This is a genomic window from Kitasatospora sp. NPDC059088, assembly GCF_042738155.1.
Taxonomy (GTDB): Bacteria; Actinomycetota; Actinomycetes; order Streptomycetales; family Streptomycetaceae; genus Kitasatospora.
The window spans coordinates 1-55018 of the sequence record NZ_JBHYGR010000012.1 but is presented as its reverse complement, the minus strand read 5'-3'; the positions used below and the strand labels follow the sequence as shown (position 1 = coordinate 55018).

53 protein-coding genes, 1 tRNA gene and 2 pseudogenes (1 of these 56 cut by a window edge) are annotated in these 55018 nt (G+C 73.2%); 13 read left to right on the top strand and 43 right to left on the bottom strand.

Translation table 11 applies throughout. The features are described 5' to 3' along the window. From add to ACFWXO_RS08255, 5 genes are all read right to left on the bottom strand, one after another. Nucleotides 1-515, bottom strand: the 5' portion of a protein-coding gene (gene add / locus ACFWXO_RS08275) for an adenosine deaminase (RefSeq protein ID WP_380522825.1). It extends 439 nt beyond the left edge of the window; 515 of the gene's 954 nt are visible here — the first part of the coding sequence; it begins with the start codon at nt 513-515; its stop codon lies off the left edge, out of view. A gap of 66 nt (nt 516-581) precedes the next feature. Beyond that, nucleotides 582-2222: a phosphoglucomutase (alpha-D-glucose-1,6-bisphosphate-dependent) gene (gene pgm, locus ACFWXO_RS08270; RefSeq protein WP_380522824.1), complete on the bottom strand. Its 1641-nt coding sequence runs from the start codon at nt 2220-2222 to the stop codon at nt 582-584. Nucleotides 2223-2441: 219 nt separating this feature from the next. Then, nucleotides 2442-2747 (bottom strand): YciI family protein, encoded by a 306-nt coding sequence (locus ACFWXO_RS08265; protein WP_380404508.1) that lies wholly within the window; start codon nt 2745-2747, stop codon nt 2442-2444. 105 nt (nt 2748-2852) lie between these two features. Further along, a complete protein-coding gene (locus tag ACFWXO_RS08260; RefSeq protein ID WP_380522823.1) occupies nt 2853-3632 on the bottom strand; it encodes a GNAT family N-acetyltransferase in 780 nt (259 codons plus the stop codon). Nucleotides 3633-3732: 100 nt separating this feature from the next. After that, nucleotides 3733-3812 (bottom strand) — tRNA-Tyr (locus ACFWXO_RS08255). A gap of 517 nt (nt 3813-4329) precedes the next feature. Here ACFWXO_RS08255 and ACFWXO_RS08250 point away from each other — a divergent pair. Further along, nucleotides 4330-4674 carry a hypothetical protein gene (locus ACFWXO_RS08250; protein WP_380522822.1) on the top strand — a complete coding sequence of 115 codons (345 nt, stop codon included), beginning with the start codon at nt 4330-4332 and terminating at the stop codon, nt 4672-4674. Next, nucleotides 4671-5060, top strand: coding sequence for a hypothetical protein (locus tag ACFWXO_RS08245; protein WP_380522820.1), 390 nt, complete (start codon nt 4671-4673; stop codon nt 5058-5060). Before ACFWXO_RS08250 ends, ACFWXO_RS08245 begins: the two co-directional genes overlap by 4 nt. A gap of 16 nt (nt 5061-5076) precedes the next feature. On the opposite strand, the gene ACFWXO_RS08240 is transcribed toward ACFWXO_RS08245, so the two are convergent. The 7 genes from ACFWXO_RS08240 to ACFWXO_RS08210 all read right to left on the bottom strand — a co-directional run bounded on the left by ACFWXO_RS08240 (nt 5077) and on the right by ACFWXO_RS08210 (nt 9834). After that, nucleotides 5077-6033, bottom strand: coding sequence for a helix-turn-helix transcriptional regulator (locus ACFWXO_RS08240; RefSeq protein WP_380522819.1), 957 nt, complete (start codon nt 6031-6033; stop codon nt 5077-5079). A 108-nt stretch (nt 6034-6141) separates the two neighbouring features. Further along, complete coding sequence (locus ACFWXO_RS08235) at nt 6142-6693, bottom strand: pyridoxamine 5'-phosphate oxidase family protein (protein WP_380522818.1); 552 nt, start codon at nt 6691-6693, stop codon at nt 6142-6144. A 137-nt stretch (nt 6694-6830) separates the two neighbouring features. Next, nucleotides 6831-7121 carry a hypothetical protein gene (locus ACFWXO_RS08230; RefSeq protein ID WP_380522817.1) on the bottom strand — a complete coding sequence of 97 codons (291 nt, stop codon included), beginning with the start codon at nt 7119-7121 and terminating at the stop codon, nt 6831-6833. Between the two features lie 50 nt (nt 7122-7171). Beyond that, a complete protein-coding gene (locus ACFWXO_RS08225; RefSeq protein WP_380522816.1) occupies nt 7172-8053 on the bottom strand; it encodes an ABC transporter permease in 882 nt (293 codons plus the stop codon). Beyond that, nucleotides 8013-8936 carry an ATP-binding cassette domain-containing protein gene (locus ACFWXO_RS08220; RefSeq protein WP_380522815.1) on the bottom strand — a complete coding sequence of 308 codons (924 nt, stop codon included), beginning with the start codon at nt 8934-8936 and terminating at the stop codon, nt 8013-8015. The genes ACFWXO_RS08225 and ACFWXO_RS08220 overlap by 41 nt, the downstream gene beginning before the upstream one ends. Next, nucleotides 8933-9415: a MarR family winged helix-turn-helix transcriptional regulator gene (locus ACFWXO_RS08215; protein WP_375893813.1), complete on the bottom strand. Its 483-nt coding sequence runs from the start codon at nt 9413-9415 to the stop codon at nt 8933-8935. The genes ACFWXO_RS08220 and ACFWXO_RS08215 overlap by 4 nt, the downstream gene beginning before the upstream one ends. Before the next feature lie 215 nt (nt 9416-9630). Then, nucleotides 9631-9834 (bottom strand): cold-shock protein, encoded by a 204-nt coding sequence (locus tag ACFWXO_RS08210; protein ID WP_375893810.1) that lies wholly within the window; start codon nt 9832-9834, stop codon nt 9631-9633. A gap of 383 nt (nt 9835-10217) precedes the next feature. On the opposite strand from ACFWXO_RS08210, the gene ACFWXO_RS08205 reads away from it, so the two are divergent. Beyond that, nucleotides 10218-10448 carry a hypothetical protein gene (locus ACFWXO_RS08205; RefSeq protein ID WP_375893807.1) on the top strand — a complete coding sequence of 77 codons (231 nt, stop codon included), beginning with the start codon at nt 10218-10220 and terminating at the stop codon, nt 10446-10448. Between the two features lie 205 nt (nt 10449-10653). Beyond that, a complete protein-coding gene (locus ACFWXO_RS08200; protein WP_375893805.1) occupies nt 10654-10986 on the top strand; it encodes an ArsR/SmtB family transcription factor in 333 nt (110 codons plus the stop codon). 40 nt (nt 10987-11026) lie between these two features. On the opposite strand, the gene ACFWXO_RS08195 is transcribed toward ACFWXO_RS08200, so the two are convergent. After that, nucleotides 11027-11164 carry a hypothetical protein gene (locus ACFWXO_RS08195; RefSeq protein ID WP_380522814.1) on the bottom strand — a complete coding sequence of 46 codons (138 nt, stop codon included), beginning with the start codon at nt 11162-11164 and terminating at the stop codon, nt 11027-11029. Nucleotides 11165-11530: 366 nt separating this feature from the next. Here ACFWXO_RS08195 and ACFWXO_RS08190 point away from each other — a divergent pair, with 366 nt between their 5' ends. Continuing rightward, on the top strand, nt 11531-13558 hold the full coding sequence (locus ACFWXO_RS08190; RefSeq protein ID WP_380522813.1) for a HelD family protein: 2028 nt from the start codon (nt 11531-11533) through the stop codon (nt 13556-13558). A 43-nt stretch (nt 13559-13601) separates the two neighbouring features. Here the strand turns inward: ACFWXO_RS08190 and ACFWXO_RS08185 are convergent, their stop codons facing one another. From ACFWXO_RS08185 to ACFWXO_RS08150, 8 genes are all read right to left on the bottom strand, one after another. Continuing rightward, nucleotides 13602-14951, bottom strand: a complete 1350-nt coding sequence (locus ACFWXO_RS08185; RefSeq protein WP_380522812.1) for an MFS transporter — start codon at nt 14949-14951, stop codon at nt 13602-13604. Next, complete coding sequence (locus ACFWXO_RS08180) at nt 14948-15559, bottom strand: winged helix-turn-helix domain-containing protein (protein WP_380522811.1); 612 nt, start codon at nt 15557-15559, stop codon at nt 14948-14950. The genes ACFWXO_RS08185 and ACFWXO_RS08180 overlap by 4 nt, the downstream gene beginning before the upstream one ends. 104 nt (nt 15560-15663) lie before the next feature. Beyond that, entirely contained in the window at nt 15664-16860 is a 1197-nt protein-coding gene (locus tag ACFWXO_RS08175) for a hypothetical protein (protein WP_380522810.1), read from the bottom strand. Between the two features lie 233 nt (nt 16861-17093). Then, the gene (locus ACFWXO_RS08170) at nt 17094-17861 is read right to left on the bottom strand and encodes a 3-oxoacyl-ACP reductase (RefSeq protein ID WP_380522809.1); all 768 of its coding nucleotides are present in this window, start codon (nt 17859-17861) and stop codon (nt 17094-17096) included. A 5-nt stretch (nt 17862-17866) separates the two neighbouring features. Further along, on the bottom strand, nt 17867-19240 hold the full coding sequence (locus tag ACFWXO_RS08165) for an aldehyde dehydrogenase family protein (protein ID WP_375893787.1): 1374 nt from the start codon (nt 19238-19240) through the stop codon (nt 17867-17869). Continuing rightward, nucleotides 19237-19986: a gamma-glutamyl-gamma-aminobutyrate hydrolase family protein gene (locus tag ACFWXO_RS08160; RefSeq protein WP_380522808.1), complete on the bottom strand. Its 750-nt coding sequence runs from the start codon at nt 19984-19986 to the stop codon at nt 19237-19239. Before ACFWXO_RS08160 ends, ACFWXO_RS08165 begins: the two co-directional genes overlap by 4 nt. After that, complete coding sequence (locus ACFWXO_RS08155) at nt 19983-21341, bottom strand: glutamine synthetase family protein (protein ID WP_375893782.1); 1359 nt, start codon at nt 21339-21341, stop codon at nt 19983-19985. Before ACFWXO_RS08155 ends, ACFWXO_RS08160 begins: the two co-directional genes overlap by 4 nt. Beyond that, a complete protein-coding gene (locus ACFWXO_RS08150) occupies nt 21338-22858 on the bottom strand; it encodes an amino acid permease (RefSeq protein WP_380522862.1) in 1521 nt (506 codons plus the stop codon). The genes ACFWXO_RS08155 and ACFWXO_RS08150 overlap by 4 nt, the downstream gene beginning before the upstream one ends. A 399-nt stretch (nt 22859-23257) precedes the next feature. Between ACFWXO_RS08150 and ACFWXO_RS08145 the strand changes: the two genes are divergently transcribed. Continuing rightward, on the top strand, nt 23258-24007 hold the full coding sequence (locus tag ACFWXO_RS08145) for a FadR/GntR family transcriptional regulator (RefSeq protein WP_375893777.1): 750 nt from the start codon (nt 23258-23260) through the stop codon (nt 24005-24007). A gap of 70 nt (nt 24008-24077) precedes the next feature. Here ACFWXO_RS08145 and ACFWXO_RS08140 read toward each other — a convergent pair whose 3' ends face one another. The 4 genes from ACFWXO_RS08140 to ACFWXO_RS08125 form a co-directional block, all read right to left on the bottom strand. Beyond that, nucleotides 24078-25058 carry a hypothetical protein gene (locus ACFWXO_RS08140; protein WP_380522807.1) on the bottom strand — a complete coding sequence of 327 codons (981 nt, stop codon included), beginning with the start codon at nt 25056-25058 and terminating at the stop codon, nt 24078-24080. A 65-nt stretch (nt 25059-25123) separates the two neighbouring features. After that, nucleotides 25124-26428 (bottom strand): nucleotidyl transferase AbiEii/AbiGii toxin family protein, encoded by a 1305-nt coding sequence (locus ACFWXO_RS08135; protein ID WP_380522806.1) that lies wholly within the window; start codon nt 26426-26428, stop codon nt 25124-25126. After that, nucleotides 26425-27159, bottom strand: a complete 735-nt coding sequence (locus ACFWXO_RS08130) for a hypothetical protein (protein ID WP_380522805.1) — start codon at nt 27157-27159, stop codon at nt 26425-26427. Before ACFWXO_RS08130 ends, ACFWXO_RS08135 begins: the two co-directional genes overlap by 4 nt. Nucleotides 27160-27268: 109 nt before the next feature. Next, nucleotides 27269-27922 (bottom strand): restriction endonuclease, encoded by a 654-nt coding sequence (locus ACFWXO_RS08125; protein WP_375893770.1) that lies wholly within the window; start codon nt 27920-27922, stop codon nt 27269-27271. Between the two features lie 275 nt (nt 27923-28197). Between ACFWXO_RS08125 and ACFWXO_RS08120 the strand changes: the two genes are divergently transcribed. Continuing rightward, nucleotides 28198-28866, top strand: a complete 669-nt coding sequence (locus ACFWXO_RS08120; RefSeq protein WP_380522804.1) for a hypothetical protein — start codon at nt 28198-28200, stop codon at nt 28864-28866. Nucleotides 28867-28995: 129 nt separating this feature from the next. On the opposite strand, the gene ACFWXO_RS08115 is transcribed toward ACFWXO_RS08120, so the two are convergent. From ACFWXO_RS08115 to ACFWXO_RS08095, 5 genes are all read right to left on the bottom strand, one after another. After that, a complete protein-coding gene (locus ACFWXO_RS08115) occupies nt 28996-30696 on the bottom strand; it encodes an ABC transporter family substrate-binding protein (protein ID WP_375893765.1) in 1701 nt (566 codons plus the stop codon). 67 nt (nt 30697-30763) lie between these two features. Then, nucleotides 30764-32935 carry a dipeptide ABC transporter ATP-binding protein gene (locus ACFWXO_RS08110; RefSeq protein WP_380522803.1) on the bottom strand — a complete coding sequence of 724 codons (2172 nt, stop codon included), beginning with the start codon at nt 32933-32935 and terminating at the stop codon, nt 30764-30766. Next, nucleotides 32932-33900 carry an ABC transporter permease gene (locus ACFWXO_RS08105; RefSeq protein ID WP_380522802.1) on the bottom strand — a complete coding sequence of 323 codons (969 nt, stop codon included), beginning with the start codon at nt 33898-33900 and terminating at the stop codon, nt 32932-32934. The genes ACFWXO_RS08110 and ACFWXO_RS08105 overlap by 4 nt, the downstream gene beginning before the upstream one ends. A 1-nt stretch (nt 33901) precedes the next feature. After that, the gene (locus ACFWXO_RS08100; protein WP_375893758.1) at nt 33902-34885 is read right to left on the bottom strand and encodes an ABC transporter permease; all 984 of its coding nucleotides are present in this window, start codon (nt 34883-34885) and stop codon (nt 33902-33904) included. Nucleotides 34886-35174: 289 nt separating this feature from the next. After that, nucleotides 35175-36068: a LysR family transcriptional regulator gene (locus ACFWXO_RS08095; RefSeq protein ID WP_380522801.1), complete on the bottom strand. Its 894-nt coding sequence runs from the start codon at nt 36066-36068 to the stop codon at nt 35175-35177. 42 nt (nt 36069-36110) lie between these two features. Here ACFWXO_RS08095 and ACFWXO_RS08090 point away from each other — a divergent pair. Then, a pseudogene (locus tag ACFWXO_RS08090) lies at nt 36111-36629 on the top strand (alcohol dehydrogenase catalytic domain-containing protein); the annotation flags it as partial. Nucleotides 36630-37090: 461 nt separating this feature from the next. On the opposite strand, the gene ACFWXO_RS08085 reads toward ACFWXO_RS08090, so the two are convergent. The 6 genes and pseudogenes from ACFWXO_RS08085 to ACFWXO_RS08060 form a co-directional block, all read right to left on the bottom strand. Continuing rightward, nucleotides 37091-40093 carry a hypothetical protein gene (locus ACFWXO_RS08085; protein WP_380522800.1) on the bottom strand — a complete coding sequence of 1001 codons (3003 nt, stop codon included), beginning with the start codon at nt 40091-40093 and terminating at the stop codon, nt 37091-37093. Next, on the bottom strand, nt 40090-41205 hold the full coding sequence (locus tag ACFWXO_RS08080; RefSeq protein WP_380522799.1) for an AAA family ATPase: 1116 nt from the start codon (nt 41203-41205) through the stop codon (nt 40090-40092). Before ACFWXO_RS08080 ends, ACFWXO_RS08085 begins: the two co-directional genes overlap by 4 nt. Before the next feature lie 62 nt (nt 41206-41267). Continuing rightward, on the bottom strand, nt 41268-42794 hold the full coding sequence (locus ACFWXO_RS08075; protein ID WP_380522798.1) for a VWA domain-containing protein: 1527 nt from the start codon (nt 42792-42794) through the stop codon (nt 41268-41270). Between the two features lie 8 nt (nt 42795-42802). After that, a complete protein-coding gene (locus tag ACFWXO_RS08070; protein WP_380522861.1) occupies nt 42803-44221 on the bottom strand; it encodes a hypothetical protein in 1419 nt (472 codons plus the stop codon). After that, the gene (locus tag ACFWXO_RS08065) at nt 44191-44694 is read right to left on the bottom strand and encodes a hypothetical protein (RefSeq protein ID WP_380522859.1); all 504 of its coding nucleotides are present in this window, start codon (nt 44692-44694) and stop codon (nt 44191-44193) included. Before ACFWXO_RS08065 ends, ACFWXO_RS08070 begins: the two co-directional genes overlap by 31 nt. Before the next feature lie 247 nt (nt 44695-44941). After that, nucleotides 44942-45217 (bottom strand): annotated as a pseudogene (locus ACFWXO_RS08060) (PIG-L deacetylase family protein); the annotation flags it as partial. Nucleotides 45218-45480: 263 nt separating this feature from the next. On the opposite strand from ACFWXO_RS08060, the gene ACFWXO_RS08055 reads away from it, so the two are divergent. Beyond that, nucleotides 45481-45654 carry a hypothetical protein gene (locus ACFWXO_RS08055; protein WP_380522797.1) on the top strand — a complete coding sequence of 58 codons (174 nt, stop codon included), beginning with the start codon at nt 45481-45483 and terminating at the stop codon, nt 45652-45654. Between the two features lie 230 nt (nt 45655-45884). Here ACFWXO_RS08055 and ACFWXO_RS08050 read toward each other — a convergent pair whose 3' ends face one another. After that, nucleotides 45885-46319, bottom strand: coding sequence for a hypothetical protein (locus tag ACFWXO_RS08050; protein WP_380522796.1), 435 nt, complete (start codon nt 46317-46319; stop codon nt 45885-45887). A 185-nt stretch (nt 46320-46504) separates the two neighbouring features. Here ACFWXO_RS08050 and ACFWXO_RS08045 point away from each other — a divergent pair, with 185 nt between their 5' ends. Both ACFWXO_RS08045 and ACFWXO_RS08040 read left to right on the top strand, forming a co-directional pair. After that, entirely contained in the window at nt 46505-46960 is a 456-nt protein-coding gene (locus tag ACFWXO_RS08045; protein WP_380522795.1) for a DUF6924 domain-containing protein, read from the top strand. Nucleotides 46961-47225: 265 nt separating this feature from the next. After that, nucleotides 47226-48413: a protein-L-isoaspartate O-methyltransferase gene (locus tag ACFWXO_RS08040; RefSeq protein ID WP_380522794.1), complete on the top strand. Its 1188-nt coding sequence runs from the start codon at nt 47226-47228 to the stop codon at nt 48411-48413. A gap of 32 nt (nt 48414-48445) precedes the next feature. On the opposite strand, the gene ACFWXO_RS08035 is transcribed toward ACFWXO_RS08040, so the two are convergent. Together ACFWXO_RS08035 and ACFWXO_RS08030 are read right to left on the bottom strand one after the other, a co-directional pair. Further along, nucleotides 48446-49540 carry a hypothetical protein gene (locus ACFWXO_RS08035; RefSeq protein ID WP_380522793.1) on the bottom strand — a complete coding sequence of 365 codons (1095 nt, stop codon included), beginning with the start codon at nt 49538-49540 and terminating at the stop codon, nt 48446-48448. A gap of 302 nt (nt 49541-49842) precedes the next feature. Continuing rightward, nucleotides 49843-50388 (bottom strand): hypothetical protein, encoded by a 546-nt coding sequence (locus ACFWXO_RS08030; RefSeq protein WP_380522792.1) that lies wholly within the window; start codon nt 50386-50388, stop codon nt 49843-49845. A gap of 257 nt (nt 50389-50645) precedes the next feature. Between ACFWXO_RS08030 and ACFWXO_RS08025 the strand changes: the two genes are divergently transcribed. Then, nucleotides 50646-51251: a hypothetical protein gene (locus ACFWXO_RS08025; RefSeq protein ID WP_380522791.1), complete on the top strand. Its 606-nt coding sequence runs from the start codon at nt 50646-50648 to the stop codon at nt 51249-51251. A gap of 63 nt (nt 51252-51314) precedes the next feature. Here ACFWXO_RS08025 and ACFWXO_RS08020 read toward each other — a convergent pair whose 3' ends face one another. From ACFWXO_RS08020 to ACFWXO_RS08005, 4 genes are all read right to left on the bottom strand, one after another. Then, nucleotides 51315-51893, bottom strand: a complete 579-nt coding sequence (locus ACFWXO_RS08020) for a hypothetical protein (RefSeq protein WP_380522790.1) — start codon at nt 51891-51893, stop codon at nt 51315-51317. Between the two features lie 85 nt (nt 51894-51978). Beyond that, the gene (locus ACFWXO_RS08015; protein WP_380522789.1) at nt 51979-52863 is read right to left on the bottom strand and encodes a hypothetical protein; all 885 of its coding nucleotides are present in this window, start codon (nt 52861-52863) and stop codon (nt 51979-51981) included. A 482-nt stretch (nt 52864-53345) separates the two neighbouring features. Beyond that, on the bottom strand, nt 53346-53927 hold the full coding sequence (locus ACFWXO_RS08010) for a hypothetical protein (protein ID WP_380522788.1): 582 nt from the start codon (nt 53925-53927) through the stop codon (nt 53346-53348). A gap of 138 nt (nt 53928-54065) precedes the next feature. Next, a complete protein-coding gene (locus tag ACFWXO_RS08005; protein WP_380522787.1) occupies nt 54066-54632 on the bottom strand; it encodes a DivIVA domain-containing protein in 567 nt (188 codons plus the stop codon). A 213-nt stretch (nt 54633-54845) separates the two neighbouring features. Between ACFWXO_RS08005 and ACFWXO_RS08000 the strand changes: the two genes are divergently transcribed. After that, the coding region (locus ACFWXO_RS08000) for a redoxin family protein (protein WP_380522858.1) at nt 54846-55018 on the top strand (173 nt) is incomplete at its 3' end.

Genomic DNA, 55018 nt, shown 5'->3' with positions numbered 1-55018 from the left:
GCGAGCGGACCGCGCCGCTCGTCGCCGCCGATGCCCAGGCCGACCACGCCGCGGTCCCGGTAGCGGACCGCGACCCGTGCGCACTCCTCGGCCAGGTCCACGGGGCACCCGCGGTAGAGGTCCGGGGTCAGCCGCACGGTCACGCCGAAGCGCTCCTCGGCCTCGACGGCGCCTTCGCAGTAGCCCGCGAAGATCTCGTCCCAGCCGATCCCGTCCGCCTCCACGCGCTCCGCGGGGGAGAAGATGCCCTCCAGGTAGACCGCGCCCTGGCCGGCCGCCTGCCGTGCGTAGTCGACGACCACCTGGCGGAAGTCGTCGGCGGTGCGCAGGCAGTTGGTCGTCATCACCCACACCTCGATGAAGTGACGGAAATCGGTGAACCGGTAGAGCTCGGCCAGGCCTTCGACCGTGTCGACGGGAAGTGGCTCGTGGTTGCGCCGGGCGATCTCCAGCAGCGTCCGCGGCTGGATCGACCCCTCCAGGTGCACATGCAGTTCGATCTTCTTCGTCGTCATGTGCGGGAGCATTCCACAGATCGGACGGGCGGCCGCCGCCGGGGCCGACGCCCGAAGCCGGGCGGCTCAGCCGCCGAGGACCTCGCCGACCAGGGCGCGGGCCTCCTCCTGCACCCGGCCCAGGTGCTCGGTGCCCAGGAACGACTCGGCGTAGATCTTGTACACGTCCTCTGTGCCCGACGGGCGGGCCGCGAACCAGGCGTTGTCCGTGCACACCTTGAGACCGCCGATGGCCGCCCCGTTGCCCGGCGCGTGGGAGAGCACCGCGGTGATCTTCTCCCCCGCCAGCTCGCCCGCCGTGACCTGCTCCGGCGCCAGACGCGCCAGACGCGCCTTCTGCTCGCGATCCGCCGGGGCGTCGACACGGGCGTAGGCCGGAGCGCCGTGCCGCTCCGTCAGTTCGCGGTAGTACGCGCTGGGAGTGGCGCCGGTGACCGCGGTGATCTCGGCGGCGAGCAGGGCCAGCAGGATGCCGTCCTTGTCGGTGGTCCACACCCCGCCGTCACGGCGCAGGAACGAGGCGCCCGCGCTCTCCTCGCCGCCGAAGGCGATCGAACCCTCCAGCAGGCCGTCGACGAACCACTTGAAGCCGACCGGGACCTCCGTCAGCGCACGTCCCAGATCGGCGGCGACCCGGTCCAGCATCGAGGAGGACACCAGGGTCTTGCCGACCGCCGCGTCCCGGGGCCAGTCGGCCCGGTGGCGGTACAGGTAGTCGACCGCCACCGCCAGGTAGTGGTTGGGGTTCATCAGCCCCCCGTCGGGCGTGACGATCCCGTGCCGGTCGGCGTCGGCGTCGTTGCCGGTGGCGATCGCGTACTCGTCCTTGCGGCCGATCAGGGACGCCATCGCCGCCGGCGAGGAGCAGTCCATGCGGATCTTCCCGTCCCAGTCCAGCGTCATGAAGCGCCAGGTCGGATCCGTCACCGGGTTGACCACGGTCAGGTCCAGACGGTGCACCTCCGCGATGCGCCCCCAGTAGGCCACCGACGCCCCGCCCAGCGGGTCCGCGCCGATCCGCAGCCCCGACGCCCGCACCGCGTCCAGGTCCAGCACCGACGGCAGGTCCTCCACGTAGGAGCCCAGGAAGTCGTACCGCTCCGTGGTGGCCGCGGCCAGCGCCCGCGCGTACGGGACCCTCTTCACCCCCCGCAGACCCTCGCGGATCAGCTCGTTCGCGCGGTCCTGGATCCACCCGGTGGCCTCCGACCCCGCCGGCCCCCCACTGGGCGGGTTGTACTTGAAGCCGCCGTCACGCGGCGGATTGTGCGACGGCGTCACCACGATACCGTCCGCCAACGCCCGCGGACTGCGCCGGTTGTGCGCCAGGATCGCGTGCGAGACCGCCGGCGTGGGCGTGTACCCGTCGGCGTCGTCGATGAGCACCCGCACACCGTTGGCCGCCAACACCTCCAACGCCGTCGCCTTGGCCGGCTCGGACAGCGCGTGGGTGTCCGCGCCGAGGAACAGCGGGCCCGCGACGCCCTGTTCGGCCCGGTACTCGCAGATCGCCTGCGTGGTCGCGGCGATGTGGTCCTCGTTGAACGCCACGTCCAACGAGGAGCCGCGGTGCCCCGACGTCCCGAACGCGACCCGCTGCGCCACCTCCTGCGGATCGGGGCGCAGCGCGTAGTACGCCGTCACCAACCGCGCCACATCCACCAGGTCCCCGGGCTGCGCCGGCTGCCCGGCCCGTGCGTGTCCCATCCGTCCACTCCCGCCGATTCCACGAACACTCGCGTTACGTCCTCGCCCCGCGCTCACCGATCGTAGCCACAAGACGACCGTGCCCCGAACCGTACGGGCGGGTCCGGGGCACGGGAGCGGGATTCCGCGCAGGGCGCGGGTGGGCTACGGAGGAGCGCGAAGGAGTCCGGAGGAACGCGGAGGGAGTCCGGAAGCGGTTCAGAAGGGTTCGGGAGGGGTTCAGGAGGCGGGCAGTTGCTGGCGGTACGCCTCCAGCGCCGGGGCGGTGACGGTGGCCAGGAACTCCGTCACCCGGTACTCGGTCAGGCCCAGCCGGACGAACGGGTCGGTGGCCACCAGCGCCTCGATCGCGGCCCGGTCCTCGCCCACCGCGAGGATCACCCCGCCGTCGCGCGGCACCTTGCGGCCCGAGGCCAGGAAGGTGCCGGCCGCGTAGTGGCCGTTCAGCCACGCCACGTGCGCGGGCAGGGCCTCGTCGATCCGCTCCAGCTCGGCGGTGGTGTACGTCAGCTCCAGTACGAACATGCCGTCAGGCTAGCGGCGCGGGCCGACCGGCGGGGCGGCGGGGCGGCGGGGCGAAGAACCGGGGCACCGGGACACCGGGACACTGGACCACCGGAGCACCGCGGTTCAGCGGGAGGCCCACCAGGTCGAGGGCGCGGCGACGGTGTAGCCCAGCGACTCGTACAGCGGGCGGCCCAGCTTGGAGGCGGTGAGGGTGGCCGGCACCTGGGCGAGGTCGGCGAGCGAGGCGGTCATGACGGCCCGGCCCACACCGCGCGAGCGGAAGGCGGGCGCGGTGCCGACCCAGTAGTGGCTGGCGAGGCCCTCGTCCACGACCCTGACGCAGGCGCCCGCGGCGACCCCCTGGTGCGAGGCGAGGAAGACGTCCACGCCCGGCCGGCCGATCAGCGCCGCCGGGAACAGCTCACCGGGGCGGTAGGGCTCGAAGGCGGCCAGCTCGAAACCCTCGATCACGACCCGCTCGGCCGCCCGGAGGTCCTCGCCACCGCTCACCCGCACCACGTCCAGCCCCGATCCGCCCGCAGCGGCAGGGGCAGCGGCGGGCAGGCGCAGCATGACGGGCATCTGCCAGTTGCGCAGGCCCAGATGGCTCAGGTCGGTGGCGCTGAACGGGTCCTCGGCGTTGACCGGTCCGGGGGCCCTGCGCACCAGTTCGGCCAGCTCGGCCAGTTCGCCCTGGTCGAGGTCGTTCTCCTGAACGAGGATCCGCAGGCCGGCGCGCTCGTCGCCGTCGACGGCGAGGAAGCCGCGGCGCCGGATCACCTCGTGGCCGCGGGAGTCGCCCGTCGCGGCCCAGAAGGCGGCCGAGTTGCGGGCCTGACGCAGCGGCGCCTCGGCAAGGGTGAGGGATACGGGCTGGTCGGTCGCGGCGGTTCCGGTTGTCATGCTGCCTACCGTAGTACCGAATTGACCGGCCACACAGGGCCAATCAGGCATCGACCCACTGGGCCACCTCGGGATTCGGGGATGGTGCGCGGGAATGGGGTGGGCGAGGGCGGATTCGAACCGCCACAGCCGAAGCGGGGGCTTTACAGGCCCTTGGGCTCTCCAGTGCCCAGCTCGCCCGGGGTCACGTCCGCGCCCGGCCCGCAACGCCAGGAGGGCGCGGGCAGCGGGGGACGCTCGTAAGAAGGGAACGCCCGTGGGGAGGGGACGCTCAGCGCGCCGGGCGATAGCCGAACGCGCGCGGGCGGGGGCGATATCGAGCGCCACTGCTGGCCATGGCCCGTTCCCCTTTCCCTGCGCTGCGTCGGTGTGTTCCGCGATCAGCGTGCCGCATGCGCTCCTGGGGGCGCAACAGGTTTTCCGGGCCCGGCCCCGGGAGGGTGCCGACCCCAATCCTGCCAGCTCAGGCCAGGGATCGGTAGGACTCAGCACACCCTTCTTGTGCCTTGCCGCCGCCCCCGCGCACCCCGCACACTCGTGCAACACCCCACTCCCCCGACGGCCTTCGCGCCGCCGCCCGCACTCTCCCGGGCGGCCGGCGCGCACGCCGCCGTGCCCGGACACGGCCGGACACGGCCGCGGCGGCCCGAGAGGAACGGGGTGCGAACGAGAGCAACGACGAAGGGGGACACGCCACATGAACGTCCACGCGGACCTGGTCCTGAAAGCCCGGATCACCCTGCTGAGCCACAACGAGCGGATCCTGGAGGGCGAGGAGGGCCTGCGGGTCTACCGGCCCCTGTTCGCCGTCAACCCCCACGTGTACGCCTACAAGCTCGCCTACGTCCTGCGCACGCTCGCCGAGACCAGCCCTCGCGCGGCAGCCCGGCCCGGCGCCCGGGAGGCGCTGCTGGAGGAAGCCCACGCCGCGAGCGCGCACATCCCCGCCGACGCCCCCGCCCACCAGCGCCGCATGTGGGAGCACACCGTGCCGCAGCTCCAGGAGTTCGAGCGCCGGCTCGGGCAGGCAGGCGCCCGATGAACGGCGCCGACGAGAACCCGACACCGCGCCCGAACCCGGTACCGCACCCGGACCTGGTACTGCGGGCCCGGATCCGGCTGCTGATCCGCGACCACTGGGCCCTCGACGGCGAGGAAGGCCTGTGGGTCCACCGCACCCTCTTCGCCGTCAACCCCCGCGCCCACGCCTACCACCTCACCAGAGTCCTGCTCGGCCTCAGCGACCACCCCCGCCTGGCCGACCAGCCCCACGCACGACGCGCACTCCTCCACGAAGCGGTCGACGCCGCCGCACACATCCCCACCGACGCACCCTGGCACCAGACCAGGTACGAGCAGTTCGCGCGCGGCGCACTCACGCGCCTCGACCAGGAAGGACGGACGCCACGACCGGACAGCAGCACCTGACCGGGCCCGCCCCGGCTCAGGTGTAGCGGGCGGCCGCGCGGCGGGTGGCCTCGGCCAGGCGGGCGCGCAGTTCGGGAGGGCCGAGGGCCTCAACCTCCGGGCCCAGGCGCAGGAGTTCGAGGTAGCCGATCTCCTGGTCCTCCACCGGCAGGGTCACGGTGACCCAGCCCTCGGCGTCCGGCGGGCCGGCGGTGGCGAGGGCGTCGGCGGCGGCGGTGGCCTCCAGCAGGGCGGCCAGGTTGGCCACGGCCCACGGGCTGAGCCGCACCAGCGCCCGTTCGCGCAGCATGGTCCGGGTGAACGCGCGGGCGGCCTCGTCCCAGTAGGCGGCGAGGTCGAAGTCCGGGTCGCGGTCGAAGCGTTCCTCGCCTGCCTCGGCGGTTTCGAAGCGGTCGACCCGGTAGGAGCCGATGCGCCCCGAGGGGCTGCGGGCCGCGACGTACCACTGCCCGGCCTTGAGGACCAGGCCGTACGGTTCCAGCCGCCGCTGCCGGGTGCCGCCGCGCGCGGCGTAGCGGGCGTGCAGCACCCGGTCCTCCCAGACCGCGCGGGAGACCTCGGCCAGCAGCGGCGGTGTCCCGGCCTCGCGGAACCAGGCCGGGGCGTCCAGGTGGAAGCGCTGGGCGGCGGCCGCGGGGGCGTCGCCCAGGGCGGCGGCGACCTTGAGCCGGGCCGCCAGGGCCTGCCCGGCCAGGCCCATGTCGCGCAGCGGGCCGGGCAGGCCGGCCAGGTGCAGGACGGCGGCTTCGGTTCGCTCCAGACCGGTCAGGCGGGTGCGGTAGCCGTCGACCAGCCGGTAGCCGCCGCCCCGCCCCCGCTCGGCGTACACCGGCACCCCGGCCTCGGCCAGGGCGGCGACGTCGCGCTGCACGGTGCGTTCGGAGACCTCCAGCTCGGCCGCGAGGTCGGCGGCGGTCATGCTGCGCCGGTGCTGCAGGAGCAGCAGCAGCGCGATCGCCCGGCTCGCCCGCACCCCGGCCCTCCTCGTCCGTCCGCCCCTGCTGTCCGCCACCCCATTGTCACCGCCCGCGCCGCACCCGACGCATCCCGACGTACGGGCCGGCGCCGGGCACGGTCATGGTCAGGCCCGCTCGGCCCGCTCGGCCCGCTCCACCGTCGCGAGGAGCTCGGCCGGATCGGAGGCGAAGGCGGCCATCCAGTGCGGACGCAGCCGGTAGTAGACGACGTCGTGCTCCCAGTCGAAGACGTCACGGCCGTAGAAGTCCTGGAAGTAGGCCAGGAGTTCGGGCCAGTCGGCGGCCGGCTCGCCATCCCGGGGGTTGAGGGTCTCCACGGTGCCGTGGGTGAACACGCCCAGGTCCTCCCCCCGCAGATGGGCCGCGCTGACGGCGGGCCGGGCCGCCAGGTGACGGGCCTTGGCGGCGGTGCGCGCGGTGCCGAAGTACCACCTGCCGTACAGGAAGTGACCGTCCACCCCGCTGATCCGCGGCTCGCCCTTGGCGGTGACGGTGGACAGCGCGAGCGTGCACATCCCGGTGAGCACCCGGGTCAACTGGACGGCGGTGAGGGTGCGCTCGCTGCTGATGATCGAGCGCAGATGGGCGGTGGAGCGGGCGAGCGAGGCGTCCAGGAGGGCCTGGAGGCGGGCGAGGTCGTCGGGCGTCTCGAGCATGGGATCCCTTGTCCGTGGTACGTGGCCCCGGCCGACGCCGTCACCGCGCCGACCGGTCCCCCCACTCTCGCGGCGAAACCCGACACCTCCTGTCGCCTTTCCCCCTGCCGTCTCCGGACAGTACGCCGCCGTCGCCGCTACTGCCCCGCGTTGCGCTCCCGCGTCTTTCGCTGCATCTCGTCCAGGATGGCCATGGTCTCGGGGTGAATCGGGGCCTTGCTCTCACCCTCATCGACGTCCCGCGGATTCTGCCGCGCCTGCGGAAGAAGCTCGTCGTAGCGGGGGTGACCGGGCTCGAACTTGTACCACCCGTCGTAGAAGTACCCCTCCGGGGCCCGTCCGCCGTACCGCTGCCAGATGGTGACGCCGTCGGCGTCGAGCATTGGATTCCCGGTGACGTGGTAGCTCTCAGAATGCTCGCTCAACATGCTCCTCGGAGAAGAGAAGGGGAGGAACTCGTGCGCCGGGGGCGGGCGCCTCAGCGGGCCAGGCGGGCCAGGAGGGCGGAGGCGGCGGCGATGCCGGCTGCGGTGGCGGCGGCCAGGACGGCGAAGTCCAGGGGGAGGTGGGAGGGGGTGCCGATGAGGAGGCCGCGTAGGGCGTCGACCTGGTAGCTGAGCGGGTTGGCCTTGCTGACGGCCTGCAGCCAGCCGGGCATCAGGTCGACCGGGTAGAGGGCGTTGGAGCCGAAGAACAGCGGCATGGTGATGGCCTGGCCGATGCCCATCAGGCGGTCGCGGGTGAGGACGATCCCGGCGATGGCCATCGAGAGGCAGGAGAAGAACGCCGAGCCGAGCAGCACCGCGACGACCACACCGAGCAGGCGCAGCGGGTTCCAGGTCATGGCGACGCCGAGGGCGGCGGCGATCAGGACCACGACGACGGCTTGCAGGACGGCTTTGACGCCGGCGGCGAAGGCCTTGCCGGTGACCAGGGCGGCGCGCGGGGTGGGGGTGACCAGGAGTTTGGTGAGGACGCCGGAGTCCCGCTCCCAGATGATCATGATGCCGTAGAAGATCGCGATGAACATCGCGGACTGGGCGATGATGCCCGGGGCCAGGTAGTCGAGGTAGGGGATGCCGCCGGTGGGGATGGCCTTGAGGCGGGTGAAGGTCTCGCCGAAGATCAGCAGCCAGAGGGCCGGCTGGACGGCGCGGGTGTAGAGCTCGGTACGGTCGTGGCGCAGCTTCTGGAGTTCCACCGCGCACATCGCGCCGACCCGGGCGGGCACCAGGCGCCAGCCGGTGCGGGCGCGCGGGGGCACCAGCAGCAGGCTCAGGTCCGGGACACCAACGGGGGTGGTGCCGGGGGTGGGGGGCTCAGCCGACGCGGCTGGCGGTGCGGCGGGTGCGGCGGACATCGCCGAAGTCTCCTTCCGTGGCGTCGGCCAGGTCACGGCCGGCGAAGTGGCGGAACACGTCGTCGAGGGTGGGTTCGTCGCCGCCGGGGAGGGCGTCGCGGATGCCCTCCTTGAGCTCGGCGGGGGTGCCCAGGGCCCGGATGCGGCCGCGGTCCATCAGGGCGATGCGGTCGCAGTGGCGCTCGGCCTCGTCCATGTAGTGGGTGGTGACCAGGACGGTCATGCCGGTGGCCCGGCGCACGGCGTCCACGCGCTCCCACACGCCGGTGCGGGCGATGGGGTCCAGGCCGATGGTGGGCTCGTCCAGGACGAGCAGGCGCGGGGCGCTGACCAGGGCCTGGGCGAGTTCGAGGCGGCGCACCATGCCACCGGAGTAGGTGCCGGCCATCCGGTCGGCGGCGTCGGTGAGGTCGACGGCGGCCAGCGCCTGGGCGACGCGGCGGGCCCGCTCCGTCCTTGGGACGTCGAAGACCCGGGCGAACAGGGCGACGTTCTCCCGCCCGGTCAGCCCGGCGTCGGCGGACAACTGCTGCGGCACGTAGCCGAGCAGGCGCCGTACCTCCATGGGCCGGCGGGCCGCGTCGTGGCCGAAGACGCGCACCATGCCGGGGCCGGCGGGCAGCAGGGTGGTGATCGCGCGGATGGTGGTGGTCTTGCCGGCACCGTTGGGGCCGAGGAGGCCGAAGACCTCACCGGTCCGTACGGTCAGGTCGATGCCGTCCACCGCGCGGGTGGTCCTGCCACGGCCGTGGGTGAAGCTGTACTCCAGGCCCCGGCACACCACGGCCTCCGCCGCTCCTGGTGTTCCCGGCGCTCCCGGTATTCCTGGCGTTTCCGGTGTCCCTGGCGTTTCCGGTGTTCCTGCTGGTTCCGGTTCGGTCATCGCGGGTCCTCCTCGGGCAGGTCGCGCAGCCCCTGGGTGAGGGAGCGCAGCGCGGGCAGGGCGGCGGCCAGCGCGGCCCGTTCGGGGCCGGGCAGGCCCGCGACCAGCTCGCCGGTCAGTGCCCGGCGCCGCTCGCGCCAGGCCTCGATGCGCTGGTGGGCGGCCTCGGTGGCGTACAGCAGGGCGGCCCGGCGGTCGGCGGGGTCCACCTCGCGGCGCAGCATGTCCTGGGCGACGAGCTGGTTGACGAGGGTGGAGACCGAGTTGCCGGCCAGACACAGTTCCTCGGCGGCGGCGGAGACCCGCAGGCCCGGGGTGTCCATCACCAGGTGCAGCAGTTCGACCTGGGCCCCGCGCAGGCGGGGCTGGTCCAGGCCCTGGCGCAGGCGGCGGCGCAGCATCCGCTGGATGCCGGTGAGGAGGGTGGAGAACTCGTCGGCGAGGGCGCCGTCGGGCGGGTGGGTGGGTCCTGTCTCCATATTCCGATTTTAGCTCTCAGTGAGAGGTATCTGTCGAGAGGGCGGACGGGGGCGGACGGAGGCGGACACAGGGGCGCGGTGAGGTGCGGGCGGCGGGCGGCGGGCGACAGGCGACAGGCGACAGGCGACAGGCGACAGGCGCAGCAAAAGGCCCCGCACCGGCGCTTGCTCGCCGGTACGGGGCCTGTGTGCGGGGCCTACGTGGGCCCGCCTGGTCAGATCGCGCGGACCTGCTCGGCCTGCGGGCCCTTCTGGCCCTGCGTGACCTCGAACTCGACCGGCTGGTTCTCCTCCAGGTTGCGGTAGCCGCTGCCCTGAATCGCGGAGAAGTGGACGAAAACGTCCGGGCCGCCGTCGTCCTGCGCGATGAACCCGTAGCCCTTCTCCCCGTTGAACCACTTCACAGTACCCGTGGCCATGCCGATCTCCCTTCGGGACGAAGGGGTGCGCGCTGCTGCGCACCCCTCACGGTGGTCGCGTCCAGGAACAGTGCGTTCAGCAGTACCGCGGACAGCGAATTTCAATGATCATGCTACCGACCGGTCGCCGTCCACATCCGGCTTTCGCCCAGATCCGGCCACTTCCAACCCGCCCACCCCGGCCAGGCGTTCGCACATCGGCACCGCGGCTCCGGGCGCCGGGCCGGCCCGCCCCTGCCGGCACCCGTCCGTTCCTTGCTCAGGATTCGCTCAGATACCGGACCATCCCGGACGTTCCGTGCAAGGATCTTCACAGTCCCCGGAAGGGACCCGCCGCCACCCGCCGGGCCCGACCCGGGACCGGAACAAGGGGGAACGAGAACATGGGCACCGTCGTCCTGCTCCTCGCCGCACTGGTCGCCACCATCATCGGCACCACCGTCGTCCTGATCCGCCGGGAGAGGGCCCGCGGCACACACTCCGAAGACGCGGGGCTGCTGGTCGAGTTGGAACGCACCCGCCAGGCCACCCACCTGCGCAGCACCTACTCCAGCCGCGCCGTCCACCACGGCACCGGCATGGCCTCGGACGACCTCCACAAGTACTACTCCTAGCCCGGCCGGCCCCGGGCGCACCCGGGCGGAACGTGCACATCCGGTGCTCAACCTGTGGTGCAGAGGTGTTGCAGCGGGCATGGCGGGGCCCGTCCCGTAGTAGCGTCTGCCATGAAGTCGCGCACCGTGCGCGGCGGTTGACGGGGGTTCGACTCGGAACGGGGGCCAGGCGTGGGAAGGGGTGGTGGGTGTGGGACGGGCACGCGTGACGGCGCGAGTGATCGTGCACCCCGGTGTGGAGGACGTCAACGTCCAGCAGGTGTTGGAGGCCCTCGCCGACCCGGCGAGGCGCAAAGTGGTGCACACCCTCGCCCACTCGGGCGCTGACCTGAGCTGCGGCTCCTTCGACCTACCCGTCGGACGGTCCACCTCCAGCCACCACTTCTCCGTCCTGCGCGCGGCCGGAGTGGTGCGGCAGTACTACGTCGGCACCACGAAGATGAACACCCTCCGCACCGAGGAACTCGAACAACGCTTCCCCGGCCTCCTGACCGCAGTCATCGCGGCCGCCGACACCGAAGCCCACGACATTCCCTGAAATCCCCTGGCCTCCGGCCCCAGCGTCTCCGGGCCGGGGGTCAGGGGCCGGGCGCGTCGCCGCCGTTGACAAGAAGGGCGTCCGCCTCGCGGACCCAGGAAACCCAGCATTCCGTGTCGATGCCGGGCAGGGCGGTGAGCTCCAGTACGCCCACCGACTTCCACCCCAACTCGGTCATGGGATTGGGGGACTGCCCACTGATGAAACGCCATGGCCCGTGCGGATCCCCGTACGGGCCCCCGTGTCCGGCGGTGGGGATGCAGAGGGCGTCCGCCTCGGCGATCGGTTTGCCCAGGAGGTCGACCAGGGTCGCGAGAATGCTCCCGAATTCCCCTTTTCCGGATACCTAATTGGCGATTGACAAAGTGATGGAATTCAGTCACAGGGACATGTCTGCACCGTACAAGTCAAGACTTACCTTCGAGGAAATCCGACCGTATGGTATGGCTCGAATCGAAGGAGCTCCCTGTTGCCGAAGTTGTCGAAGATGTCGAAGACGACGAATGACCCTTCCACGCTCGCAGTTGACGCGGAGCGGGATTATGTGTCCTCCCTGTACGAGTTCCTCGCCGGGCGCCTTTCCGAGGCGCGGGCGCAGCGGGCGCGTGTGCTGAATGCCCCGGCGGACGGCGCCGGTGAGGCGTACGAGCGGGAAATCGCCGCCGAGCGGCTGGCCAAGGAGATCGGCCGGCTGGAGGGTGCCGAACGGGGGCTGGTCTTCGGGCGGATCGACTGGGCGGACGGCACGGCCCTGCGCATCGGGCGGATCGGGCTGCACACGGAGGAGGACGAGCTGCCCCTGCTCGTGGACTGGCGCGCGAACGCGGCGCGGCCCTTCTACGAGGCGACGCCGGTCCACCCGATGGGCCTGCGGCGGCGCCGGCACCTGCGTCTGGAGGAGCGCACGGTCGTCTCGGTGAACGACGAACTGCTGGACGGGAGCGCCCCGACCGACGAGGACGTCGTCGGCGACGGCCCGTTGACGGAGGCCCTGTCGGCACGGCGTACGGGCCGGATGCACGCGGCCGTCGCGACGCTGCAGGCCGAGCAGGACGAGATCGTCCGTTCCGCCCACCGCGGGGTGACCGTGGTGCAGGGCGGGCCCGGCACCGGCAAGACGGTGGTCGCCCTGCACCGGGCGGCCTACGTCCTGTACGCGTTCCCGCGGGCCGCGGAGGAGGGTGTCCTGGTGCTGGGCCCGAACGCCCGGTTCCTCGACTACATCTCCCAGGTCCTTCCCTCCCTCGGCGAGAACGACGTCGTCCTGGCGACCTGCCGGGAGCTGGCCGGGGTACCCACGGACGCGGTGGACCGGTTCGACACCGCGCGCCTCAAGGGCGGCACCGACCTCGCCGACGCCCTGGCCGGCCTGCTGCGCGCCCGCCAGGCCCCCGCCGGTGACTTCACGGTGCGGGTCGGACGGGAGGTGGTCCACCTGTCCGCCGAGGAGGTCGCCACGGCACGCGACGCCGCCGTCGCGGCCGTACCGGGGCACAACCCCGCGCGCCGGGTGTTCACGGAGCTCCTGGTCGACGCCGTCACCGACGCGATGCAACGGGACATGGGCGACCTCCTGGAGCAGATCGACGCCGATGCCGCCGCGATGACGGGCCTGGACCTCGACAAGTTCACGGGGGCGGGCCGCAACCGCGCCGAAGGTGCGGCCGACCCCGGTCCGGCCCACGAACTGGACCTGGACGCCGTCCGGGCCGATCTCCTCGACGATGCCGGTGTGGACCGGGCGGTCGAGCTGCTGTGGCCGCGGCTGGTGCCCGGTGACCTCGTGAACGCGCTCCTGACGGACGCCGACGCGCTCGCCGCACACCTGCCCCACCTCACCGCGCCGGAGCGGTCCCTGCTGCTCCGCGACCCGGACGGCCCGTGGACCGACGCCGATGGGCCGTTGCTGGACGAGGCCGCGAGCCTGGTCGACGGCCCGCCCGAGCGGACGTACGGGCACGTCGTCGTCGACGAGGCGCAGGAACTGACCGCCATGCAGTGGCGGATGATCGTCCGCCGCTGCCCGGCGCGGGCGATGACGCTGGTGGGCGACTTCGCCCAGGCGGGCCCGGTCGCGACGGCGCGCGACTGGAAGGAGGCGCTGAGCCCCCACGTCGGACCGCGGTTCAAGCTGCACGACCTGACCGTGAGTTACCGCACCACCCAGGAGATCCTGGAGAGCGTCCGGGACCTGCTGGCCCGGATCGCCCCGGACCAGCGGCCCACCCGCTCACTGCGCAGCGGTGAGCTCCCCCGCACCGTGACCGCGCCGGCGGACGAGCTGGCCACCGCCGTCGTCCAGGAGCTCCGCGCCCAGGGCGCCGCGCACCCGGGCGAGCTCCTGGGAGTGGTCTGCGCGGACGCCAGGGTGGGCGAGCTGACGGCCCGGGGCGTCGCCGACCACGCGCGGATCGTGCCGGCGTCCGAGGCGCGCGGCCTGGAGTTCGACGGGGTCGTCGTGCTGCACCCCGAGGAGATCGTCACGGCCCGCCCCGGCGGGAAGCGGGACCTGTACGTGGCCCTGACCCGGGCCACCAAGCGCCTCTGCACGGTCACCGTCGGGCCCGCCTGACGGCTCGGCGCCCCCGTCGCCGCCGCGGGCTCGGCGGCCGCCCTCAGGGCGAGTCTGACATGCCCTCACCCTGGCCGGCCGGGGTGGGCAGGTCGCGGAGTCGGCGGATCGGGGAGGGCAGGAGCCAGAGGACGGAGGTGAGGGCGCCGATGGCGGCCACCCACAGGGTGGGGCGCAGGCCGATGGTGGCGGCGAGGGCGCCGCCGACGAGCGAACCGAGGGGCCGGGTGCCGAAGTTGACGCAGCGGTAGGCGCCGAAGACGCGGGAGCGCAGGTTGTCCGGGATGATCGCGGCGAAGATGGAGGCCCCGGCGACGTCCAGCCACATCACTCCGAGTCCGGCGCCGAACTCGGCCGCGAAGAGAAGCGCGAGGACGACGGGGGTGGTCCCGTGCGCGGCGGGGATCAGCAGCAGGGAGGCGGGGTAGAGGGCGGTGCCGAGGATGAAGGTCGGCCCGACGCCCATGCGCCTGGTGACGGCGGTGGCGCAGAGCGCCCCCAGGAGTCCGCCGACGGCCCCGGCGCCCAGCACCGCGCCGAGCAGGCCGGGGTCGAGGCTCAGCACGGTGGTGGCGTACAGCACGAGCAGGGCGGTCAGCATGAAGGTGAAGAAGTTGGCGGTGGCGGTGGCGGCGAGCGAGGCGCGCATCATCGGCGACCCGAGCATGAACCGTGCGCCTTCGGCGAGTTGGCCGCGGGCCTTGCGTTCCGCCGGGGGTTCGGCGGGGGCGATGCGGGACAGCGCGAAGGCCGAGGCCGCGTAGGAGAGCGCGTCGGCCAGCAGGGCGAGCGGCGCGGAGAGGACCTGCACCAGCACTCCGCCGATGCTCGGCCCGGCCACCTGGGCCATGGCGCGGCTGCCGCTGACCAGCGAGTGCCCCTCGACGTACCGGTCGGGCGGGACGAGGGCGTTGAACAGCGGTGCGTCGCAGACGTCGAAGAGGACCGAGAGGGTCCCGGCCGTCAGGGCCACCGCGTACAGCTGGGCGAGGGTGAGCGCGTCGAAGGCGTAGGCCAGCGGGATGGTGGCGACGAGGGCGAACCGGCCGAGGTCGGCGGCGATCATGACCCGGCGCCGGTGGCTGCGGCGGTCGGCCCAGACGCCCGCGTGGAGCGCGAAGAGCAGGTTGGGCAGCCAGGTCGCGGCGGCGAGGTAGCCCATCTGGAGGGCGTCGGCGTGCACGGCGAGGACCGCGACGAGCGGTATCGCGAGGGAGGAGATCTGGTCGCCGAGGCCGGATATCGTCTGACCGGTCCAGTAGCGGCGGAAGGCCCGTTCCCGGAGCAGGACCGGCAACCAGCGCATCCGCGTCCCGGCGGGAGTCCGGTCGGGCGCCGACCGGTCGGGGGCGGGCGTGTCAGGGGCGGGCCGGTCGGGGGCGGGCGCGGTCACGGGGTCGGCTCCTGCTCGCTCCGGCCGTCGGCGCGGGTGGGGAAGGCCAGCTGCAGCACGGTGACCGGCCGGGAGCCCTCGGGGCGCTTGCCCGCGTCGTCGAGCCGTTCCAGGTAGGGCCGCATCAGGTCCTGGATCCGCCCGCCCAACTCCTCCAGCTCGGCTGCCGTCAGGTGCAGGAGGGTGTCGCCGAACTGCGCGGCCTGCCGCCACTCGGCCGGCTCCTGGGCCTGCCCCTGGACCCAGCGCGTGGTGAGCTCGAAGTACCGCTCGGCGATGGCCAGTTGGAGCGCCTCCGTGGCGGCGGCCGCCGCCGGGTCCGCGATGGCGCCGGAGTCCCAGCTGGTGAACATGGCGGTGGCCTGCCACGGCTTCTCCCGCCCCCGCCCGCCCCCGGCCTCCTCCACCAGGCCGTACTTCGCCAGCTGCCGCAGGTGGAAGGAGCAGCTGGCGACGCTCTCGCCGGTGGCTTCGGCGGCCTGGGTGGCCGTCATCGGGCCGTCCCGGCGCAGCAGGCCGACCAGCACCAGCCGGGTCGGGTGGGCGTAGGCGCGCAGGGCGCGGGGGTCGGTGAGGCGGATGGAACGCGGTGAGTTCTCCTCGGGCATGCATGTAAAGCTATCTTTAGAAAGAACTCTTTACAAGGGTCGGGGCCGGAGGCTGCACGCCCCCGGCCCCAGGCCCTGACCCTCGTCCCTGTCCCCCGCGGCGGCTACGGCCGCCAGATCACCGCCACCCGCGTCGAACCGGTCGACGCCGAGGAGCCGATCCGGACCCCGACCGCCAGGCCGGCGTTGTTGACGGCCACGGGGTAGGAGTAGCCCTCCGGTGCCACGTCCAGTTCCGTCAGGGCCCCGTCGGCGCCCCAGCGGAGGGCGTGGCGCTCCTGCGCCTGCGGCACCTTCGTCCCGGTGTACCCGACGGAGACGCCGGCGTCGTTGACGGCGACGGCCGTCGTGTACTCGTAGTCGGCGCCGATCGTCGTGGCGGTGCCGGCCGGGCTCCAGCTCGTGGCGGTGTAGTCGATGCCGTCCGCCCCGCCCTGCTTGCCGACGACCGTGCCGCCGGCGTTGAGGGCCGTCGCCGTGGAGTGCCGGCCCAGGTCCGTGACGGTGCCGTCGGTGTTCCAGGTCATGGAGCGCCACTGGTCGTTCGCGGCGCCGGTCGGCGTGCCCTTCCCGAGCACGGTGCCGGCGTCGTTGATCTGGACGACCCAGACGCCGCGGTAGGCCGAGGCCGGGTCGAGCGCGGTGGGGGTGCCGTCCGGGCTCCACTTCACGGGGTGGGCGACGCCGGAGGCCGAGTAGGACAGGCCGGCCACCGCGCCCGAGGCGTTGACCGAGACGGCGGTGCTGTTGACGTCCCCGCTCAGCGGGGCGAGCGGGACGGCCCGGCCGTCCGGGCCCCACTTCACCGCGTGGGAGGCCGTCCCGGCCGCGGAGTGCCCGACCGCCGTACCGGTGCGGCTCATCGCGTAGATGTAGCCCCAGCCGCCGGTGTCCGCGGGCAGCAGCGGCAGTGCGGAGACCGTGCCGTCGGGGGCCCAGCGCACCGTGTGGTTCCCCGAGTAGCCGACGGCGGCACCGTCGGCGGCGACGGCCACGGCGCGGCCGCTCGGGTCCCCGGGCAGCAGGGGGAGTGTCGTGGCGCTCAGGTCCGCGTTCCAGCGGACCGGACGGTCCTGGTTCTGCGGATCGGTGACGTAGCCGACGATCACCCCGTCGTCGTTGACCGCTGCGGGATCGCTCCCGACGGCGCCGGGCGGCAGGGGCAGGTCGACGGCCACGCCGGCCGCCGGATCGGTGTCGGCCGTCGCGCTGCCGGCCGTACCCAGCGCGAGGGCGCCGACGGCGGCCAGGGCGACGGTGGTGGCGACTGCGGACCGCAGGGCTCGGGTGCCGATGCTCATGACGTGCGTTCCTCGTCTCGTGGACTTCCCGCGGAATGGCACTGTGCTGATGCTGTGTCATGTTTCGCATGGAGAGTTCCCGTGCGCCACACCGTTCGGCGCACGGGAACTTCACCCAGTCTTCACGATTCGCGGCACGGGCGCAGCGGAATCCGGAGTCGGGTGCCCGGAGCCCGGATCCCGGGGTCCGGGGTCCGGGGTCCGGGGTCGCGGGTCCCGAGGGCGGCGCGCGGCTACTGCGGGGTCACGTACGCGCCGGAGATGCCGCCGTCGACGAGGAAGGTGTTGGCGGTCATGAACGAGGAGTCGTCGGAGGCGAGGAAGGCCACCGCGGCGGCGATCTCCTCGGGCTCGGCGAAGCGGCCCAGCGGGATGTGCACCAGGCGGCGGGCGGCGCGCTCCGGGTCCTTGGCGAAGAGCTCCTGGAGCAGCGGGGTGTTCACCGGGCCCGGGCACAGGGCGTTGACCCGGATGCCCTCGCGGGCGAACTGCACGCCCAGCTCGCGCGACATGGCCAGCACGCCGCCCTTGGAGGCGCTGTAGGAGATCTGCGAGGTGGCCGCGCCCATCACGGCGACGAACGACGCCGTGTTGATGATCGAGCCCTTGCCCTGGCGCTGCATGTGCGGGATCGCGTACTTGCAGCACAGGTAGACGCTGGTGAGGTTGACCTCCTGGACGCGCTTCCAGGCCTCCAGGCCGGTGGTGAGGATGGAGTCGTCGTCCGGCGGGGAGATGCCCGCGTTGTTGAAGGTGATGTCGAGGCGGCCGTACTCGTCGACGGTCCGCTGGAAGAGGTCGCGGACCGCGGCCTCGTCGGTGACGTCGGCCTGGATGAACAGGCCGTCGACCTCGTTCGCGGCCTTGGCGCCGGTCTCGGCGTCGAGGTCGACGCAGACCACCTTCGCGCCCTCGGCGGCGAAGCGGCGGGCGGTCGCCAGGCCGATGCCGCTGCCGGCGCCGGTGATCACGGCCACGCGGCCGTCGAGTCGCTGGGTCATGGTGATCATTCCTCCGTGGAGATGAAGACGTTCTTGGTCTGGGTGAAGGCGTCGAGGGCGTCCGGGCCGAGCTCGCGGCCGAGGCCGGACTGCTTGAAGCCGCCGAACGGCGTGGTGTAGCGCACCGAGGAGTGCGAGTTGACGGAGAGGTTGCCGGCCTCGACGCCGCGCGAGACGCGCAGCGCGCGGCCGAGGTCCCTGGTCCAGATGGAGCCGGACAGGCCGTACTCGGTGGCGTTGGCGATCCGCAGTGCGTCCTCCTCGTCGCGGAACGGGACGACGGCGACGACCGGGCCGAAGATCTCCTCGGTGAAGGCGCGGTCGTCGTGCCGCACGGGCGCGAGGACGGTCGGCGGGTACCAGAAGCCGGGCCCGTCGGGGGCGTTGCCCCGGATGGCGACGGCCGAGGCGTCCGGGACGTACGAGGCGACCCGCTCGCGGTGGGCGGCCGAGATCAGCGGACCCATCTCGGTCTTCTCGTCGGCCGGGTCGCCGACCCGCACGCCGCGCACGGCCGGCTCCAGGAGCGCCATGAAGTCGTCGAAGGCGGAGGCCTCGACCAGGATCCGGGAGCGGGCGCAGCAGTCCTGGCCGGCGTTGTCGAAGACGGCGTAGGGCGCGGTCGCGGCGGCCTTGGCGAGGTCGGCGTCGGCGAAGACGATGTTGGCGCTCTTGCCGCCGAGTTCGAGGGTAACGGGCTTCACCTGGGCGGCGCAGCCCGCCATGATCCCCTTGCCGACACCGGTCGAGCCGGTGAAGACGACCTTGCGCACGTCGGGGTGGGTGACGAAGCGCCCGCCGACGACCGGTCCGCGGCCGGGCAGGACCTGGAGCACGCCCTCGGGGATGCCGGCCGCCAGGGCGAGTTCGGCCAGGCGCAGCGCGGTGAGCGGGGTGAGCTCGGCCGGTTTGACGATGACGGTGTTGCCGGCGGCGAGCGCCGGGGCGAGGGCCCAGGCGGCGATCGGCATCGGGAAGTTCCAGGGCACGATGACCCCGACGACGCCGATCGGTTCCTGGAAGGTGACGTCGATGCCGCCGGCGACGGGGATCTGCCGGCCGAACAGCCGCTCGGGGGCGGCGGCGTAGTACTCGATGACGTCCCGCGCGTTGCCCGCCTCCCAGCGGGCGTTGCCGATGGTGTGGCCGGCGTTGGCGACCTCCAGGGCGGCGAGGTGCTCGCGGTCGGCGTCGACGGCGGCGGCGAAGGCGCGCAGCAGCCGGGCGCGGTCGGCGGGGGCCACCCGGCGCCAGGTGTCGAAGGCGGCGCGGGCGCGGGCGACGGCGGCGTCGGTCTCGGCGAGGCCGGCCAGTTCGACGGTGGTGATCACCTCCTCGGTGGCGGGGTTGACGACCTCGAAGAGGTCCGGTTCGGTCATCGGGGGCTCTCCCTCTGGCTGGTGCCTCGGCCGGTGGTCCGGCCGGCTGTCCGGGCGGCGTTGATGAAGGTGTGGAACAGGCGCAGGTCGTCGGGGTCGGTCTCCGGGTGCCACTGGACGCCCAGGGCGAAGCGGTGACCGGGCAGTTCGAGCGCCTCGACCGTTCCATCGGCACTGTGCGCGGTGACCTGGAGTCCGCTGCCGATCCGGTCGACGGCCTGGTGGTGGTAGCAGGAGACCTCGGTGGCGGGCCCCAGCACGGCGGCGAGCCGACTGCCGTCGACGACGTCGACCCGGTGGCGGACGAAGCGGGCGGGGACGCGCTGGTGGCTGTCGTCGGGCAGGTGCTGGACGAGGGTGCCGCCGAGTTCGACGTTGAGCAGCTGCATGCCGCGGCAGACCCCGAGCACCGGCAGGTCCCGGGCGAGGGCGGCCCGCAGCAGCCGGCTCTCCCAGTCGTCGCGGGCGTGGTGGGGCGCGCCGGTGCGCGGATCGGGGGCCGCCGCGTAGCGGGCCGGGTCGACGTCCGGTCCGCCGGCGAGGACGAGTCCGTCGAGGGCGTCGAGCAGGTGGCCGGCCCCGCCGGGCTGGGGCGGCAGCAGCACCGGGATGCCGCCCGCGCGGACGACGCTGTCGACGTACGTCTGGGGCACGAGCGAGGCGCGCTGGTTCCAGACCGACCAGGCGGCGGCGTCCTGGTAGCTGCTGATGCCGATGAGGGGCGGTCGGCGATCCTCGTGGGTCACAGCCGCTCGAATCCGCGGCGCCGCTCCCAGTCGGTCACCGCCCTTTGGTAGGAGGCGAGTTCGGTGCGCCCCGCGTGGGTGTAGTGCCGGACGACGTCCTTGCCGAAGGCCTCGGTGGCGACGGCGCTGCGCTCGAAGGCGTCGACCGCGTCGCGCAGGGTGGCGGGCACCCGGGGTGCGTCGGAGGCGTAGGCGTTGCCGGTGAACTCCGGCTGTAGTTCGAGCTGTTGCTCGACGCCGTGCAGTCCGGCGGCGATCAGGGCGGCGACCGCGAGGTAGGGGTTGACGTCCCCGCCGGGGACGCGGTTCTCGAAGCGCAGCGACTGCCCGTGCCCGACGACGCGCAGGGCGCAGGTGCGGTTGTCGCGGCCCCAGGCGATGGCGGTGGGCGCGAAGCTGCCGGGGACGTAGCGCTTGTAGGAGTTGACGGTGGGGGCGAACAGCAGGGCGAAGTCGGCGAGACAGGCGAGCTGGCCGGCGAGGAAGTGCTCCATGGTGCGGGAGAAGCCGTACGGGCGGTCGCCGGCGAACACCGGGGCGCCCTGCTCGTCGCGCAGGCTCAGGTGGATGTGGCAGGAGTTGCCCTCGCGTTCGTCGTACTTCGCCATGAACGTGAGGCTGCAGCCCTCCTGGGCGGCGATCTCCTTGGCGCCGGTCTTGTAGACGGCGTGGTTGTCGCAGGTGGTGAGGGCGTCGGCGTACTTGAAGGCGATCTCGTGCTGGCCGAGGTTGCACTCGCCCTTGGCGGACTCGACGGTGAGGCCGGCGCCGGCCATGCCGTTGCGCAGGCGGCGCAGGAGCGGCTCGATGCGCCCGGTGCCGAGGATGGAGTAGTCGACGTTGTACTGGTTGGCCGGGGTGAGCCGGGTGTAGTCCTTGTCCCAGGCCTGTTCGTAGCTGTCCCGGAAGACGATGAACTCCAGCTCGGTGGCGGCCTGGGCCTGCCAGCCGTAGCCGGCCAGGCGGTCGAGCTGGCGCTGGAGGACCTGGCGCGGGGAGACGGCGACCGGGGTGCCGTCGTGCTGGACGACGTCGCACTGGACCATGACGGTGGCCGGGTGCCAGGGGACGGACCGCAGGGTGGCGAGGTCGGGGCGCAGCGTCAGGTCGCCGTAGCCGTTCTCCCAGGAGGAGACCTCGTAGCCGTCGACGGTGTTCATGTCGACGTCGACGGCCAGCAGGTAGCCGCAGCCCTCCGCGGCGCCGGTCACGACGTCGTCGAGGAAGTACTGGGCGGCGACGCGCTTGCCCTGGAGGCGGCCCTGCATGTCGGTCATGGCGAGCACGACGGTGTCGACGGACCCGTCGGCGACGAGGGTGCGCAGCTCGTCGAGGGTGAGCCGGGGGGTGGTCATCGGGTCTCCTGTTCGGTGTCCCGGGTGCCGGGGGCGGACGGGGTGCCGTGGACGTGCGGTGTGTCGAGGACGTGCGGTGTGTCGAGGCCCGACAGCGGGGACATCGCGGACGGCGCAGCGCCGACGTGCGGCCCGGTGAACCAGTTCCGGGCGGAGGCGAGCCACCAGACGCCCGCGAAGCCGACCACGACGGCCACGGCGACCGGGGTGTAGTTGAAGCTGTCGACGGTGATCGGGCTGGCGGTGGGCAGCATGAACAGGACGGTGATCACCGCCGTCCAGACGACGGCGACGACGCCGATCGGCCGGCTCCAGCGGCCCAGGTGCCAGGGGCCGCGCGGGAAGTCCTCGCCCTGGCGCAGCCGCAGGTACACCGGGATGACGTAGGAGATGTAGAGGCCGATCACGGAGATCGAGGTCACGGCCGTGTAGGCGGTGTTGTTCCAGAGCGCGGGCAGTCCGAGCAGCAGGGCGCCGCCGGTGGCCAGCCAGACCGCGTTGGTCGGGGTCTGGGTGCGCGGGGAGATGCGGTGCCAGAGCCGGGAGCCGGGCAGCGCGCCGTCGCGGGAGAAGGCGTAGATCATGCGGGAGTTGGCGGTGACGGAGGCCATGCCGCAGAAGAACTGGGCGCCGATGACGGTGAGCAGCAGGAACTGGGCGCCGCCGGAGCCGATCGCGTCGATGAAGATCTGCGCGGGCGGGACCTGGGTGTCGCTGTTGAGCGCGCCGTCGTAGTCGCGGATCGCGAAGGTGATGCCGAGCAGCAGGATCCAGCCCGCCACCAGGGAGACGGTGATCGCGTTGACGATGCCGCGCGGGCCGGAGCGGGCGGCGTCCTGGGTCTCCTCGGTCATGTGCGCGGAGGCGTCGTAGCCGGTGAGGGTGTACTGGGCCATCAGCAGGCCGAGCATCGCGACGTAGAACTGGCTGTGGAAGCCGGTCCGGTTGACGAACTCGGTGAGCACGAAGGAGGCGGAGGCGTGCCGCTCGGGGAGCAGCGCGAGCGCGCCGACGATGATCGCGACGCCGACCAGGTGCCACCACACGGAGACGCTGTTGAGGACGGCGACCAGGCGCACCCCGAAGGTGTTGAGCAGGCCGTGCGCCAGCAGGATGACCGCGAAGATCTCCATGGTGTGCGCGGGGGTGGCCGCGACGCCGAAGCGCAGTTCGAGGAACGCGTTGGTGAAGAAGGCGGCGCCGTAGTCGACGCTGGCGGTCACCGCGACCTGGCCGAGGAAGTTGAACCAGCCGGTGAACCAGCTCCAGGCCGGGCCGCTGCCACGGCTGCGGGTCAGCTTCGCGGACCAGTAGTAGAGCCCGCCGGCCGTCGGGTAGCTGGAGCAGATCTCGGCCATCGCGAGGCCGACGCAGAGCGTCAGCAGGCCGACCACCGGCCAGCCCCAGATGATCAGGGCCGGGCCGCCGGTCTTCATGCCCGTCCCGTAGAGGGTCAGGCAGCCGGACAGCACCGAGACGATGGAGAAGGAGACGGCGAAGTTGGAGAAGCCCGACATCGAGCGGGCCAGCTCCTGGGTGTAGCCCAGCTCGCGGAGGCGTTGTTCGTCGGCGGAGACCGGGGATCCCTCGGCGGGAACGGGGGATTCCTCGGCGGGAGCGAGGGATCCGTCAGCGGAAACGGGGGAGGAATCCACCGGAAACACGGCGGGGCCAGGGTGGTCGGGTGAGCGTGCGTCGGTCATGGGCACCCCTGGGGGTTGAGGGTGTGCCGGGGTGCGCGCGGCCACGGCGGCGTGGCGCACCCGCCCCGGCGGGTTCGACGGTCGGACGGCTCTTCAATGGTCTAAAGTCAGACCATTGGGTGGGTGAGCAGCATCGTTCCGGCTGGACGGTGGCCACGTCAAGGGCGGGACGGGAACGAGTGCGGGAGATCCGATCGCAGGTACGATTCCGGCGTGGACGTGGACGTAACACGTGAGCAGGCACGGCTCGACTGGGAGGCCGGGGCGATCTTCCGCCCGATCCGGACCGGCAACGCCTTCGAGGAGACCGTCGAACGGCTGCTCCAGGCGATCAAGCTCGGCGTCTTCCGCCCCGGCGACCGACTGCCCGCCGAACGCGACCTCGCCGCCCGCCTCGGCGTCAGCCGCGAGACCCTGCGCGAGGCACTCCGCACGCTCCAGCAGGCCGACTGCGTCGAACCCCGCCGCGGCCGCTACGGCGGCACCTTCGTCACCTACCGAATGCCCGAACCGGACGTCGCCGACCTGCGCCGCGCCGCCCGCGACCTCGGCGGCGCCCTGGAGGACGCCCTGACCTACCGGCAGGTCCTGGAGGTCGGCGCCGCCGAGGCCGCCGCCCGCCGCCCCCTCTCCCCCGAACAGCGCGCCCACCTGGAGGACCGGCTCACCGAGCTGGACGCGGCCCCCGCCGAGCAGTACCGCCAGCTGGACTCCCGCTTCCACCTCGCCATCGGCGAGCTCACCGGCTCCCCCGCCCTCGCCGCGGCCATCGCCGAGGCCAGGATGCGCCTCAACGACCTGCTCAACGCGATCCCCATGCTGGACCGCAACATCGAGCACGCCGCCGAACAGCACCGGGCCATGGTCCACGCCATCCTCACCGGCGACGGCGCCGCCGCCCGCCGCGCCACCGAGGAACACCTCGCCGCAACGGCCTCCCTCCTCCGCGCTTTCCTGGCCTGACACCGCCCCCGGGCCGATCGGCCGTCCGGACCGGTCGGCCGACGTGGATCAGGCTCCGGGCGTTGCCCGCCTACCCGTCCGCCCCGGGCCCGGGCCCGGGCTCAGGGGTGCCCGGGAGACCGGGCAGGACACGCCCCAGCCCCTGCCTCTCCCCCGCCGGTCGGAGCGGCTGCGGCTCACCTCCCCGGCCCGCCGTCGACTCCGGGCCGCTGGTCGGCAGGGGCCCGAGGTCTCCGTGGACGACGGTCTCCGTGATCAGGGGGCGGTCCCAGAGGGCCAGGATCTCGTTCGCCAGGGCGATGGTCCGGCGCGGATCGCGGTCCCCGTTCACCGTGATGGCAGCCGCCGACAGGCTGTGCGGGACGGCCCCCGCGTCGAGGAGCACGCGCCAGTCCTCCGGGGTGAGTGCCACGAACTCCAGCCCGCTCAACCGGCCGACCTCCCTGGGGTCGGCGAGGGTCCCCGGGGAAGCGCTGAGGGTGCGCAGACGGGGCAGGGCGAGGACGGGGGCGCGCGCCACCCCCAGACGGGCCTCCGCGGCGGCGATCTCCTCCTCGGTCGCACCGATCGCCCCGGGTATCCGCTCGCGCAGCGTCCGCTCCAGCGCCTCCGGATCCACGGACGGAGCCGACCGCACCCCGGGCACCGGCTCGGGCCGGCGCCGCCACGGCTCCGGCACGGCACCCTCCGCCCGCACCAGAACCCTCGGATGGGCGTTGCCCGGACCTGAACCGGCCGCAGGCCCCAGATCGAACAGGCGCAGCACCGCCCTCCCCTCCGGTGCGATCTCCACCGTGAAGGCGACGCCACCCGAACCCGTGTCAGGGACCACGGCCCGCACTCGCCGGATCGCGTCATGCTGCGCCTGGTAGTCCGACAGCAGACTGGCACGCCCGGGCTCCGGACTCCGCCACTTCAACGGCACGGTGGACGAACCGCGACCGATCACCCCCGCCACGTACCCGCCCGGTGCGGCGAGCTTCTCCGCGTGGGCGGACCGGAGGAGCCGCAGCAGCGGCTCCCAGGTGGCGAAGTCGTTCAACGCGGACAACGGGGACCTCCTGATCCGGTGATCATGACGACCGCGATGATGACCGCCGGCACCGACAGACGGCCTCAGCCGGCGGCGCTCGCCCGGCCGTCGCGCGCGAGCTCGACCGCGTAGCGCGAGGCGGCCTCCGCGAGGAGGTGGGTCATCCGGCGCGGCGGGACTCCGACGTGGTCGACGACGGCGCGGTCGGCAGCGGTGAGGTCGCCGCCGAGGAGTTCGCAGGTGATCACCAGGGTGTTGTCCGGGAGCATGGGGAGGCGGGCCATCCGTTGCTGGACCTCCTCCATGCCCTCGCTCGCCAGGACGTCCCGCAGTTCCTCGATCAGCGGGGCCAGCCACCGGGCGCGCAGGGCGTACTCGCCGCGGTCGGCGAAGGTCGGGTGGAGCGCGGCGAGCAGGTCGGCCGGGTACTCCTCGACGGGCTCGGCGAACTGCGGGTGGTCCTTGGCGAATTCCTCCCAGTCGACCTCCAGTCCGCTGATCTGCTCCGGGAGGACCGGCCGGCGCGACCAGGACTCGTCGGACTGGGTGAAGACCTGCCGCAGCAGCGCGTAAGGAACCTCGGCGGTGCGGGAGAGCAGGACCGCGTCGTAGAGGTCCTTGCCCTGGGGGTGGTTGTCGGACACCAGCCACAGGAGCTTCCACGCGAGGGAGAGCTCCGGCGTCGCGCCGAGCAGCGGTCCGGTGACGCCCGGGAGCCGGTAGGACTGCGGTACGACGGGCAGGTGCTCGGTGAAGACGAAGTCGAGTTGGACGCTCCCGCCCGGGACGCCCGGCGCCGACCACGGCAGCACGAGCCTGCGCCCGGGGATCCTGCTGTACGTCCAGATCTCGTCGCTGAGCGCCTGGTCCGCGTGCAGCCGCACCTCGCCCGAGAGGCGTTCGGCGGCGGTGGCGAGTTCGCCGAGCATGCGCTCCGTGCGCTCGTCCTCCAGTTGCCAGTCCACCGGGCGGACCACGAAGTCCAGGTCACCGGGCTCACGGGCCTGTTCGCCGTACCAGGCCCGCAGCAGGACGCTTCCGCGCAGCACCAGGTGTTCGGCCCACGGCGAGCCGGCGACGGCGGACAGCACGGTGTCGAGCGCCTCGCGCCGCGCGGTGAGCCAGCGTTCGGCGAGCCCGGGGTCGGCGAACGCTGGCTCGCTGGGCCGGAGGGCGCGGGCGTACCCGGCGAGGGCGGGGTCGAAGACCGGCTGCTGGGTCACCGTCTCGTCGTCGATCGGGCGAAGGCTCCTGGGCAGCTCCCGATCCACCCGGACGTCCTCCGACGGCGGCTGCTTGGGCAGCAGGACCCCCCGCCAGGGGCCGTACCGCAGGTCCTCCCATGCCACGGGCGCATCGGGTCGGGGCTGGGACTGGTCCTCGGTCATGTCGACTCTCCTGCTCCGTACGGCCGGGCGCTGTGCCCGGGCTCGGTGATCCATCCCGCGTCCAGGGTCTCGTCACTGTCGACGACGACGAACTCGCGCTCCACCGAGGCCACTTCGCGACCGTCGGCGGCGAGGTCCCGCAGCAGCGCGTCCAACCGGCGGCCCGCGGTGTCCAGGCCGACCAGGCGGCACCGCTGGGTCACGAACCACTCGCGCCGGCCGTCCTCGCGCGTCCGGCGCGGGTTGCGCGACAGGTGCGCGCCGTGCCGGACGGCCAGTGCGGTGAGCTCGGCGAAGCGGGCGGGGTCGGCCGCCGGGATCCCAGTCGGCAGCAACAGCTTGACGTGGTGCTCGAAGTAGCGCCCGGCCCCGTGCGAGGCGGCGTCCTCGTCCGAGGCCGGGACACCCTCCGCCCACGGCGTGGCCTCGATCTTCGCCCGCAGAACGGTGAATCCGGCCCGCTCGGCCCGGCCCCGGACCCGGGCGGTCAGGACGGCGACCTCCTCCAGCGTGCCGTCGGCGCGCAGGGTGAGCATCGGCTGCGAGGGCGACGTACCGCGCTCCAGCAGGATGTGGGTGAACTTCAGTCCGTGACCGTCGGCCCACGCGGCCAGTGCATCGGCCGCGCCGGGCCCGACGGTCAGGTGCACCTCGAAGCCTCCCCGGACGGTGGGGGGAACGGGCCGCGCGGGCCGGTCGTCAAGGTGCTGGTCAGGGTGGATGGCGAGCATGGGGATCATCCTGCCAAGCGCCTCTGACAACGGCCCGCGCTGGTCACGGGCGGTGAGTGGTGAGTCCGGGGACGGCCTCCGTGGCCGTCGTCGGCGTCGGCCGGGCGGGTCACGCCCAGGGTGGGACGCCCGTGCCCTCCGCCCAGCGGGCGAGGGAGCGGCGGTCGACGGCGCGGATGCCGACCTGTGCGCAGAATGCGGCGGCGGCCTTGGTGAACGAGCTGGTCGTCACCACGGCGGCCAGGTCGCAGCGGTGCACGTCGCGGTAGGTGCCGTTGACGCGCTGGACGTCCTGGGAGCCGACGAACGTCCGCGGTCCGTAGCGCTTGGCCTGGATCAGGATCCGCTGTCCGGTGGGGGTGGTGGCCAGCACGTCCGCCGCGAGGTCCCCGGCTCCGCCGACCACCGAGACCTTGGTGCAGCCGTCCCGCCGGCACAGGTCGGCCAGCGCGTGCTCGAACGCCTTCGGGCTCATCGCCAGGAACGGCCCGATGTGCCGCAGTTGGGCCGCCCGCGTGTCCAGCTCGCGCTGCCGCGCCCGGACGCGCGTGCGCAGCACGGCGACGCCCGCCCCCGCGCCCGCGAGGAGGAGCAGGGCCACCAGCAGCAGGTGCTGGGCCAGCCAGTGCACCGCCACCGAGAGCAGCACGAGGACGATCACGGCCGCCACGCCCAGCAGCACCGCGTTGTCCCGCGCCTGCCGCAGCCGACGGGCCCGGCGCGCAGCGGTCGACCGGCGTCGCCGGACAGGTCCACGGGCCACGGCATCCCCCTTCGCGCCACAGTGTTCGTGCGAGCGTAGGGTCCACCGGCACCCGGCCGCCTGCGATCTCGGTGAATTCCACCGAGCGCGATGCCGAGTTGACCGGATCCGGGCGGCCGGCGACCGGAGAGCTGCGCATTCCGGGCCAGGTGGCAGAGCGGCAACGGCAGCGACAGCGGGTAGTCACGGATCGGCAACTGCCGGCTTCCGAACGCGCCCGGAGGGCTATGCTCCGCGTTGCTGACGGTGCATCACAACGCCCGAGGGGGCCGCAAATGACGTCAGATCAGGACTCACCAACCGGCCCCGGGGGGCCGACCCGCTTCGTCACCTTCTTCACCACACTGCCGGGCATCATCACCGCGGCCGCGGCTCTGGTGACGGCGATCGGCGGAGCCTTCTACGGTGGCACCCAAGCCGCCACGCCGAGCCCGACGGTGACGGTGACGCAGACCGAGTGGAGGTCGCCCGCTCCCGCTCCCCCGACGGCCCCGGTGCCTCCGGTGCCCTCGGTCTCCGACACCGCCACCGTGTCACCCGTGTCACCCGGGCCGACCGGCGCCGCCGGGACACTGCGCGGGTCGTACAGCTTCCAACTCCCCGCGCTCTACTACGCACCGCTGGGGCCCCAGAAGCCCACGCAGCCCGACATCGTCGGCGCCACCAACTCCAGCGGGGACATCTCGTGGAAGGCGGACCAGGGAGGGCAGCAGATCGAAGCCGGCACGTCGGAGAGGATGCTCGCCCTGCCGAACGGGAGCACGCCGACCTACCAGGCCTGCTCCACGGGGACCCAGTTCATCACCGGTGCGCCCAGCACGCCCGGGTCCGTCTTCTGCATCCTCGAACGGCCGGGACTGATCGCGGGCGTCCAGGTGACGTCCGTCAACGAGAACTCGCCGACCTACGTCACCCTCCAGGTGAGCGTGTGGCAGGGGCCCTGATCCGGCGCGTCGTGTCCGCGTCGGAGCCCCGGCGCCGGGGCCGGCGCGTCCACCACTTCGGGACCGCCGACCAGTAGCCGTGGCGGTAGCGGTAGCGGTAGCGGTGGACGCGCAGGCGGGTGGGGGTTGCTACTTCTGCCAGCCGATGGTCTCGGGCAGCGGGCTGTAGAAGATGGTGGCGCCGACGTTGGCGAGGCCCTTCTTGATGCCGTAGGTGGAGGGGCCGCTGTAGAGCGGCAGGAAGGCGTACTGCTGGAGGGCCTTCTGCTCGACCTTGTTGACGGCCTCGATCTGCTGCCCGAGGTCGGCGATCTGGCCGGTGGCGCGGATCTCCTGGTCCAGCTCGGGGGTGCCGGCGCCGGTGATGTTGGAGTCGCGGTCCGAGCAGTAGAAGTCGCACAGGTTACGGGCGCCGAAGGGGTCGGTCGAGCGGTTGCCGGAGATGAACAGGTCGAAGCGGCGCTCGCTGAGCACCTTGGAGAAGTCGTTCGAGGAGACCTTGTTGATGTCCAGCTTCACGCCGACGCCCTTGAGCATCGCGGTGAGCGCGGAGGCGGTGGCCTTCTCGATCGGGTCGTCGCCGAGCAGGGTGTAGCCGAGTGCGAGCTGCTTGCCGTCCTTGGTGCGGATGCCGTCCGGACCGGGCGTCCAGCCGGCCGCGTCCAGGGTCTTCCGGGCCTCGTCCGGGGCGTACTTCAACACGGCGGCGACGTTGTCCTGGTAGCCCTGCTGGAAGCTGTAGAGCACGGCGGATCCGGGCAGCGGCTCGGTGTAGTCCAGGCCCTGGAACTGGATCTTCGCTATCTGCGGGCGGTCGATGCTCTCCTGCACCGCCTTGCGGACCTGGAGGTCACCGAGGAGCGGGGACTTGGTGTTGAGGTACAGCGAGTACTCGAAGGGGCTGCCGCCGCTGCGGATCTCGGCGTCCTTGACGGCCTTCACCTGCTTGAGGTTCTCCGCGTCCACGGCGGAGGTGTAGTCGAGTTCGCCGTTCTTGAAGGCGTTGATCGAGGCGCCGCTCTCCAGGTTGACGTAGACCCGCTTGTCCAGCTTGCCCTTCCTGCCCCACCAGTTGGGGTTGCGCACGAAGGTGATGTTGCCGGAGTGGGCGTCCCAGGTGCCGACGGTGTACGGTCCGGTGCCCCACTCGGGGTGGGCCGTCTTGACGTACGCCTTGTTGAAGTTGTCGACGGTGGCGGCCTCGGGGTGCAGGAAGGTGGTGAACAGCGCCGACCAGGAGGGGTTGACGCCCTTGAAGGCGATGACCGCCTGCTTGTCGTCCGCGCCCCGGGTGACGGAGGTGATGCGGTCGTAGCCGTCGGTGGAGTTGGCCGCGTAGTCCTTGTTCGAGCCGTTGTTGGCCTTCCAGGTGGCCTCGATGGCCCGCCAGTCGATGGGGGTCCCGTCGTTGAACACGGCCTTGGGGTTGAGGGTGATGACGACCTTCTGGTCGCCGCCCTCGACGGAGACCTTCACGTCGCTGTAGTAGTCCGGGTTGTACTGGACCTCGCCGGTGGGCGAGTAGGTGATGGCGTCGGCGTTGTACCAGGACCAGATCCGCACGGAGTTCAGGGTCCCGTTGACGTTGAAGGGGTTGCCCTGCTCGTCGAAGGTGCCCGCGGTGGTGTAGGTGCCGCCGTCCTTGACGTTGTCGTACGGCTGCGGGTTGTAGTCGGTGACCGAGGACGCGACCTTGGCGGCGTTCTTGGCGTTCTGCCCGGCGCCTCCGGCGGAGGAGGAACCACCGGAGGAGGACGAGGAGGAGCACGCGGTGGCCGCGACCGTGACGGCCGCGACGAGCGCGAGGGGCAGAGCGAGCTTCCGACGCATGGGATGTCCTTGTGGGAATCGGTGGGATCGGTGAACAGGGGAAGGGGCGGGTGCTGCCGGTGCGGGGTCAGACCGCGTGGCAGGCGTACTGGTGGTCGGAGCCGTCCGGGGCGGCGGCGGTCGCCGGCCGCTCGGTGCGGCAGCGGGTCCGTACGGCCTCGTCCGCCTCCCGGTACAGCGGGCAGCGGTCGACGAACACGCAGCCCTCCGGGAGGCGGGTGGCACTGGGCTGCTCGCCCGCGAGGACGATGCGCTCGCGGTGGCGCTCGCGTGCCGGGTCGGGCACCGGGATCGCCGACAGCAGGGCCTTGGTGTACGGGTGCCGGGGCCGGGCGAAGATCTCCTCGGTGGCGCCGGACTCGACGATGTGCCCGAGGTACATCACCGCGATGCGGTCGGAGACGTAGCGCACCACGGCCAGGTCGTGGGCCACCAGCAGGTAGGCCAGGCCCAGTTCGCGCTTGAGCCGGGTGAGCAGGTTGATGATCTCGGCCTGCACGGAGACGTCCAGCGCGGACAGCGGCTCGTCCAGGGCCAGCAGCTTCGGCTCCCGGGCCAGGGCACGGGCGATGCCGACGCGCCGGCGCTGGCCGCCGGACAGGGCGGCGGGGAAGCGGTCGCCCATGGCGCGGTCCAGGCCCACCACGTCCAGCAGCCGGGTGGCCCGGGAGCGGATGGCCGCCCGGTCGGCGCCGGCGGCCTGGAGCGGTTCGGCCAGCAGGTCGAAGACGGTCAGGCGGGGGTCGAGGGCGTCCGTCGGGTCCTGGAGGACGATCTGGACGTCGCGCCGCAGCTCGCGCACCTGGACCGCAGCGTGGAGGGTGGCGACGTCGGTGCCGGCCACCTCGATGCGGCCGCCCTCGGGGGCGCGCAGCCGCAGCACCTCGCGCAGGGTGGTGGTCTTGCCGCTGCCGGACTCCCCCACCAGGGCCAGGGTCTCGCCCGCGCGCACCTCGAAGCTGACCTGGTTGACGGCGTGCAGGGTGCCCACCCGGCGCTTGAGGAGGGCGCCCTTGGTGACGGGGAACGTCTTGACCAGGTCCTCCACCCGCAGGACCACCTCGCCGACGGTCCGCTCCCCGGCGCCGCCGGCCGGCGGTACGAGGGCGGCCTCCCCGGCCGGGTCGAGGGTTCCGTCGGCGATCTCCTGCGCGCGGTGGCAGGCGACACGGCTGTGCTGCTGCCCGCTCACGGTGGTCGGGCCAGGGGTGGTCAGGCCGGGGGCGGTCAGGACCGGTTCGGTGGTCCGGCACACGTCCTGGGCGACCGCGCAGCGGGGCGCGAAGGGGCAGCCGCCGGGCAGGCCGACCAGGGACGGCGGCTCCCCGCCGACCGGGATCAGGGGCCGTTCGACGCCGCTGTCCACGGTGGGGACGCTGGCCAGCAGGCGGGCGGTGTACGGCATCGTGGGGCGGCGGAAGAGCTCGTCGACGCTCGCGTGCTCGACGATCCGCCCCGCGTACATGACGGCGACCTCGTCGGCGTGGCCCGCCACCACGCCCAGGTCGTGGGTGATCAGGACGAGGCCGGCGCCGGTCTCGCGCTGGGCCAGGCGCAGCACGTCCAGGATCTGGGCCTGGACGGTGACGTCGAGCGCCGTGGTGGGTTCGTCGGCGACGAGGACCGAGGGCTTGTTGGCGATGGCCAGGGCGATGACGACGCGTTGGCGCATGCCGCCGGAGAACTCGTGGGGGAAGGACTTGGCGCGTTCGCGCGGGTCGGGGATGCCGACCAGGTCGAGCAGTTCCACCGCCTGCTCCCACGCGTCCTGCTTCGTGAGGTCCCGGTGCACGCGCAGGGCCTGGGAGAGCAGCCGGCCGACGCTGTAGATGGGCGTGAGCGCGGACATCGGGTCCTGGAAGACCATGCCGATGTCCTTGCCGCGCACCCGGGAGAGGGCCTTGTCGTCCATCGCCGCGAGGTCGCGGCCACCCAGCAGGATCCGGCCGCCGAGGCGCGCGGTGGGCGGAAGCAGGCCCATGACGGCGAGGGCGGTGGCGGACTTGCCCGAGCCGGACTCGCCGACGATGCCCAGGGTGCGCCCGGGCAGCAGGTCGAAGTCGATGCCGCGCACGGCCTCCACCGGGCCGGCCTCGGAGGGGAAGGAGACGCGCAGGTCGCGTACGGAGAGGACGGGGGCGGGCACGGGTGCGGGCGCGGGGGCGGGTGTCGGATCGGCCGTCGGGGCGGCCGCGGGAGCCGCTGCGGGCCCGGTACGGCGGGCGGGTGCGAAGGTCATCGTCGGGCTCCTGCCGCGCCGGTGGTGGACGTGGGGTCGAGGGCGTCGCGCAGGCCGTCGCCGACGAAGGTCATCGAGACGGTGAGCAGGACGGTCAGCCCGGCGGGGAAGGCGAAGAGCCAGGGAGCGCTGGTGATGGTGCCCGCGCCGTCGGCGAGCATCGTGCCCAGCGACACGTCCGGGGTCTGCACGCCGAAGCCGAGGAACGACAGGGCGGTCTCGCTGAGCACGGTGGAGACCACGCCCAGGGTGAGGTTGACGATGAGCAGGGAGCCCAGGTTCGGGATGATGTGGCGCAGCACGATGCGCAGGGGGCGCACGCCCATGTACTCGGCGGCGCGCACGTAGTCGCGCTCGCGCAGGGACGTCGACACCGACCAGACCACGCGCGCGGTGGACATCCAGCCGAACACCGTCAGGACCAGGATGAGGACCCGCCAGTCGCCCGCCAGCCGGTGCGAGACCAGGGCGAGGACGAGGAAGGAGGGCACGATGAGCAGGAAGTGGATGACGGCGAGGGTGGCCTTCTCCACCCGGCCGCCGAGGTAGGCCGCGCCCGCGCCCACGACCGCGGCGATGGCGACGGTCAGCGCGGACACGCTCACCGCGATCACCAGCGAGCGCTGGAGGCCGTGCACGACGGCGGCGTAGACGTCGTTGCCGCCCTGGTTGGTGCCGAACCAGTGCTCGGCGCTGGGGGCCTGGGTCAGTGCCGAGAAGTCGGCGTCGGCGTAGCCGTACGGGGTGAGGAGGTCGCCGAGCGCGCTGAACAGCACCAGCAGCAGGAAGATCACCACGCCGGCGACGGCGGTCCGGTTGCGCAGGAAGCGCCGCAGGTAGAGGCGGCGCCGGCCCAGGTAGCGCCCGTCGGGCACGTCGGGCACGTCGGGCCTGCCGGTGGCGGGTGCGGCTGCCGTGGCGAGCGCGCCCTCGGAGGTCGCGTCGGGGCTCACGGGGACGGCCATCTCAGTTCACCCGCACTCTCGGGTCGAGGAGGACGGTGGCGATGTCCGCGAGGATCGCGCCGACCGCCGTCAGGGCGGCGGCGAAGGCGGCGGTCGCCACCGTGCCGTGCACGTCGTTCTTGCTGATGGTCTGGATGAAGTACTGGCCCATGCCGTTCCAGCCGAAGATCGTCTCCGTGAGGACCGCGCCGGTGAAGACCGCCGGGATGCTGAACGCCACGGACTGGGCGGTGGGGATCAGTGCGGTGCGCAGGGCGTGCCGGCGGATCGCCTGGGCGCGGGTGAGCCCGGTGGCCCGGGCGGTGCGCACGAAGTCGGAGCCGATGACGTCCAGCAGCAGGGAGCGCTGGGTGAGGTGGTAGCCCACGTACCCCGTCAGGGTGAGCGTCAGCGTCGGCAGGATCAGGTGCAGCAGCCGGTCACCGAGCGTCGCCCAGAACCCTTCCACGTCGGGCGAGTTCTCCCCCGCGACGTACAGGAAGTGCCAGCCGGCCTGCTCGTTCAGCCGGATGGCCAGCAGCACCAGTGCGAGGGCGGCTATGGACACCGGGACGTTGAACAGCGCCATGGACACGGCCTGGGCCGCCCGGTCCCGCCAGCCGTACTGGCGCGAGGCGGTGTGGACCGCGAGCGCGACACCGACGACGACCGACAGGACCGTCGCGCCGATCACCAACTCGGCGCTGACCAGGGAGCGGTAGCCGATCTCCCCGTTCACCTCGACCCCGACCGGGGAACGGCCCCAGTCGAAGTGCAGGACCACGCCGGTCAGCCAGTCCCACCAGCGGTGGAGCAGCGGTTCGTGCGGGTCGAGGTTGTACGGGGCCAGGGCCCGGGACAGCTGCTCCTCGGTGCGGACCGGGCGCAGTTCCTTGAAGTTCGAGCGCGGGTCGAGGAACCAACTGGCCAGGAAGTAGGTGGCGTTGGTGGCCACGGCGATCACCAGGAGCCAGCCCGCCGCTCTGCGGGTCACGTACCGGAGCACGGAGCGCACCTCCCCACCAGGTGCGGCGGAAGCGCCTGGGGGACGTCGGGTCTGGGGGAGGTGCGCATGGCGGCAGAACTTCCTGGAGCTGGGAGTCGGACGGAGTCGGACGGCACGGTCGTGCGGATCCGAGTCTGTGTACGACTGGTGTCGTAGCGCCAGTGACCAGGGGACATGGACATGAGAACGAAACACCCCCGCAGCAGAGGGGCATCGCGCCCCATCGTCCGTTCACATTCACGGGGGTCGGGGGGTCGGGGGGCTCGGGGGGCTGGGGTGCCCACCCGGATCAGGCGGTGGCGACGATGGCCCGGGTGACGGCCGTGACGGTCGGGGTCGGGCGGCCGGGGAGTCGGGCCACCAGGATCCGGCGGATCTCGGGCGGGGCGCCTTCGACGCGCAGCAGGCTCACCCCGGACGGCAGCAGCGGCGCGAGCCGGGCGGGCACCGTCGTCACCCCGAAGCCGCCGGCGACCAGGTGGAGCTTCGTCAGCCAGTCGCGCGCGGAGTGGACGATGCGCGGCCGGCCGGGCAGGCCGGGCCAGACGCCGAGCAGCGGCTCGGAGCCGGACGCGGGAGTGGCGATCCACCGGGCGTCGAGCAGTTCGTCGACGTGCACCGCGGTGCGGCCGGCGAACCCTCCGGTCGAAGGCGCCGCCAGGAGCAGCTCGGTGTCCGCGACGGTCTCGACGTGCAGGCGCGGCGACTCGCCGTCCACAGGGCGGTGGGGCGGGCGGGAGGACAGCACGGCGAGGTCGATCGAGCCCGCGCGCAGGGCCCGGACCAGGGCGGGCGTGGCGCCCTCGGTGGTCGTGACCGTGATCTGCGGGTCGGTTGCCGCGAGGCGGGCGAGCGCAAGGGGCAGGAGGCCCGCGCCCGCGCTCAGGAACAGTCCGAGTCGCAGCAGTTCGGCCTGCGGGGCGGTGCCGGTGAGGTCGCGCTCGGCCGCGGCCAGGCTGTCCAGGATCGTCCGGGCGTGGCGCAGCAGGGTCAGGCCCGCGGGAGTGAGCCGCACTCCGTCGGGGCGGCGTTCGAACAGGGCGGTGCCCGCGCTCCGTTCGAGGGAGGCGGCCTGGCGTGAGACCGCCGACTGGGTGTAGCCGAGCCGGGTGGCGGCCGCGGTGAAGCTGCCGGACTCCGCGATCTGTCGCAGGACCCGCAGGCCGGTACTGGAGACGTCCATGCCGCATACGCATACCACACGTGCTCGATCGTCGCTTCCCGCATGCCCGCCGGGCTCCTAGGGTCGATCACGACGAGCACGGACGGAGACGTCCGAAGACAAAGGCGTCCGCAGACGAAGGCGTCCGCAGACGAAGACGACCATGGAGGCTCACACGTGCGAGCAGCAGTCCTGACGCGGTTCGGTGCCCCGCTCACGGTGCGGGAGGTGCCCGACCCCGAGGCCGGCGGCGGCGAGGTGGTGGTCCGGGTGCTCGCCGCCTGCGTGGCCCCGTACGCGGCCGAGGTGTTCGGCGGCGAGCGGAAGTACCCCCTCGTGCCTCCCGTCGTGCCCGGCATCGGCGGCGTGGCACGCGTCGTCCAGGTGGGCCCGGACGCCACCCGGCTGCGGGTCGGCGACCTGGTGTGGTGCGACTGCACGGTGCGCTCCCGGGACGACGCCCTGACGCCCGACATCACCCTCCAGGGCTGGAGCTCGCGCGGCGAGGGCGGCGCGCGGCTCGCCCGGTACCTGCACGACGGGTCCTTCGCCGAGCTCATGCGGGTCCCGACGGAGAACGTGTACCCGCTGCCCCCGGCGGCCGGGGACGACCCGGCCCGCTGGGCCGCGCTCGGCGTGCACGTCATCCCGTACGGCGGGCTGCTGGCCGGCGGGCTCGCGGCCGGTGAGACGCTGCTCGTCAGCGGGGCGACCGGCAACCTCGGCAGCAGCGCGGTCGCGCTCGCGCTGGCGATGGGGGCGGGCCTGGTGGTCGCCCCCGGCCGCAACCGGGCCGCGCTCGACCTCCTCGCCGACCGGTTCGGCCCCCGGGTGCGCCCCGTCCCGCTCACCGGGGACGAGGCCGACGACCGCGCGGCGATGGCCGCGGCGGGCGACGGCCCGATCGACATGGTGCTCGACCTGCTGCCGCCGAGCGCACCCAGCTCGGTGGCGCGCACGGCGGCCATGACCGTGCGCGAGTACGGGCGCGTGGTCCTCATGGGCGGTGTCGGCATGCTCGGCGGCGACGACCTCGCCCTCCCCTACCCGTGGCTCATGCGCAACTCGGTCACCGTGCGCGGCCAGTGGATGTACCCGCGCACGGCGAACGTCGGCATCATCCGGCTGCTCGCCTCGGGCGCCCTGGACCTCGCCCCCGAACGGGTCCGGTCGTTCAGCCTCGACGCGGTCAACGACGCCGTCGCGTACGCCGCCTCGCACGGCGGCCCGTTCGAGCGCACCGTCCTCGTCCCGTCGGCGCGCTGACGGGTGTCGTGGGCCGGTGGCGACGGCACGGGGGGCGGTCCGTAACCGGCGGGGTGCGCTGCGAGCAGGGCGGAGCCCCGTCCGGCGGTGCCACCGCCGGGCCGGACCGGCTGGGGCGCCGGTGCGAGCCACGGCGGCACCCAGGTGTCCAGTTCGGCGAGCCGACCGGGGAAGATGCGTCCGGCTTCCTTGGTGAGCTTCGGGGCGAGCTCGGCGCCGCCGCTGCGCAGGGTGGTGATCAGGGTCGGCAGCCAGGGCAGCAGGACCGGGTCGGGCAGGCGGGCGAAGGCGTGCGAGACCGCCTCGACGACGAGGTCGACCAGGCTGGGCACCGGCTCCAGCGCGTGGAGCAGCCCGCTGAGGTAGCGCGGGTAGGCGGGCAGCAGGAGCGGGTTGCCGAGCAGTTCGTCGCAGCGCTCGCGCAGGTCCTGGCGGGTGAGGTGGCCGAGGTGGACCCGCGCGGCCCACAGCAGGGCGCGCTTGGCCTGGTCCTGCGGGTCGGACCGGGCGACGGCGAGTTCGAGTTGGGCGCGGTCCCCGCCCAGGGACAGGGCCAGGCCCTCCATGCTGAACAGGAAGCTCAGCATGGCCGCGACCTGGCGCACCGTCGCCGTCTCGTCGGTGAACGCGGTGGGGAGCAGGGCGCAGTAGTGGGCGTACCCGGCCTCGGCGAACCGCTCGATCCACCGGGGCAGGACCGGCTCACCGGTGCGGTAGAACGCCAGCAGCTTCCGGACCCGGCGCAGCACCTCGGGGGCGCCGTCGACGCTGCGCTCGGTGGTCAGCACCTGGAGGGCGCGGGCGCCGAGTTCGTCGGCGAGCCGCCGGCTGCCGAGGTACAGGGTGGCGTCCTCCACGGTCCGCAGGACGACGGCGGCATTGGCCTGCGGGGCGTTGGCCTCCCGGCGCAGGCGCTGTTCGAGGACCTGTTCGAGCGTGACGCCTTCGTAGCCGAGCTCGATCAGGGCGCGCTGGTGGGTGCCGAGCGAGAGGTCCCAGGACTCCTGCTTGGGTTCGTCGCCGAGGGTGCGCTCGCCCATGATCGGGCGGGCGGCGTCGGGGATCAGGTGGCGCAGCATCCAGAGCACGTCGGAGCAGGGGCGCAGGTCGGGCTGGGACTTGATGTCCAGCAGCGCGCGCTTGACGCCGCGGGCCTGGAGGTTGAGGCCGAGCGGGGCGAGGCGGTCGTGGACGTCGCGGGCCAGCGGGGGCAGCGACTCGTAGCCGACCTGGCCGATCCGGTCGCCGCCCATCATGATCTCGACCAGGCGCCGGACGTCGCGCCGGCCGGGCACGGTCTCCTTCTCGATGCAGGTGACGGCCGCGTCCTGGAAGTCGTACGGGGTCGGGCGGGCGCGGTCGCGCATGCCCGCGAGGAGGATGGACGTCTCGTACACGGCGATGGCGTCGGCGGTGGAGGCGAGGTAGCCGTTGCGGCGGGCCGCTCGCACGATCTCCACGGACCAGCCGAGCAGTTCCTCCTGGTCCAACTGGTCGAGGGCGGGCGGTCGTTGCAGGAATCCGGCCAGCTTGTCGGTGCTGTCGCCGTCCGCGGCGGGGGCGGCGGCGACCGCCTTGCGGGCGCGGGTGGCCTTCGCCCCGGCACCGGCCTGGCCCTTGAGCCGGTAGGGCTGGACCCGGGTGCGCTTGAGGTTCTTCTCCCACTGGGCGGCGGCGATCGACACCGACCCGCCTTCGAGGCCGAACTGCCTCTCGATGGCGGTGTGACTGGAGGGGATCAGGCCGTACTGCCACTCGGTGGCGGTGCGCGGGGGCACGGCGAAGGTGTCGGTGCCGTGGAGGCCGAACTCCTCGACCCGGCTGGCGGCGTGGAAGGCGCCGCAGACGTAGACGCTCTGCGCCGGGTCGGCGCCGGTGGCGGCCAGGTGCTCGCGGATGCGGGTCCACATGTACCGCTCGCGGTCCTCGTCCACCCGCACACGGCCCGGATCTCCGGGCGCCAGGCGGCGGAAGAGGCTGCCGATCAGGAACATGACCTGCCGGTAGGTGTCGTGGTCGGCGTCGCCGAGCGGCCCCTCGACGTACTGGTGCCACCACTCCGACCAGTGCCGCACCTTGCCGTGGCGCAGCAGGTGCCGTTCGAGGTCGGCGAAGCGGGGCCGCAGGTCGCCCAGTTCGACGCCGACCGCGTCGCCGTGCAGTGCGGCCTCCTGGGAGGCAGCCGCGCCCACGTCGGCCTGGGCGGCGGCGGCCGCCGCGGCCTCGGCGGCGTCCGAGCCGTCCACGCTGTCCGGGGCGTCCGGGCGGGGCTGCCACTGGAAGACGTGGTCCGAGGACCGGTCGACGAGGACCAGGTCCACGCCGGGCGTCTCCAACGCGTACGCGATGGCCTGGTACTCGGCGGAGGCCTCGGTGATCGGCGCGACCACGGACAGCGGCGCCCAGTCGGCGGGGAACCCGTCGATCCGGGTGGCGAAGGCCTGGACGGCCACCGGCAGGCGGCAGTTGCGCAGCTCGGTGAGCAACGGGGCCATGTCCTCGCACAGTTCGAGGAAGACCGTCCTCGGCTGCCGGGCACGCAGGTGGCGGGCCATGGCGGTGGCGGAGGCCGGCGAGTGGTGGCAGACCGGGAAGATCTCCAGCGGCTCGCGCAGGGCACGCTCGACGTCGCTCACGAGGCCGCGGAGGATGCCGTCCAGGGCGCCCGGGCCGTCGGCGAACTCGGCGGCAGCCGCGTCGAGTTGGCTCCGCAGCGCGCTGAACGTGTCGGGGCCGGGGTGCCCGCCGGGGGCGGGCACCCGGGTGCTGGCGCGGCTCATGCGAGCGCCTTGAGGGTGTCCAGGCCGGCGGCGAGGAACTGCGGCCACTCGCCGCCCTCCTGCTCACTGCGCTGGTGGACGGTGTTGGCCAGGTACTTGGTGAGGATGCTGGTGTCCTCGGGCGCGCGACGGCTGAGCGAGGCGACCAGGGAGGAGCCGAGGGCGTGGGCGGTGAGCGCGCGCTCGCCGAAGAAGTTGCTGTGCAGGATGGCGTCCTCCAGTACGCCGATCTGCTCGGCGGTGGACAGGGCCGACTCCAGCCGCTCGTCGTCGCTGCCCGCCGCCGTCGCGACGGCGCGCAGGTCCTCGAAGGAGCGCAGCAGTACGTCCAGCAGGGTGGGCGGCACGTCCAGTTCGATCTGGTGGCGGCGCAGCAGCTCCTCGGTGCGGAAGCGGACGATCTCCGCCTCGCTCCGCTTGTCCGTCACCACCGGGATCTGGACGAAGTTGAAGCGCCGCTTGAGCGCCGACGACAGGTCATTGACGCCGCGGTCGCGGCTGTTGGCGGTGGCGATCACCGCGAAGCCGGGCTTGGCGAACACCGTGCCGTCCTCGCCCTTCAACTCGGGCACCGACACGTACTTCTCGGAGAGGATGGAGATCAGCGCGTCCTGGACGTCGCTGGTGGAGCGGGTGAGCTCCTCGAAGCGTCCGATCGTGCCGGTCTCCATCGCGGTCATGATCGGCGAGGGGATCATGGACGCGCGCGACTGGCCCTTGGCGATCACCATGGACACGTTCCACGAGTACTTGATGTGGTCCTCGGTGGTGCCGGCGGTACCCTGCACGACCTGGGTGGAGTTGCGGCACACGGCGGCGGCCAGCAGCTCGGCGAGCCAGCTCTTGCCGGTGCCGGGGTCGCCGAGCAGCAGCAGGCCGCGGTCGGAGGCGAGCGTGACGATCGCCCGCTCGACCACGCTGCGCTCGCCGAACCACTTCTGGGCCACCTCGCGCTCCATGCCGTCGGAGGGCTCGGAGCCGAGGACGAAGGTGCGGATCATCTTCGGGGACAGCCGCCACGTGGACGGCTTCGGGCCGGAGTCGACCGACTCCAGGTAGTCCAGCTCATCGGCGTACTTGGTCTCGGCGGGGGCGCGGAGCATGTCGGACATCGGGCAGGAGCCTTTCTGCGGCGTGGGAATGGGGGATGAACGGGTGCGGCGCGGTGCGGCGCTCAGGTCAGGAACGTCTTGAGCTCGTGGACCAGCTTGTTGATGTGGCCGGAGAGCACCGGGGTGCCCTGGTCCTTGAACCGCTGGCGGAACCACGGGTTGACGCTGCCCCGGCCCGCACTCGTGACCGAGCCGACCGGGATGAACTTCACGCCGGAGCGGTGCACGGCGGCCATCTGCGCGAACAGCTCCTCGCCGCGCCACTCGTAGAAGTCGGAGATCCACACGACGACGGTGTTGACCGGCTCGGCGATCTTCGGCTGGGCGAGGGCCATGGCGACCGTACCGTCGGTGCCGCCGCCGAGCTGGGTGCGCAGCAGCGTCTCGAACGGGTCGTGGACCCACGGGGTGAGGTCGACGGCCCGGGTGTCGTACGCCACCAGGTGGACGTCGACCTTGGGCAGGCCGGCGAAGATCGAGGCGAGGATGGTGCAGTTGACCATGGAGTCGACCATCGAGCCGGACTGGTCCACGACCACGATCAGGCGCTGCGGCGTCGTCTTGCGGGTGGTGTGCCGGTAGTAGAGCCGGTCGACGTAGAGCCGCTCGTCGTCGGGGCTCCAGTTGACGAGGTTCTTCTCGACCGTGCGCTTGAGGTCGAGGTTGCGCCACACCCGCTTCGGCGGCACCGAGCGGTCCAGCTCCCCCGCCGTGGCCTTCTCGACCTGGGTGCGCAGCACCTCGGCGACCTCGTCGACGAACCGGCGGATCAGGGCCTTGGCGTTGGCGAGCGCGGTGCCGTCGAGGTTGCCCTTGTCGTGCAGCAGCTGCTCGATCAGCGACATGCTCGGGGTGAGGCGGGCGGCGAGCCTGCTGTCCGCGAGGACTTCGCGCAGGCGCATCCGCTTGACCAGATCGGCCTCGATGGCGGCGAGCTCGGGGCCGATCACGGGGATCAGCGTGGACAGGTCCGGGGTGCCGGGGGTCCCGGGGGTGCCGATGCCGGTGCCGGCGTGACGGCCGAGGCCTGTCTGACGGCCGAGGCCTGCGTGGCGGCCGGCGCGCAGTTCCCCGGGCTTGCAGCCGAGGGCGCGCTCCAGCCATCCCGCGTCGGACTGCCAGCGGGAGAGCTGGCCCGCGGTCACCGTGCCGGAGCCGGTGGCGAGGGCGTTGAGGAGGATCTTGGAGTACAGGGCCGCGCGCCGGACCTCGGCGGCCCGGTCGCGGGCCCCGACCGGGCCTGCGGCGGCGGCATCGGTTTCGGTGTCAGTGTCGGCGGCGGCGTCGTCAGCGTCGGTTTCGAGGTCGGCGTCGGCGCCCGGCACCAGGAGGCCGTCGAACTCCGCTGCCAGGCCGGGGTGGCGCTGGACGAGCGAGTCCACGGACGTACGAGGGTCCAGCAGGCCCGCGGGCAGGCCCAGGTCCTCGACGACGGCCAGACTCGCCGTCTCCAGCGCGGGCTGCTCCGCCGGGTCGAACAGACGCGCCAGCAGCTGCCAGTACAGCACCTGTCGGCGGTTCCCCTCGGGGTCCGCGAGAGCACCGCCGTTCCCATCGGTGGTGGTGAAGGAGGTGGAGGAGGAAGTCATGGGTCCGTTCACTTCCGCAGCAGCTTGCCGGCGCGCTCGCGCAGCACGGTCACCGTCTCGCTCGCTGCCGCCTCGGCCTTGCCGCCGCTCTTGTCGGTGGTGCCACCCGCCCACGCACCGGCGTGCAGGCCCACCGTCCGGCGCTTGACGGTGGATTCGACGGCCAGCGGCTGGAGGACGAAGGCCCCGGCGTCCCAGCGCAGCAGGCCGATGCACGCGGTGGACGCGGCCACCGCCTGCGGCGTGAGCGGGCCCGCCACCGGGATGCGGTCGGTGTCGACGGCGAGCGGGTGGCCGGCCAGGTCGAAGGTCAGCGCCCCGTCCTGCTCCAGGGCGGTGTAGCCCTCCAGGAAGACCGGCTCGGCCAGGCGTACCGGGTGGCGCTCCAGCGGCGCGACCGGCGCGCCCACGGCGGTGGGCAGCACGACCCTGGCGGTGGCGAACGGGTCGGCCTCGGCCGCGGTGCGGGCGAGTTCGTCGCTCCACAGCAGGTCGCCCTCGGCGGTGAGCGGCATGTCCGTCACCGTCACGGCGCGGCCCTCGCCCGCCGCCGCCAGGAGCGACATCCGGGGGCGCAGCAGCTGCCAGACCCCGGCGCCCAGGACGCTGTCCGGCTTCGGGACCGACACCGACGCCCGGACCAGGCGGGGCGCGGAGCCGTCGGCCGGCTCGAACACGGCGTGGACCTGGGCCTGCGCGGCCGTCGCGTGCTCGTGCAGGTCGACGCCGAGCGGCAGCAGCCGTCCGGTGACCGTCTGCGGGTCAGGGACGGTGCCCGCACCGGGAGTCGCCAGCAGCAGGGCCCGCGACCACAGGTCGGCCCAGCGGCGGACCGGGACGCGTTCCAGACTCGCTCCCGGGCAGGACGCGGCGAGTTCGCCCGCGAACCCGTCCAGCAGGACGGCGAGGCGACGCAGCTGCGGGTCCGGGAGCATCGCGGAGACGAGCTGCGCCGAGGCCGACACGAGGTCGTGGTCCATGCCGAGCCAGCCGGTACGGGCCAGGTCCGCGAGCCAGGCGCGGACCGCGGTGAGCACGTTCGACGCGCCGCCCGGGCCCTCGGCGGGCACCGTCCACAGGGCGGTGGTACGACCGGTCGCCCCGCCCACGACACCGTGGAGCGCGTCGTGGGCCGCACCGAGCAGAGCGGTACGGGCGGCCGCCAGGGCCAGCAGGTGGCCCTCGTCCGCGGTGCCGGCGGCCGCCTTCTCGGCGGCCTCGGCGACGAGGGCGGCCAGCGGCGAGTCCGCGACGGCCCCCGCGAGCTCGGCCAGCGCCTGGGCCTGGGCCGGCCGGGGCCGCACCAGGCCGTCGGACATCGCCCGGTCGAAGGCGTCGACGACGGCGAGCGCCTCGTCGAGGCCGCCGACCGGCGCGTGGAGGAGGTCGGTGCGCATCACGCCACCGCCCGGGTGGTCGGGAACCAGTGCAGGTCCGGCAGCGGAGTGGTCACCGGCTCGAACTCCAGGTACTCCAGGTGGTTCAGGAACCGGGTGAACACCGCCGCCGCAGGCGACTCGGCGGCCTTCACCGGGCGGGTGGCGCTCATGGCACCGGTGATGACCCGGGCGGTGGCCTCCTCCGTACCGGTGTCCACCCGCAGGTAACGGGCGACACGGTCACCGCCGAACTGCACCACCGCCTCGCCGACCAGCGCCTCCAGGTGCTTGCAGTAGCCACCCCGGGCGCCGCCGCACGGACGGTTGTTGTTGGTGCTGCACGAGAACGCGAAGGAACCGGCCTCGACGGCCGACACGTAGACCCGGCCGATGTCCGAACCGCTGGACACCACACCCTGCAGCCGACCGTCCGCCAACTGCACGAACGGCACCTTCGCGAGCTTGCGGGGCCGGGCGGGCGGAACCACCCGGACCGTACTCGAACCTTCCCAGGCAGGCAGAAGCACACCATCTCCAATGGGGTTGGGGGGACAGCGCGCCACGACAGGGCGGCAGCGCTTGTGGTGATGAACGTAGTGGTCACCACCGACAACCGGCCCCGCCGGGCCGGCCCGGCTCATCACTCGGCGCTGCGGAAGGACGTCGACGCCCGCACTGGCGGGGACGGACCGTCAGCTCCCGGCGGAATTCGAGCTCTCCCCGCCCGCATCCACGCGCCCGCGGCACGACGCCCGTCGCCCCTTGACCGACCACCGCGTCCAACGGCGCGTCGCACAACCGCGGCCGTCCGGGGGCGGAGTCGGGAACCCGGTGGTCGGCCCAGCCGAGCAGCCGGGGCTCCCCCGCTCTGAGGATCCGGACCGCCTCGGCCAACTCCCTTGCGCGCTGGGTCCCTTGCTCCCAGGTCGCGGTGACGACGGTGGTCCGGGCTCCGGCATCGGCGTGCTGGGCGAGTACGCCCCCGGCCGCGAGCGACTCGTCGTCGGGGTGCGCCATCACGACGAGCAGGCTGGGCAGGGACACGGATTCCTCCTCTTGGGGTTGCGGCGTGGACGGGTTGACCGCACCGGGGACGTGGCACAACTGCGGTGGCAGGGCGATGTCGACGCGATCCGGGCCGCGCCTCTGGTGAACCACCGAGTCCGAGCCCGAGGAGGAGGACGAGGACGGGTAGGGTCGGTGCCCGCATCCGCACGCCCCTGGTCATTGTCAGTGGCACCGGGCAACCTGTGCGTATGCGTGCCCCGAGAGTTCAGTGCCCGGCCTGCGAACGGCCGGTAGCCCTCATGCCGACCCGCCGTGCCGGTTACGGCGTCATCCATGACCACAAGCGGGACCGCCGCTCCCTCATCCTCTGCGAAGGCAGCATGAAGCAGGTGCCGCTGGCCGACGCCGTCGTCCGGCAGGACGCCCTCCCGGGACTCGGCGGGGCGGACGGGGCCGAGCCCACCCTCTTCTGAGCCCAGGAGCCCACGGACAGTGCCGTCGAACGGACCGGCAGGACCCCGGGGTCCTGCCTCCGCGCCGCTAGGGCCTGTCCGGCGGATCTTGGCAGATCAGCGCGCGGCGTTGGGCGCCCGGCTGGGCGTGCGCCGAGTCGGCCTCGTACTGGACGTACTTGGGCGATTCGGGCGTGCGTCCAGGCGGGATGCCCGGCGTCGCGCGCCTGGCAAGATCCGCCGGACAGGCCCTAGTACTTCCCGCCGGCGGCCGGGCCGGTGGCACGGGGGTGCACGGCGTACAGGGCTCGCACCTGGTCGGTCCAGAACTTCTCCTTCTCCGCCTTCGAAGCGCCGAGCGACAGGAGCCCGAGTTCCTGCGCCAGGCGGTAGAACCCGGGGCCGGCGTCGTTCAGCCCTTCGTACTGGACCAGCGCGGAGAGCATCGGCTCCTTCCCGGTACGGCCGGCTGCCGTGACGAGGCCCAGCAGGTGGCCGACGGCCGCCCGGTGCCCGGCCTGCGAGAAGTCGAATCCGGGCTGCCCCGTCCGCTCCACCAGAGCCGCGTTCAACTTGGTGTAGGTCGTCATGCCGCCGCCTCTGGCGACCTCGGCCAGGTAGTCGCAACCGGCCTCGGTCAACTCGTCCCATTCGAGCTCGGTTCGGCCGTACCTCTGCACGTGCATCACCGTCAATCATCCTGTAGTCGAGGGGTGTTGACCTTACCGGAGCTCGGGCCCGGTTGAAGCACACTCCCTCCGCGGGCCGTCTGCCCTTGCTGTCGGTGCTCCGCGGGAGACTGGACCGTACGGAGCTGTCCCGACCGCGGATCGGCGGTCGGCTCCGAGGGAGGGAGCCCCCCCTGAGGACGTTGCCCGGTGTCGCCGACCACGGCGGATTCGACGCCCTGGTCATCCGCACCGACTACCACGACGAGGCCGGCTGGCGGGCGGTGGTGACGGAACTGGGCTTGCCCTGGGGAGACCGGTGCTACGAGTCGCTCGTCCACTTCGTCGACGACCCCGCCTGGGCGGACGCGACTGCCGACGAGGTGGCAGCGGAGGTCCGCTCCGGCGAGAACCCGAGCGTCGTCTTCCTCGCCGACCGCACGACGATGTGGTCCGAGCCCCGCACGCTCCTCGCGGTCACCGCCGTCCGGCGTGAGGACGGGGATTACGCCCTGACGACCAGGTACGGCCGTTCCTTCCGCACCCTCCCGACCGGCGTCCACGAGATCCACGCGAACCTGAGCATCGCCAACATGGGCTTCGAGGAGTTCGCCAGGGCCGCGCAGGACGACCCGGACGGCATCTTCCGGTCCTTCTGACCGGAACCGGACGCCGGGCCCGTGGCGGGCGCGGCGCCGCGGCGCGCGCCCCGTGGGCGCTCCCGCGCGCCCACTACCGTGCGGCACCGGGGTGGGCGAGGATGAGCGGCCGACCGTGTCCCCTACGCGACCGAAGGGAACCCGCATGGGCAAGCACGAGAAGCCGGCGCCGGACCCCGGAACGGGCACCCCGCCGCCCGGGAACAACGACGGGCAGGTCCCGCCCCCGCCGCCGGGCACCGGCACGCGCCGCAAGTAGCGCACGGTGACGGACGACGAGGACCTGGCGGGTCGCCGGGCGCACCTGGACGCGGTGATGGAGCGCGACGGGGCGTGGCCGACCGCGTCCCCGTGGGTGCGCGAGGCCATGGCGGCGGTGCCGCGCGACCGGTTCGCGCCGGACCGGCTGTGGCGCTGGGACGGCCGGGCCTATGTGCCGCTCGACCGTACGACGGACCGGCGCGGGTGGGCGGACGAGCTGTTCGCCGGCGTCCACGACGCGGCCGTCACCCAGGTCGGCAGCAGCCTGTCGGCGCCGTCGTTGCCGTCCTCGTCGCTGTCCGCGCCGTCCGTCGTGGCGGACATGCTGGACAGCCTCCGCCTGGAACCCGGCCACCGGGTGTGGGACATCGGCACCGGGCAGGGGTGGACGGCGGCGCTGGCCGCGTGGCGGGCCGGTCCCGGGCTGGTGGTCTCCAGCGAGGTGGACGAGCACCTGGCCGCCGCCGCCCGCCGCCGTCTGGCGGCCGCCGGGCTGTCCGTCGAGGTGGTGACCGGCAACGCGACCGGCGGCGGGGCGCCCGGCGGGATGCCCGTCGACCGGATCCACGCCACCTACGCGGTGGAGGCCGTCCCGTGGGCCTGGGTGGAGGCGGTACGGCCGGGCGGCCGGATCGTCTACCCCTGGGGCCTGTTGGGGCACGTCGCCCTCGTCGTCGCCGACGACGGCAGGAGCGCGACCGGCTGGGTCCAGGGCCTCGCCCAGTTCATGGCCGACCGCACCGCCCCCACCCCGGCACCCGCCGGCCACGCCGCCTACACCGCGGTGCGCGGCGGCACGGCCGAACCGGACGCGGAGCGCCTGCTCCCGGCGTACGACCTGGGCGCGTTGGAGAACGACTGGGACCTGCGCTTCGCCCTGCGCGTGGCCGTACCGGACGCGGCACTGCTCACCGGCCGGGACGAGGACGGCGTCAACGCCTGGGTCCACGACGGCGACCGGTCGTGGGCCGCGTTCACCGCGCGCGGCGACGGCTCCGTGATGCTGTACCAGGGCGGGCCGCGCCGCATCGGCGACGAGGTGACGGCCGCCCGGTCCGCGTGGGAGGAGCTCGGCCGCCCGGACCGGTACGACTACGGCATCACCGTCACCCCCGACTCCCAGTGGGCGTGGCAGGGCGGCCCGGACGGACCGCGTTGGCCGATCGGACGGTCGGTGTCGGCAGGACACTGACCGGCGCCCGACCGGCGCCCGACCGGTGCAGGTCAGACCGTCGCCCGGGCGATCGCGTCCACGGCGATCGTGCGCATCCGGTGGAAGGCCGTCTGCGGGTCCTCGTAGGCGCTCCAGGGGCCGGCCACCTCACGGCCCATCACCTCGAACATCTCGAAGGCGTGCGCCACCCGGGCATTCATGACCAGTGACCAGGCGGCCCAGCCCCGGGCGGCCTGGAGCTGCGGGTGCGCCGGATCGGCCTGCTCCAGATCGGCCAGCAGGGCGTCCACGGCCGCGGTGAACTCCGGCGTCCGGTAGGCGGCCGCCCCGGCGCTGTCGCGGGTGTACTGCTCGAAGAGCGCCCGCACCCGCAGGCTGGTCAGCAGGCTGCCGGCCGGTGCGTCGGCGAGCGCGGCGTCGACGAAGGCGTGCATCAGCTCGTTGCTGCCGTGCCACTTGGCGCACCAGTACTGCAGCGCGCCCTCGTGCGCCCGCAGGTGGTGCGGGTCACGGGCCGTCACCTCGGCCCACAGCTGACGGAAGTCCTCGTTCGACCGGCCCAGTCCCATGGCGATCGCGATCTGCGCCACCCAGGGATTGGGGTCCTCGGCCGGAGCCAGCTCGACGGCCTCCCGCGCGGCCTGCTCCGCCTCCCCCAGTACGCGGTGGAACCCGCGGGCCTGCTCCCTGGTCACCTCGGAGGCGTACCTGCCGGTGCGGATCTCCCAGGCGAGCTGCACCAGTGCGTCGGTCTGCAGCAGGGCGGCCGCCGCGTCGCGCGGCTCCTCCTCGCGCCACCGCCGCAGCCAGTCGTCCTCCTTGGAGGCCGCCGTGCTGAGCGGCTCCATCCGCATCCAGCGCCGGTTGGCGCGGCTGTCAGCACCGCTGTCGGCTCCGGCTTCGGCTTCGGCCAGGTACTTCGCCGCCGCCCGCCAGTCACCGCCCCCGGCCCCATCGAGCACGGCCGCCAACTCCGCGGACGGCTCGTCCCCCTTGACCACGAGCTGCTCGCGCGGGGCCAGCCTGCGCCACAGCTCGGTCTCCAGGAGGCTCCGCCGTTCCCGGGCGCGCTGCGAGACGATCACTTTGCCCACGACGGCGACGAGCACCACGAGCACGACGAGCACCACAAGCGAGAAGACCATGAACTGCTTTCCTAGCGGGACGGGGAGAGGCGCCGCTCACCCGCACCGAGCGGCCCGTGAGCGGGCACCGGGCACCGGGCACCGGGCACCGGGCACCGGGCACCGAAGAAGGCACAAGACACGAAGGCGTGAAGGCACGAAGGCGGCGCGGACACACCTCGCCCCGATCCCCCCGCCCCCGCACCTGTGTGCGCGGCGAGCAGGATCGTACCGGCACGGTGCACCGCTCCGCCTCAGCTTTACCCGGTCGGGGGTCTTGGAGGTCCCGCCGCCCGATCCGCAGTCACCGAACCCGCCCGAGGTCAGCAACAACCCCGGGGTTCAGGAGAGGGGTGGGCGCAGCATGCGACGCGGGTGGGAGATCGCTTCCCGGACGGCCTGTGGCCGTTTCCCGGACTCTGAAAGCCCTGCGATTCCACCGGAGTTCCCAGGGCGGCGGCCCGCATGGCAAGGATCCGACGGCGGGTCTGCTCGACGCCCTTCCGGTCGTACCGCGCCGTTCCCCGCAGCAGCAGGACGTCACCACCGCGGACGGTCAGCGCGATCATCACGACTGCGGCCACCCCGGCGTTCGTCCCGCCCTCGACCGTGACGTCCTCGATGTCCTGCCAGGAGATGCGGTTCGGACGTCCCATCGAGCGCTCGACGATGCCCTGGGGCCCGATGACCAGTCCCAGCCGGGCACCCTGGTGACACCAGACCACCGAGAACACCAGCACGAACGAGTAGAACACCTTGGAACCGATCGGGGTGATGATCACACCGGCGACCGCGATTGAAAGGAACACCAGCCCGCCCGCCACGAGGAACAACCGCTGGTACTTCGGGTAGATCCGTATCGGCTTCATCAAACCTCACTGTGGTCTTCGAGCTCTCCGCCGCGTTGGCATTCTTGTGCCGGCCGCCTTCGCTGTCGACCTTCTGCTCCGAACGCGCGCTGTAGGCAGCCGGCCGACCGTTCCCGCGGGGAGTGTCCCCGAAGGTGACACGGATGGGCGGCGTTTCGCGGTTTCGGTGGTCCGTGAGCCCCTGCTGCGGGATCGTCGGTGCCGCGCCCGGGGGCGGGCGTTCCGCGTAGGCGGACCACTGGAGAGGCAGGCTCGTCATGGTCAAGCAAGAGACATGGACGACGGACGAGTTCGGGGCCTCGCACACCGGGTCGGTCGGCGTGCTCCTCGCCGACGGGACCGTGCCGAAACCCGCGTACATCATGATGACGGAGCACGGGGCCGGACTGACCACCGCGCAGTGGACCGTGTACGACGGGCACTCACGCCTCGCCCCGCGCGCGCACGCCTTGCGCGCCGTGTGCTCCTGCGGCTGGTCCGGCCCCGAGCACCCGCTCGACTGGGGGCAGATCGGGGAACAGCGGCTCGGCGAAGCGGCCGCGGAGCCGGCGGACACCTGCGAGCAGGAGTGGGACCAGCACACCGTCGAGGTCGAGAAGTCGGCCGTGGCCCTGCCCGAGGACCTCGCCGAGGTACTGCACGGCCTGGGCGAGGCCATCGAGAAGCTGGCGCAGAACTCCCCGTTGGCGGCGCTGCGGGCCGCCCGGTTGCTGGAGGTGACCGCGGAGCGGACCGCGTACTGGCCCGCCCACGACGCCCGACGCGACCTGGGCCTCGCGGCGACAGCCGCCGCACTCGGCCTGGACGAGGACCGCGCCCGCCACCTGCTGGCCCGCTTCGGGCGCTGGAGCCCGTACAGCTGAGGGCTGCCACCCGGGCGGGCGCGCAGCGCGGCGGGGGCGAGGGACGCCCGAGTGCCCCGGACGTCACGGCTCCGGGAACACCGGCATCGGCTCCGCGCCCGGGCAGCACCCGGCGTCCTCGTCGGCGACGGGCTCCCGGCACCCCCCGCACAGCCAGGCCGGGTCCGGGAGTTCGGCCGCGGAGACGGAGACCTCGTTGCCGCGCACCAGGAGCTGCCAGGTGTCCCAGGGCTCCTCCCCCTGTGCGTCGATCGTGCCGTCGGCCACGTGGTCGAACGTGAACTCCTCGAAACCGGGCGTGCCTTGGGCATGGGCGCGGGGCTTCAAGAAGTGGTCGATCAGATAGGTCATCCACTCGGGCGCGTCGTAGAACTTCTCCACCTGGCTCCACTCGATCGCCGAACCGTCCGCCGTCGGCACCCAGCGGCACCAGAGGCCGGGCTGACCCGCCGGGGGCTTGTCGAAGTCGCGGATGTCGGCGTCGCGGCCCTGCCCCGCGTAGCCGCTCCCGTCGACGTAGTAGGGGCCGCCGGCACGGTCCATTCGGCGGGTGCCGGCGAACTTCCGCAGGTACGCGATCTCGGCCGGGTTGAGCGGTGGGGTGACGGCGACCCGGCCGGTGAAGTCAGTGGTGTAGCCCATGCCGGGGATGCTAGCCACGCCCTCCGACACCTCCGTGCGGCCGGCCCGGTCAGTCCGGTCAGTCCGGTCAGTCCGGTCAGCCAGGTCAGTCCGGCAGGTCGATCAGGGCGATGCCCTTGTCCTGGGCGACGGCGAGGCGGCGGCCGTCCGGGCTGAGCGCGGCGACGGGGGTCGGGATGTGCTCGGCGCCGTAGCTGCCGTTCCGCCGTGTGAGCGTCACCTCGGGCCACTCGGCGACCAGGGTGCCGGTCGCGGCGTCGAGCAGGCGGGGGTGCCCGTGGAGCGAGACCACCTGGGCGGAGCCGCCCCGGCCGAGCAGGGTGCCGGCGCGGTGGTCCAAGGGGCTGTGGTGCAGCCAGCGCCGGGCCGACATCGACCACACTCCGAGGTGGTTCGCTCCAGCGGCCGGGGCCGCCGCGCAGCCGGAATCGTCGGCCCCGTCGTCGGCTCCGTCGTCGACCAGGTAGTCGAGCTCGCCCGTTGTGGCGATCGCCAACCGGTCGGCGTCCAGCCAGCAGCCGGAGACCACTTCGGCGTCGGTCTCGGGGGACGCCGGGAGAACCCCGTCGCCGTCCAGCACCGCCGGATCGGCGAGCGCCGCCGCGAGGTCGTACACCTCCGCGACACCGTAGGGGTGCCACACCCACCCCGTCACCAGCAGGTACCGGCCGTCCGGGCTCACCGCCGGCCGCGAGTGGAAGATGTCCACGGGCTCCCGGGCACCTCCGGTGAGGCGCCGTCCGGACTCCAACTCCTCGATCTGGAGCACGTTGTACTCCTCGGGGCAGTGGACGAGCACCTCGCGGCCGTCGGGCAGCGCGCCGAGCGCGACCGGGTAGTCGTAGGCGTCGGCGCAGTGGTCGGCCCGGGCGAGCTCGCGCAGCACGCCCCGTCCGTCGAGGCCGACGACCACACCCCTGGTACCCCGCTCCTCGTGGACGACGGCGTAGCGCCCCGAGGGCGAGACCACTGCCCGGTCGAACCCGGGGCCGAAAGCGGCGGCGACAGCTCGGCCGGGACGCTCCGTCCCGTCCGCGCTCCACCGCCGACCACCGCCGACCACCGCCGACCACCGCCGACCGGATCGATCAACTCGCCGCCCTCCCAAGCCAGGGAGCACACCTTCCCCCGGACCAGCCACCAGTCCACCATCGACACCCGCCGTCCCCCACTCCCCGGGCGCCCGCCACCCATCGGCAGGCAAGCCAAGGCGGGCAAGCTAACAGGCCTGCCCCGCGGCGCGCACACGAATGATGCGGCTGCGGGTGCGGACGGCGGGTGGCAGGAAGCGGGCATGGACGACCTGGTCACCGAATGCCTCGTCCTCCGCCCGCTGACCCCTCGCCAGGCCCGCCGCATCCTGGACGGTCCGCGCGGGCCTCACGGGGATTGGGGTCGCGGGGTGGCCTCCGCCGGGATGTGCCCTTCCGAGCGCGACGCGCGCCCGGCCCACTACAAGAGCACCTGGCCGTCCTCTCCCCGCGTCCCCGGGGCGCCGACGCCCAGCACCCAGGCCGGGTAGTGCTGCGCCGCCAGCGCGGGCGAGGCTGGACTGCCCGGGTGCAGCGCACCGGACGGGAAGAACGCCACCCGGCAGCGCCGGCACCACCAGCCGCGCCGCCACCGCTGCATCAGGTCCTGCCGGCGCGCGTGCTGGACCCGCAGTCGCTCCTCCTCCCGTCGCCGGCCCCGCCGCCGGGAGACGGTGCGCACCAGCAGGGCCGCGGCCGTCAGCACCGCCGGGCCGACCAGGCCGCCCAGCAGGTGGCCCGCCCGATAGGCGTCGTCGTGTCGATGCAGGTCCGGATCCGGGTGCAGCATGCCCAGCACCCCCACCAGCAGCCAGAGCGCCGCGAGCACCACCAGCACGACCACCGCCGCGCTCTCCCGTACGGGCTGCGGCCCCGGCGCGGGCGGCGGGGCCAGGTGGGCGGCCGCCGGCGGGTCCACGGCGGCCGCAGCCGCGTCCTCCAGGGCCTCGGGCACGGGCAGGGCGTGCTCCCCGGCGGCGCACCCCGGGCATACGGCGTTCATCGAACGGTCCACTCCTCGCGGCGACTTGTGCGCGAACGATCCGGCACGCAGTAGACCACGCGGAACTGACGATGCGTCACCGAATTCGCACAACCGCCGGTGGCTCGGCAGTCGGCCCGGCGGGCGGCCCGGCGGTCCTCAGGACGGCGCGACCGTGCCGCCCGGACCGTACGCCCCCAGGTAGCCGTCCACCTGCGCACGCCGGTAGCCCCGGGGCACCACCGCGAACACCGCGGCCGCCGAGGCCGCCGGGCGCCGATGCGCGGCCTGCGCCAGGTGGGCGTCCACCTGTGCCGGGTCGTAGCCGCGCCACGCCGTGGCGAACACCGGCACCGCGCCCGCCGCCACCAGGTCGACCTGCGCGGGGTGGTAGCCGCGCCGCACGAGCCGGAACCGAGGCCCGCCCGCACGCCGCCCCGCCCCCGACGCCGACGCCGACGCCAGGTAGGCATCCACCTCGGACCGCTCGTAGCCCCAGCTCACCAGGTCGAACCCGCGCCGGGCGACCGCGTCCACGGGCACCGCAGCGGCAGGTGCGGCGGCCAGCGCGCGGTCGACCTGCGCCCGGTCGTAGCCGCGCCGGGCGATGGTGAAACCCGGGGCGTCCGGGCGCCGGGAGGGCGCCAAGGCCAGGTAGGCGTCCACCTCCGCGCACTCGTAGCCGCGCCGCACCACGTCGAACCCGCTCCCGCCGCCCTCGGCCATCCGCCCCTCCCCCTGTCCCACCGGCCGTCTGCCGTCTGCCGCCCCGTCAGCATCGCACAGCCCCGCCCGGCGGCCTCAGGCCCAGAATCGGGCCGACTCCGCCAGCGCGACGCGGGAGGGTGTCCGCTCCTCGGTCACCCCGCGTCGGGCGCGGGGTGCGGGCAGTAGGATCGACGGCGTTGTCTGTCGTACACCGCTGGTAGGAGGCTTTTCATGGCTCAGGTCACGCTCAAGGGGAACCCGGTCGAGATCGGCGGCGTACTGCCCGCCGCCGGCAGCCAGGCCCCCGCCTTCACGCTGGTCGGCGAGGGCCTCGCGGACACCTCGCTCCAGGACTTCGCCGGCCGCCGCAAGGTCCTCAACATCTTCCCCAGCATCGACACCCC

What these genes read in the sequence shown, in the direction of transcription:
- pgm (WP_380522824.1), bottom strand. Translation starts at nt 2,222, where the DNA reads ATGGGACACGCACGGGCCGGGCAGCCGGCGCAGCCCGGGGACCTGGTG.
- ACFWXO_RS08265 (WP_380404508.1), bottom strand. Translation starts at nt 2,747, where the DNA reads ATGTTCGTACTGGAGCTGACGTACACCACCGCCGAGCTGGAGCGGATC.
- ACFWXO_RS08260 (WP_380522823.1), bottom strand. Translation starts at nt 3,632, where the DNA reads ATGACAACCGGAACCGCCGCGACCGACCAGCCCGTATCCCTCACCCTT.
- ACFWXO_RS08250 (WP_380522822.1), top strand. Translation starts at nt 4,330, where the DNA reads ATGAACGTCCACGCGGACCTGGTCCTGAAAGCCCGGATCACCCTGCTG.
- ACFWXO_RS08245 (WP_380522820.1), top strand. Translation starts at nt 4,671, where the DNA reads ATGAACGGCGCCGACGAGAACCCGACACCGCGCCCGAACCCGGTACCG.
- ACFWXO_RS08235 (WP_380522818.1), bottom strand. Translation starts at nt 6,693, where the DNA reads ATGCTCGAGACGCCCGACGACCTCGCCCGCCTCCAGGCCCTCCTGGAC.
- ACFWXO_RS08230 (WP_380522817.1), bottom strand. Translation starts at nt 7,121, where the DNA reads ATGTTGAGCGAGCATTCTGAGAGCTACCACGTCACCGGGAATCCAATG.
- ACFWXO_RS08225 (WP_380522816.1), bottom strand. Translation starts at nt 8,053, where the DNA reads ATGTCCGCCGCACCCGCCGCACCGCCAGCCGCGTCGGCTGAGCCCCCC.
- ACFWXO_RS08220 (WP_380522815.1), bottom strand. Translation starts at nt 8,936, where the DNA reads ATGACCGAACCGGAACCAGCAGGAACACCGGAAACGCCAGGGACACCG.
- ACFWXO_RS08215 (WP_375893813.1), bottom strand. Translation starts at nt 9,415, where the DNA reads ATGGAGACAGGACCCACCCACCCGCCCGACGGCGCCCTCGCCGACGAG.
- ACFWXO_RS08210 (WP_375893810.1), bottom strand. Translation starts at nt 9,834, where the DNA reads ATGGCCACGGGTACTGTGAAGTGGTTCAACGGGGAGAAGGGCTACGGG.
- ACFWXO_RS08205 (WP_375893807.1), top strand. Translation starts at nt 10,218, where the DNA reads ATGGGCACCGTCGTCCTGCTCCTCGCCGCACTGGTCGCCACCATCATC.
- ACFWXO_RS08195 (WP_380522814.1), bottom strand. Translation starts at nt 11,164, where the DNA reads ATGACCGAGTTGGGGTGGAAGTCGGTGGGCGTACTGGAGCTCACCGCC.
- ACFWXO_RS08180 (WP_380522811.1), bottom strand. Translation starts at nt 15,559, where the DNA reads ATGCCCGAGGAGAACTCACCGCGTTCCATCCGCCTCACCGACCCCCGC.
- ACFWXO_RS08175 (WP_380522810.1), bottom strand. Translation starts at nt 16,860, where the DNA reads ATGAGCATCGGCACCCGAGCCCTGCGGTCCGCAGTCGCCACCACCGTC.
- ACFWXO_RS08170 (WP_380522809.1), bottom strand. Translation starts at nt 17,861, where the DNA reads ATGACCCAGCGACTCGACGGCCGCGTGGCCGTGATCACCGGCGCCGGC.
- ACFWXO_RS08165 (WP_375893787.1), bottom strand. Translation starts at nt 19,240, where the DNA reads ATGACCGAACCGGACCTCTTCGAGGTCGTCAACCCCGCCACCGAGGAG.
- ACFWXO_RS08155 (WP_375893782.1), bottom strand. Translation starts at nt 21,341, where the DNA reads ATGACCACCCCCCGGCTCACCCTCGACGAGCTGCGCACCCTCGTCGCC.
- ACFWXO_RS08150 (WP_380522862.1), bottom strand. Translation starts at nt 22,858, where the DNA reads ATGTCGGGCTTCTCCAACTTCGCCGTCTCCTTCTCCATCGTCTCGGTG.
- ACFWXO_RS08135 (WP_380522806.1), bottom strand. Translation starts at nt 26,428, where the DNA reads ATGACCGAGGACCAGTCCCAGCCCCGACCCGATGCGCCCGTGGCATGG.
- ACFWXO_RS08130 (WP_380522805.1), bottom strand. Translation starts at nt 27,159, where the DNA reads ATGCTCGCCATCCACCCTGACCAGCACCTTGACGACCGGCCCGCGCGG.
- ACFWXO_RS08120 (WP_380522804.1), top strand. Translation starts at nt 28,198, where the DNA reads ATGACGTCAGATCAGGACTCACCAACCGGCCCCGGGGGGCCGACCCGC.
- ACFWXO_RS08115 (WP_375893765.1), bottom strand. Translation starts at nt 30,696, where the DNA reads ATGCGTCGGAAGCTCGCTCTGCCCCTCGCGCTCGTCGCGGCCGTCACG.
- ACFWXO_RS08110 (WP_380522803.1), bottom strand. Translation starts at nt 32,935, where the DNA reads ATGACCTTCGCACCCGCCCGCCGTACCGGGCCCGCAGCGGCTCCCGCG.
- ACFWXO_RS08105 (WP_380522802.1), bottom strand. Translation starts at nt 33,900, where the DNA reads ATGGCCGTCCCCGTGAGCCCCGACGCGACCTCCGAGGGCGCGCTCGCC.
- ACFWXO_RS08095 (WP_380522801.1), bottom strand. Translation starts at nt 36,068, where the DNA reads ATGGACGTCTCCAGTACCGGCCTGCGGGTCCTGCGACAGATCGCGGAG.
- ACFWXO_RS08085 (WP_380522800.1), bottom strand. Translation starts at nt 40,093, where the DNA reads ATGAGCCGCGCCAGCACCCGGGTGCCCGCCCCCGGCGGGCACCCCGGC.
- ACFWXO_RS08080 (WP_380522799.1), bottom strand. Translation starts at nt 41,205, where the DNA reads ATGTCCGACATGCTCCGCGCCCCCGCCGAGACCAAGTACGCCGATGAG.
- ACFWXO_RS08075 (WP_380522798.1), bottom strand. Translation starts at nt 42,794, where the DNA reads ATGACTTCCTCCTCCACCTCCTTCACCACCACCGATGGGAACGGCGGT.
- ACFWXO_RS08055 (WP_380522797.1), top strand. Translation starts at nt 45,481, where the DNA reads ATGCCGACCCGCCGTGCCGGTTACGGCGTCATCCATGACCACAAGCGG.
- ACFWXO_RS08050 (WP_380522796.1), bottom strand. Translation starts at nt 46,319, where the DNA reads ATGCACGTGCAGAGGTACGGCCGAACCGAGCTCGAATGGGACGAGTTG.
- ACFWXO_RS08035 (WP_380522793.1), bottom strand. Translation starts at nt 49,540, where the DNA reads ATGGTCTTCTCGCTTGTGGTGCTCGTCGTGCTCGTGGTGCTCGTCGCC.
- ACFWXO_RS08030 (WP_380522792.1), bottom strand. Translation starts at nt 50,388, where the DNA reads ATGAAGCCGATACGGATCTACCCGAAGTACCAGCGGTTGTTCCTCGTG.
- ACFWXO_RS08025 (WP_380522791.1), top strand. Translation starts at nt 50,646, where the DNA reads ATGGTCAAGCAAGAGACATGGACGACGGACGAGTTCGGGGCCTCGCAC.
- ACFWXO_RS08020 (WP_380522790.1), bottom strand. Translation starts at nt 51,893, where the DNA reads ATGGGCTACACCACTGACTTCACCGGCCGGGTCGCCGTCACCCCACCG.
- ACFWXO_RS08010 (WP_380522788.1), bottom strand. Translation starts at nt 53,927, where the DNA reads ATGAACGCCGTATGCCCGGGGTGCGCCGCCGGGGAGCACGCCCTGCCC.
- ACFWXO_RS08005 (WP_380522787.1), bottom strand. Translation starts at nt 54,632, where the DNA reads ATGGCCGAGGGCGGCGGGAGCGGGTTCGACGTGGTGCGGCGCGGCTAC.